The organism is Spirochaetota bacterium, from assembly GCA_017999915.1.
Taxonomy (GTDB): Bacteria; Spirochaetota; UBA4802; order UBA4802; family UBA5550; genus RBG-16-49-21.
Window position 1 is genome coordinate 1 of sequence record JAGNKX010000001.1, and the last position, 57671, is coordinate 57671.

Annotated in this window: 42 protein-coding genes (1 of these 42 running past the window's edge); 17 read left to right on the forward strand and 25 right to left on the reverse strand. The window is 55.5% G+C overall.

The genetic code is table 11. The features are described from left to right. The 3 genes from KA369_00005 to KA369_00015 form a co-directional block, all read left to right on the forward strand. Positions 1 to 185: flagellin (locus KA369_00005; protein MBP7734327.1), on the forward strand; the 185-nt coding region annotated here is incomplete at its 5' end. Between the two features lie 403 nt (positions 186 to 588). Beyond that, positions 589 to 3156, forward strand: a complete 2568-nt coding sequence (locus KA369_00010) for an ATP-binding protein (protein ID MBP7734328.1) — start codon at positions 589 to 591, stop codon at positions 3154 to 3156. A gap of 363 nt (positions 3157 to 3519) precedes the next feature. Next, positions 3520 to 5085 carry a hypothetical protein gene (locus tag KA369_00015; GenBank protein ID MBP7734329.1) on the forward strand — a complete coding sequence of 522 codons (1566 nt, stop codon included), beginning with the start codon at positions 3520 to 3522 and terminating at the stop codon, positions 5083 to 5085. 148 nt (positions 5086 to 5233) lie between these two features. Here the strand turns inward: KA369_00015 and KA369_00020 are convergent, their stop codons facing one another. Together KA369_00020 and KA369_00025 are read right to left on the reverse strand one after the other, a co-directional pair. Continuing rightward, positions 5234 to 6346, reverse strand: a complete 1113-nt coding sequence (locus KA369_00020) for an AI-2E family transporter (GenBank protein MBP7734330.1) — start codon at positions 6344 to 6346, stop codon at positions 5234 to 5236. A gap of 197 nt (positions 6347 to 6543) precedes the next feature. Then, positions 6544 to 6756, reverse strand: coding sequence for a hypothetical protein (locus KA369_00025; protein MBP7734331.1), 213 nt, complete (start codon positions 6754 to 6756; stop codon positions 6544 to 6546). A 368-nt stretch (positions 6757 to 7124) separates the two neighbouring features. Between KA369_00025 and KA369_00030 the strand changes: the two genes are divergently transcribed. From KA369_00030 to KA369_00040, 3 genes are read left to right on the forward strand one after another with little or no spacing between them, the layout of a single operon-like run. Further along, entirely contained in the window at positions 7125 to 7790 is a 666-nt protein-coding gene (locus KA369_00030) for a hypothetical protein (GenBank protein MBP7734332.1), read from the forward strand. 5 nt (positions 7791 to 7795) lie between these two features. Beyond that, on the forward strand, positions 7796 to 8587 hold the full coding sequence (locus KA369_00035) for a histidinol-phosphatase HisJ family protein (GenBank protein MBP7734333.1): 792 nt from the start codon (positions 7796 to 7798) through the stop codon (positions 8585 to 8587). A 39-nt stretch (positions 8588 to 8626) separates the two neighbouring features. Continuing rightward, entirely contained in the window at positions 8627 to 9355 is a 729-nt protein-coding gene (locus KA369_00040) for a polyphenol oxidase family protein (protein ID MBP7734334.1), read from the forward strand. 15 nt (positions 9356 to 9370) lie between these two features. Here the strand turns inward: KA369_00040 and KA369_00045 are convergent, their stop codons facing one another. The 3 genes from KA369_00045 to KA369_00055 all read right to left on the reverse strand — a co-directional run bounded on the left by KA369_00045 (position 9371) and on the right by KA369_00055 (position 17734). Beyond that, on the reverse strand, positions 9371 to 9748 hold the full coding sequence (locus tag KA369_00045; protein ID MBP7734335.1) for a response regulator: 378 nt from the start codon (positions 9746 to 9748) through the stop codon (positions 9371 to 9373). Next, positions 9745 to 13875, reverse strand: coding sequence for a PAS domain S-box protein (locus tag KA369_00050; GenBank protein MBP7734336.1), 4131 nt, complete (start codon positions 13873 to 13875; stop codon positions 9745 to 9747). The genes KA369_00045 and KA369_00050 overlap by 4 nt, the downstream gene beginning before the upstream one ends. 277 nt (positions 13876 to 14152) lie before the next feature. Next, a complete protein-coding gene (locus KA369_00055) occupies positions 14153 to 17734 on the reverse strand; it encodes an MMPL family transporter (GenBank protein MBP7734337.1) in 3582 nt (1193 codons plus the stop codon). Between the two features lie 538 nt (positions 17735 to 18272). Here KA369_00055 and KA369_00060 point away from each other — a divergent pair. The 9 genes from KA369_00060 (at position 18273) to KA369_00100 (ending at position 30097) form a co-directional block, all read left to right on the forward strand. Beyond that, entirely contained in the window at positions 18273 to 22394 is a 4122-nt protein-coding gene (locus tag KA369_00060; protein ID MBP7734338.1) for a PAS domain S-box protein, read from the forward strand. A gap of 58 nt (positions 22395 to 22452) precedes the next feature. Further along, positions 22453 to 23517, forward strand: coding sequence for a response regulator (locus tag KA369_00065; GenBank protein MBP7734339.1), 1065 nt, complete (start codon positions 22453 to 22455; stop codon positions 23515 to 23517). Positions 23518 to 23642: 125 nt separating this feature from the next. Next, positions 23643 to 24332, forward strand: coding sequence for a response regulator transcription factor (locus KA369_00070; protein MBP7734340.1), 690 nt, complete (start codon positions 23643 to 23645; stop codon positions 24330 to 24332). A 243-nt stretch (positions 24333 to 24575) separates the two neighbouring features. Beyond that, positions 24576 to 25004 carry a response regulator transcription factor gene (locus tag KA369_00075; protein MBP7734341.1) on the forward strand — a complete coding sequence of 143 codons (429 nt, stop codon included), beginning with the start codon at positions 24576 to 24578 and terminating at the stop codon, positions 25002 to 25004. A gap of 7 nt (positions 25005 to 25011) precedes the next feature. Further along, positions 25012 to 25587 (forward strand): chemotaxis protein CheD, encoded by a 576-nt coding sequence (locus KA369_00080; protein MBP7734342.1) that lies wholly within the window; start codon positions 25012 to 25014, stop codon positions 25585 to 25587. A 60-nt stretch (positions 25588 to 25647) separates the two neighbouring features. Next, positions 25648 to 26214 (forward strand): manganese efflux pump, encoded by a 567-nt coding sequence (locus KA369_00085; protein MBP7734343.1) that lies wholly within the window; start codon positions 25648 to 25650, stop codon positions 26212 to 26214. A gap of 319 nt (positions 26215 to 26533) precedes the next feature. Further along, the gene (locus KA369_00090; GenBank protein MBP7734344.1) at positions 26534 to 27577 is read left to right on the forward strand and encodes an AraC family transcriptional regulator; all 1044 of its coding nucleotides are present in this window, start codon (positions 26534 to 26536) and stop codon (positions 27575 to 27577) included. Positions 27578 to 27706: 129 nt separating this feature from the next. Continuing rightward, positions 27707 to 29353 (forward strand): hypothetical protein, encoded by a 1647-nt coding sequence (locus KA369_00095; GenBank protein MBP7734345.1) that lies wholly within the window; start codon positions 27707 to 27709, stop codon positions 29351 to 29353. A gap of 81 nt (positions 29354 to 29434) precedes the next feature. Beyond that, on the forward strand, positions 29435 to 30097 hold the full coding sequence (locus KA369_00100) for a hypothetical protein (protein MBP7734346.1): 663 nt from the start codon (positions 29435 to 29437) through the stop codon (positions 30095 to 30097). Positions 30098 to 30125: 28 nt separating this feature from the next. Here the strand turns inward: KA369_00100 and KA369_00105 are convergent, their stop codons facing one another. Then, positions 30126 to 32327 carry a SpoIIE family protein phosphatase gene (locus tag KA369_00105; protein MBP7734347.1) on the reverse strand — a complete coding sequence of 734 codons (2202 nt, stop codon included), beginning with the start codon at positions 32325 to 32327 and terminating at the stop codon, positions 30126 to 30128. Positions 32328 to 32527: 200 nt separating this feature from the next. Here KA369_00105 and KA369_00110 point away from each other — a divergent pair, with 200 nt between their 5' ends. Beyond that, positions 32528 to 33691 (forward strand): 4Fe-4S binding protein, encoded by a 1164-nt coding sequence (locus tag KA369_00110; GenBank protein ID MBP7734348.1) that lies wholly within the window; start codon positions 32528 to 32530, stop codon positions 33689 to 33691. Between the two features lie 189 nt (positions 33692 to 33880). Continuing rightward, a complete protein-coding gene (locus KA369_00115; protein MBP7734349.1) occupies positions 33881 to 34864 on the forward strand; it encodes a hypothetical protein in 984 nt (327 codons plus the stop codon). 86 nt (positions 34865 to 34950) lie between these two features. Here KA369_00115 and KA369_00120 read toward each other — a convergent pair whose 3' ends face one another. The 19 genes from KA369_00120 to KA369_00210 all read right to left on the reverse strand — a co-directional run. Then, complete coding sequence (locus tag KA369_00120) at positions 34951 to 35601, reverse strand: TetR/AcrR family transcriptional regulator (GenBank protein ID MBP7734350.1); 651 nt, start codon at positions 35599 to 35601, stop codon at positions 34951 to 34953. Between the two features lie 743 nt (positions 35602 to 36344). After that, positions 36345 to 36770 (reverse strand): acyl-CoA thioesterase, encoded by a 426-nt coding sequence (locus tag KA369_00125; protein ID MBP7734351.1) that lies wholly within the window; start codon positions 36768 to 36770, stop codon positions 36345 to 36347. A 118-nt stretch (positions 36771 to 36888) separates the two neighbouring features. Further along, positions 36889 to 37668 carry a glucose 1-dehydrogenase gene (locus KA369_00130; GenBank protein ID MBP7734352.1) on the reverse strand — a complete coding sequence of 260 codons (780 nt, stop codon included), beginning with the start codon at positions 37666 to 37668 and terminating at the stop codon, positions 36889 to 36891. Between the two features lie 45 nt (positions 37669 to 37713). Further along, positions 37714 to 38223 (reverse strand): DUF2284 domain-containing protein, encoded by a 510-nt coding sequence (locus tag KA369_00135; protein ID MBP7734353.1) that lies wholly within the window; start codon positions 38221 to 38223, stop codon positions 37714 to 37716. Between the two features lie 71 nt (positions 38224 to 38294). Beyond that, positions 38295 to 39164, reverse strand: coding sequence for a DUF1295 domain-containing protein (locus tag KA369_00140; protein ID MBP7734354.1), 870 nt, complete (start codon positions 39162 to 39164; stop codon positions 38295 to 38297). A 48-nt stretch (positions 39165 to 39212) separates the two neighbouring features. Then, on the reverse strand, positions 39213 to 40466 hold the full coding sequence (locus tag KA369_00145; protein MBP7734355.1) for a thiolase family protein: 1254 nt from the start codon (positions 40464 to 40466) through the stop codon (positions 39213 to 39215). A gap of 80 nt (positions 40467 to 40546) precedes the next feature. After that, positions 40547 to 41731, reverse strand: a complete 1185-nt coding sequence (locus KA369_00150) for a thiolase family protein (protein ID MBP7734356.1) — start codon at positions 41729 to 41731, stop codon at positions 40547 to 40549. A gap of 110 nt (positions 41732 to 41841) precedes the next feature. Next, positions 41842 to 43551 (reverse strand): AMP-binding protein, encoded by a 1710-nt coding sequence (locus KA369_00155; GenBank protein ID MBP7734357.1) that lies wholly within the window; start codon positions 43549 to 43551, stop codon positions 41842 to 41844. Between the two features lie 190 nt (positions 43552 to 43741). After that, a complete protein-coding gene (locus KA369_00160; GenBank protein MBP7734358.1) occupies positions 43742 to 44941 on the reverse strand; it encodes a thiolase family protein in 1200 nt (399 codons plus the stop codon). 41 nt (positions 44942 to 44982) lie between these two features. Then, complete coding sequence (locus KA369_00165; GenBank protein ID MBP7734359.1) at positions 44983 to 47388, reverse strand: enoyl-CoA hydratase/isomerase family protein; 2406 nt, start codon at positions 47386 to 47388, stop codon at positions 44983 to 44985. A gap of 119 nt (positions 47389 to 47507) precedes the next feature. Then, positions 47508 to 49013 carry an NAD(P)/FAD-dependent oxidoreductase gene (locus KA369_00170; GenBank protein MBP7734360.1) on the reverse strand — a complete coding sequence of 502 codons (1506 nt, stop codon included), beginning with the start codon at positions 49011 to 49013 and terminating at the stop codon, positions 47508 to 47510. A 77-nt stretch (positions 49014 to 49090) separates the two neighbouring features. Then, positions 49091 to 50248: a 2Fe-2S iron-sulfur cluster binding domain-containing protein gene (locus KA369_00175; GenBank protein ID MBP7734361.1), complete on the reverse strand. Its 1158-nt coding sequence runs from the start codon at positions 50246 to 50248 to the stop codon at positions 49091 to 49093. Between the two features lie 80 nt (positions 50249 to 50328). Further along, positions 50329 to 51486 (reverse strand): acyl-CoA dehydrogenase family protein, encoded by a 1158-nt coding sequence (locus KA369_00180; protein ID MBP7734362.1) that lies wholly within the window; start codon positions 51484 to 51486, stop codon positions 50329 to 50331. Between the two features lie 65 nt (positions 51487 to 51551). Further along, positions 51552 to 53120: an AMP-binding protein gene (locus KA369_00185; GenBank protein MBP7734363.1), complete on the reverse strand. Its 1569-nt coding sequence runs from the start codon at positions 53118 to 53120 to the stop codon at positions 51552 to 51554. A 79-nt stretch (positions 53121 to 53199) separates the two neighbouring features. Continuing rightward, positions 53200 to 55206 carry an enoyl-CoA hydratase/isomerase family protein gene (locus KA369_00190; GenBank protein ID MBP7734364.1) on the reverse strand — a complete coding sequence of 669 codons (2007 nt, stop codon included), beginning with the start codon at positions 55204 to 55206 and terminating at the stop codon, positions 53200 to 53202. A 110-nt stretch (positions 55207 to 55316) separates the two neighbouring features. Next, positions 55317 to 55865 carry a hypothetical protein gene (locus tag KA369_00195; GenBank protein MBP7734365.1) on the reverse strand — a complete coding sequence of 183 codons (549 nt, stop codon included), beginning with the start codon at positions 55863 to 55865 and terminating at the stop codon, positions 55317 to 55319. Positions 55866 to 55909: 44 nt separating this feature from the next. Then, a complete protein-coding gene (locus KA369_00200) occupies positions 55910 to 57067 on the reverse strand; it encodes an acyl-CoA/acyl-ACP dehydrogenase (protein ID MBP7734366.1) in 1158 nt (385 codons plus the stop codon). A 93-nt stretch (positions 57068 to 57160) separates the two neighbouring features. Further along, a complete protein-coding gene (locus tag KA369_00205) occupies positions 57161 to 57613 on the reverse strand; it encodes a MaoC family dehydratase N-terminal domain-containing protein (GenBank protein MBP7734367.1) in 453 nt (150 codons plus the stop codon). Positions 57614 to 57664: 51 nt separating this feature from the next. After that, positions 57665 to 57671 carry the 3' end of a Zn-ribbon domain-containing OB-fold protein gene (locus KA369_00210; protein ID MBP7734368.1) on the reverse strand. It continues 410 nt past the right edge of the window, so the window shows 7 of its 417 coding nt (coding positions 411-417); its start codon lies beyond the right edge, outside the window; its stop codon occupies positions 57665 to 57667.

Consider the following 57671-nt stretch of genomic DNA (forward strand, 5'->3'; position numbering starts at 1 on the left):
ACGCGGCCAAGGGCCTGATGAACGCCTACGAGAACGTGCAGGCGTCGGAGTCCCGCATCCGCGACACCGACATGGCGGAGCAGATGTCGTCCTACGTGCGCTACCAGATCCTGACACGGGCGGCCACGTCGATGCTCGCCCAGGCGAACGCGAAGTCGCAGACGGTCCTCGAGCTGTTGAAGTAACGGCAAGAAACCGCTTTGGTCTAATTGAAAAAGCCGTCCCCCACAGGACGGCTTTTTTGTCTCTCGCAGAGACGCGGAGGCGCAGAACTGTCATTTCGGAGAAGCCCCTCGATTGACTCGGGATAAACTGCGCGACTAAGAAATCTTTAACTTGCAGCAGTGAAGGATTTCTCACCCATCCGGGGTTCGAAATGACAAGTCGGAACAAACAACGTATCCAAGATTAAAACTCTGCGCCTCAGCGCCTCCGCGAGAATTTTTATTTTGAGCCATCCACAAAAACTTGACATTTCCGGTTCCGGCCGCCGGTACATGCAAAACAGTTGACAACCAGCGATGCAGATGATATCATCTAACATACAAGGTGTGGTGTAGCAGGCACGGGCAACACCCGATGCTGCACGTGTTACAATCAAATATAAAAATGTTCCGCAAGGAAAACAGGGTGACAACCGCTCGGACACGCGCTTTTTCGAAGCAAAGACCGGTGTTCTCCGCCAGGCCGTGGTTCGGCGTTCCGATCGCTATCGCCTTTGCCGCTGCGCTGCTCCTTCTGTCCGCCTGCTCCGCTCAAGGGGACCCCGATCCGACGGCGGTACGGGGAGTTCTTGACCTCTCCTCGTGGGATTTTTCTTCGCGGGGACCGGTCAACCTTGCGGGCGAGTGGGAATTCTACTGGAGCCGCCTTCTATCCCCGGCGGATTTCGCCGGGAAGCAGTCCCCGGGCATCGCCGGATATCTTACCATGCCGGCATTCTGGAACAACCGGTTCGTCGCGGGAACAAAACTGCCCGGCCGCGGCTTCGCCACCATGAGGCTCAGGGTGTTCCTCGGCGACCGGCGCGGTTTCTTGGCTCTGAGGGTGCCCCACATGTACACGGCTTACCGGCTCTGGGTCAACGGCAGGCCGGTATCGTCCAACGGGACGCCGGGAACCGATGCGGCCCATGAAATCCCCCGGTTCCTGACCAGGACCGTGATCCTGGCTTCTGAAAGCGACACCCTTGAGCTCCTGGTCCAGGTCTCTAACTTCCACCATCCCCGGGGCGGCATGTGGTCCTCGATCCAGCTGGGAAAGGATCTGCAGATCGTACAGTTGCAGCGCCATCGGTTCGGCATCAATTCCTTTATCTTCGGCGGCCTCTTGTTGATGTCGCTCTACCACATGGGGATCTTTCTCCTCAGGAGGACCGATCGGGCATCCCTATTTTTCAGTCTTTTCTGCCTGTCAATGGCCATTCGCATCCCCTTTGAAGGCGACCGCCTGCTCATTGAATTCCTTCCCTGGATAAGCTGGGAAATCAACGAGAAGATATCATATCTGACGTTTTACAGCTCCGTATGTATAGTCAACCTCTACTTATATTACCTCTTCCCGGACATATACTCCCGCGCCCTGGTGAAGGTCATCACCGCCATGGGCATTGCCTTCTGCTGCGCCATTCTGGTCCTCACCTCCCGGTACTATTTCTACACCCGCTATCCCTATTATGGCATCCTGGCGATCAGCATGGTCTATAACGCATACGTCATCGTGCGCGCCGCGGTCATGAAAAAGGAGGGGGCCGCGTATCTCGTGGTGGGCATGCTGATATTGCTGGCCATGGTGATGATTGACGTACTCAATCACGACCGGATCATCGGCACCATGATCAATGTCGGCAACTTCAGCAGCCTCGGCGTTCTCATTTTCACCATCTCCCAGGCAATGCACCTCTCGGAGAGATCGTCGAAGGCATACACCAGGATCGAGACCCTCTCCACGGAAAAGGCCCGTCTCTTCGCCAGTTCCATCAACATCATCTCATCGATCCTCCTGGCCAGCTCCACCAGGCTCTACGAATACACGCAGAATGTCGCCCGCATCTCCGTAATGCTGGCCCGGAGAGTCGGCATCCCCGACGATACCGTGGAAGACATCAGGATCGCCGCGCTTCTCCATGACATCGGGATGGTGGGGATCGCCGATGAAATTCCCTGCGGACCGGAGCACATCTCTGATGCCGAGAAGCTCATCATAGAGAACCATCCCCTTAAGAGCAACGAGATCATCGCGAGCCTCACGGAGCTTGGAAGGGTTAAATCGATCATCGCCCAGCACCACGAGCGCTTTGACGGAAGCGGATACCCTTTGCGCATCGCGGGCAGAGACATCGACATCGGGGCCCGGATCATCGGCCTGGTCGATGACTTTGTCGCCATGCTCGGGCGGCGCGAATTCCAGTCAGAGGACAAGAAGACCATGATCATAGAGGAGCTTGAGCGGCGGAAAGAGACCCTCTACGACCCAAGCCTCGTAGAGGCGCTGATACGGCTCATCGATAAAGAGCGCCTGGTGTACAACATCAACGAGCAGGACATCCGGTACGAGAAAATGGGCGATGTCGCCCGATGGGCATTCCCCAGCAATGTGAATTACGAGATATCGGTGCTTAAAAAGGTCATCGAGGAAGTGAGGTCACGCGCCGCCATCGACGAGGATACGCTGCACCTCATAGAAACGGGCCTCGGCGAGATCATCAGGAATGCCATCATCCATGGCAACAAGTACGACGAGACCAAGCAGGTCACCGTGACCTGCGGCGTGAGGAGCAGGGGAAACGGGAAGGTCCTCGAATTCAGGGTGGCCGACCAGGGCGCCGGCATGGATTTCGCCCGGTACAATCACTTCAAGGACGGCCGCCTCAAGCTCTACGATATCACCCGCGAGCTGCGGCAGCAGATGCCGGCCCTGGAAAAGACCGGGGCCAAAGAGGTGCTGGCGAACCTTAACAAGAAACTGCAGTCCTTCCTCATGGATTACTACATTAATTACAACAAGTTCCGCCGCATCGACTCGCCGGAGACAACGGGCGGCATCGGCCTCTTCCTGGTGATGCAGACCTTCAACACGGTGGATTTCCGCGCCATCGTGGAAAACCACGCCCTGTGCGGCATGGAGGTTGTCCTGGAAAAATACATCGACGGATGAACAGATGCGGGCCGGCGCTCCCGCGAAACGGGTAGCAGTCGTAAATTAGGGGGGGGCATGGAGCCATCCCGCTCGTCCGCCTCGTATAAGCAGAGCCAAATGCGACCTCCTGTCGCTGCTCTGCACTCGGACATCCTGTCCAGCGCACCATGTTGACTCGGCGGAATCGGCGACATCCATGTCGCCTGCTCGCCGGGATGGCTCCATGCCCCCCTAAAAATATACAGCACACCCGCTAAACGGCCTGTGTCATCCCAGGAAAGTAATTGACATTTTTTATCGACCCGGTAGTCTATAAGCATTGTATTCCATCGGCATTATGTAACATTCATCCAGAAACGAACCACCGACAAGGGAAACCCTATGGCCACAACCGGTTTTTTTAACAATCTGCGAAGGACCTTCTCCCCGTCACGATCGCCCAAAGGGATGGCCATGGCTGTCGCCCTGGCGATCGCGGTCCTGTCCGCCGGCTCATGCTATGACGACGCTTCGGACACGAAGTCCCTTGAAAACGTGCCGGCCCTAGAATCGATTCTCAATTCAGAGGCAACTGACGTTCCGGAGAGCCTTGAGTCCTCGGAGATGCTGACCGTCCCGGACTCCGCGGGCGGGACCATTACCGTATCGTTCAATGTCCCCTCAATGAAAAATGCCAGGGTGCACGGCTTCATCTTCGATTCCCGGGGCGCCTTCAGGGGAGAGATCGGCTATAATGAGATCAGGCGCCTGAATCGCGGCAGGATCACCCTGGCGGCCCGCAGGGCCACGAGCGGCTACGGGGACATCTCGACCGAGGCGGCGGACATGTTCCCTGACGGGACCTACACCATCCACGGCAGGTTTGACATCCATTCCGACGGCTTTGACAGCGCCCAGGGCGACAAGGGCTTCAGGGTCGGCTTTGCCGTGAACGGCAACACCGTCATTACCATCGCCGAGAGGGACATCATCAGCCCCTGCTTCGAACTGATAACATCGAGCAACAGGGCCGACCTGAAATTCGCCACCGTATACGCCTACATGTATTTTCCCGGCGGCGATCCCTTGAATTATTACGTCTACCGGTTCGACGGCGGCACCAGCTACGTCAAGCTCAACCACTACGGCAACGATCTCGGAAACACCATGAGCGAAGACCTGAATGCGGGCGCATACGATGTCCTCATCATAGCCGACATGGACGACAGCATCGACGACCCATCGGAACCGTCCCTGACCAACGGCGACAAATACGCCGTGGTGAAAAACATGACCATCGACGGGAAGAGCCCCATTGACATCACGGGATACTCCTTCAAGACCTTCATCAGCGACGTTCTCCCCGCTCCCCGGGTTTCCCTCCAGAGCGCCCTCAACGCCGTCACCATAACCATCAGGAACATGACGGGCGCGGTATCGTTCAATGTCTACGGCAGGTCGATCGAAGGCTATTCGCTGATCGGCACCATTGCCGTGGACGAGAGCGGCGACTGCACCGTTTACAACGACTTCGGCCCGAACAACGAGTACGATATCTACGGCCTCCCGGCGGACACGCGCCTCTATTATAGAATCGCGGCCGTGAAAAGCAGCGGCGCCGAGGGGCGGCCGAGCCAGTGGGCGTCGGTCCAGAGCGGCGGCGTTGAAAAACCGTACATATACGGCGACAGGACCGTGGGCGAAACCCGGCTGGACCTGGCGGTCTCCCTACCCCGGTACTGCCAGGAAATAGAAATAACGGCGCGGTCAGGGTCGTGCGGCGGCTCTATCATCGGCACCTATACGTTCACCGTAAGCGATCATCAGCGCGACCGGGGCATCTATTTCTCCCTTACCGACTTTCCGTTGAATCCAGACGCCGCCTACGCCTTTACCGTCCGGGGCAGGAACATGTATGGCCGCTGGAGCGATTCGTCGGCCTGTTACCTCATCGTGGTCCAGCCCTGATGCGGCGGTGGCTCCGGGCAGCGGCTCCGACGAAATCGTGAGCGAGTGCCTCAGGGGAGATTGCGTGGCGCTTTTCGAGAAATGGATGAGTTCCGGAAAGACCGGGACGTATTAATCCATGGCGCCGGGGTAATCGGAACCTTCACCTTCAGACGGAATCCCGCTGTTTCCCCGCCTTCCTGCCCCGGGCGGGGCCGTCCTTGTCATAGGCCTGGAGCATCTTGTAGATTTCCCACAGCGAATAATAAAGGGTCAGCAGCAAAGGCCCGATGAAGACGCCGGGCAGGCCGAAGGCCTGGATGCTGCCGAGAAGGAGAAAGAAAAAAACGACCGGGTGAAAGTTGAGCTTCTGGCCGAAGACCTTGGGCTTGACCACGTTTTCCAGCAGGAGATACCACGCCAGGCACCAGATGCCGAGAAACAGGGCCATGACATAGGATCCCGTGGCGATGAGATAGATGACCGCCGGCACCCACACCAGGGACGTGCCGATAACCGGGATCAGGGAGAGTATCGTCGCGAGGCTCCCGCCCAGGAAGGCCATCGGAATCCCCACGATAAACAGGCCCATACCCACCAGCAGGCCCTGGAAGATCATTATGAGAAGGTTGCCGGTGAGCAGCACCCGGATGACCTCCTTGAGACGCCTGACCACCTGTTCCTCCAGGTCAACGGGGAAGGGCGTGTTCCTGTAGAAGAACGATTCCAGGCCACCGCCGTCCTTGAACAGGAAAAAGAGTATCAGGAGAAGAAAGAAAAAATTCACTATCAGGCTCAGCGGGTAGGCTATCATGGCCTGGACGCTGGAGAGCAACATACCGGAAATATTCTGTATGAAATCCGTCGCCTTCGAGGTGATGTACGCCTTATCGATATCAAGGTACGCGAGAACATCCTGGACGATCCTGCTGGCGTATATATCGTCGATGATGCCGGCCTTGATTTCCTTCTGCACCATGGCATAAAGCTGGAACACCTGGTCGACGATGGCCACGGCAATGAAAAACAGCGGCACCATCACCAGGACCACCAGGAAGAGGATCAGGATGGCGGAACTGACTCCCCGCCTTTTTACGCGGCCCAGGATGAGATTGAAGACCGGCTGCAGCGCCAGGTACAGGAGCAAGGCGAAAAGAAAGGGCCAGAAATAGTACCTGAAAATGAAGATGAGACCGGCGATGACCGCCCCGAAAAGAATGAAAAAGAGGACTTTGAGCGTCTTGTTGTGGTCAAGCTCAAAATATGAATCGTGTTTAACCATATGCCGCACCCGTAAAATACCAGGGGCTGTCAAAAAACTCCCGCGATACCCGGCCGGTCATCCTGAACAAGCCACGGCGCAGCAGCGCCCGCTCTTCAGGCATTCCGTCGGATGGGGGGAGTTATCGGACAGCCCCCGCCTATGTCATTGCAGTACCACGTTCAATCAAAAGAGATATGAACACTGCGCAACACGTATTACTTGGTCAGAAAGTGAGAAAGATCAGTAGCAATTCTGGTGATTGCGTGGTCAAGATAGGTGTTATCGGCTATTTTCTTGCGAAATTCCTTTATCTTGACTTCGTCAAGCTCCCTGTTGTCCTGCTTAATCTCACGATCCTCCTTTTTCATGAGATCGCCCATAGAAACCTCCCGGGATACCCGTTCCTCCTTGAATCGGGTTTTGCCCACTTTATGATCGGCATCTTTTCCCGCCGGTCGTAGTTTTTTTTACGTATTATTTGAATTTTTTCTGATAAAAGGCCGGTTAAACTGAGATCCGTATTTAGCAGCACCTTTGAAAATTACTTATTCCCGCTTGTTTCGTATTAATCTTCGGAAAATCAAGGAAAATAGTTCAATTTTAAGGTACATAATCCTGTCTGGCACGAATTTTTCTTAAAAAATTAACGATCCCTGCGCAAACGATAGGCGCCCAAGCGCTTGCGCGCCTATCGTTTGCGCATGTATTTAATTTATCCATATCCACCGTAAGTAATTGACAAAAGCCTCAAATATTAGGTATATTATACAATTACAACAAGGATCTGAAGTCGGTTATGTTCGATATTAAAGAATATTTTGACAATGACTACAAGGTGAGAGATATACGGCGCGACATCGTGGACATCGACGATGACATCGCCCATGACATAACATCCCTCCTCTCCGGGCGCTTCGACAGCCTGTACAAGCGGGACCGCTACAAGCACAACGACTCGGTGATAGAGATCATTTACCCGGCCCTGCAGTTTCCCGGCAATAACAACTTTATCCTCAACCCGGACCGGATTCGGTACCTCCTGTCGTTTTATCCCAATAAAAGCGATTTTTACAATATCGACAAAATAGTGATCCGCCCCCGCTTCATCGAGGTGGGAAACATCGAGCTGGTTTCACTTTACCTCCGACGCAAGAGGGTCCTGGTCCTGTACCTGTTCCATCCGCATTTTTACCGAATGAAATATCCCGGCCGCGACGCCCATGACCAGGCGGCCGAACCGAACCTGGACGACCTTTTTAAGGACCGTCTCACGAACGACACCATCCTGAGGGACGATTCCGACGAGGTCTACGTGCACCCCCTCTGGTACCTCCTGTCCATCGTCAACCATTGCAATGACGACCGGATCGACAAGTTCTTCATCAAGAAAACGTCCCTCAACGACCGGATCTACGAGATCATGAACGACATCTCCTTTTACTACTCGCGGCACGGTTACTGACGCCCATGGTCGACTATCACACCCATACCAGCCGCTGCGGCCACGCCTATGGCACCGTTGAGGAGTACATTCAGTCGGCGCTGTCAAAAAAAATCCGTGAAATCGGATTCTCCGACCACGCCCCCATGCCGGAAGCGGAGCGGGACGGCTACACCATGGGAGCCGCCGAGATCGAGCCCTACATCGCTTCCATCGAGGAGCAGCGGGAGTTCTACCGGGGAAGGATCGAGGTCCGGGTCGGCTTCGAGGTGGATTTTCCCCTGCTGGGGAGCTTCCCGGAGCGCTATTTCTCGGACAGCCGCATCGATTATCTCACCGGATCGTGCCACTTCATCGACGGCTGGGCCTTTGACCACCCGGATTATATCGACGAGTACGGCAAACGCGACATCGACGACATCTACGAGCGCTATTTTTCCATCATGGGGGCCCTGGCCGCGTCGCGTCACTTCGACGTGGTGGGCCACTTCGAGATCGTGAAGAAGTTCGGATACCGCGCCGTGAGGGACTTCACGCCGGCCGTGGAAGCAATAGCGCGCGCCCTCGCGGCCGCGGGCACGGCCGTGGAGATCAACACGGCCGGCATGGACCATCCGGCCGGTGAAATGTACCCGTCGGACGACATCATCCGGATACTCTTTGACTGCAACGTGCCGGTTACCCTCGGCTCGGACGCCCACAGGCCGGAGCAGGTGGGCCGCTTCCTGCCGGAGGCGGCGGAGAAGCTCGCCCGCGCCGGATACCGGACGGTCTCCGGTTTCGCGAAACGGAAACGCTACGACCTGCCCCTTGCCTGAGAGCCATTGAAACCGGAAAGACAACGCGGGATCGACCCAATGACGACACTTGAAAAAAACGCCCCCGGCGAATACCGCCTTCGCACGCAATACAGCGGCCTCTCCATCGGCGTGGCCGCGAAGGCGGCGAACACCGTGGATTACAGCGCAGACTCCGCGGCGATCCGCCTCGCGGAGAAGAAGCTCCTGGAGGGCCTCACCGGCATTTCAACCGCACGCATCCTGGCACTGAACCAGCTCCACGAGGACACCATCATCGACATCCGGGAGGTCCCGCGGGACGAGACCCTCGTCTTCGGCGAAGCGGACGGCCTCATGACCGGCATCCCCGGCATCTGCCTGGTCATACGCACCGCGGATTGCGTTCCCGTGTTCGCCTACGACCGTGAGCGCCGCGTCCTGGGCGCCGCTCATTCCGGCTGGCGGGGCACCCGTCTCGGCATCGCGCGGAAGATGGTGCGGCAGATGAAGGAGCGCTACGGCTCCGCCGGCGGGGATATCAGCGCCTACATCCTCCCCTCCATCGGCCCGGAATCATACACGGTCGGGAAGGAGGTGGCGGAGCTTTTTCCCGGCGACATCACCGAGCGAGGCGGCCTCCTCTATCTGAGCCTCTGGCGGAGCATCGAGAGCTCCCTTCGCGACGAGGGTATCCCCGAAGGCAATATCTTCAACGCACGGCTCTGCACGCGGGCGATGAACCACGAGTTTTTCTCGCACCGGGCCGGGGACCTGGGGAGGAACCTGAATTTCGGGATTCTTTCCTGAGGGGAATGGGCAGCGCTATTTTTTTCCGACCTTCTTCTCGATCATCCGGCAGATGACCTCCATGTCGAGGACCGGCTTATGGATGATGGAATCGATATCGATGCCCAGCGCGACCAGTTCTTCGGAGGGAACGTAATCGATGGAGCCGGTGTGGATGAAGCATTTGATGGCGGGCTGCAGCGCGATGGCCCGCGCCACGACATTGTTGCCGTCCATGTCGGGCAGGCGCAGGTCGACGATGGCCGCGTCAAAGGCCTCCCGGGAGAGGATATCAAGCCCCTCCGACGCCGATTCGGCTGTCTGCACGGCGAAGCCGTGGTCTTCAAGAAAGCCCTTCAGCATCTTGGTTATCATTTTTTCATCGTCGATGATGATCACCCGAATCTCGCTCATGGCTGCCTCACTAGGGGAAGTTTGATGGTGAAGACCGCGCCCTCGCCCGGTTTTGAAGTAACATCTATGGTCCCGTCATGGGTTTTCGTGATGATGTAGTAGGATACGGAGAGTCCCAGGCCCGTCCCCATGCCGATCCCCTTGGTCGTGTAGAACGGTTCGAAGATATGGCGCCTGATCTCCGCGTTCATGCCGGGACCGTTGTCCGATATCGTTATCACAACCCAGGGCTCCTGTTTCAGGGTCCGGATCGTAATGGCCGGATGGAAATCCTCTCCCTTCATGGACATCATCGCCTGGGATGAATTTTTGAGAAGGTTCAATATGACCTGCTCGATGCCGGTCTCGGAACAGGGAACCGGACCCAGGCTCGGGTCGTAGTCCCTGACGATGCGCACCCTCTTGAAATCATAGTTCTTCTTCAGGTCATAATCGCTTGAGGCGATCTCAATGGTCCTGTCGATCAGCTGGTTGATGTCCATCGGAGCAATGACCGATTCGCTGCGCCTGCTGAACTGGAGCATGTTGGAAACGATCTTCGCCGCACGCTGGGCCGCATCCCGGATTCCGTCCAGGTATTCCATGACATCCCTGTTGGTGAGATAGTCAAGGACGGCATCAAGGGTGGTGCCCGACCGCTCCGCCTCCTCGCGGTTCCTTGCCACGGCGGGGGAAAGCCTGTTCAGAGTCGCCTGGACCCCCTGCAGAACAATCCCCAGGGGATTGTTGATCTCGTGGGCCATGCCCGCGGCGAGGCCGCCCAGGGAGGTCATCTTCTCTGTCTGGATCAGCATTTCCTGGTGGATCTTCTTATCGGTGAGATCGTTTATCATGATGACGGAAAAGGGGCCCATCGGCATGACGCGGAACTCAATGCGACGGTACGATCCGTCCCCGCAGCGCACATCGACCTCATCGGTCCTGAATGACGACATGCGGGCCATGGCCTGGACGACGGCTTTTTCCCATTTTTTCCTGATCTCTTCGCGGTAGGTTGCGTCAGGATATGCCGCCGTATACCACGCCTCCATGTCCGGGACATCCCCGACGGTGTATCCCAGGGTTTTAACCAGCATTTTATTGAAATAGCTGAAGCGGCCCGTGTCATTGTCCATCAGGGCGATCGGAATCGGCGAATTCTCGATCATCTTCCTGAATTTTTCCTCGCTTTTCTTCAATGAATCCTGAATTTCGAGACGCTTAATGACATCCCCCATCTGGGCCGCGATACTTTCAATGATAGTGCGCGCCGCCTTGGGAATATCCTCCCTGGAGTGGGAAGACAGGTTCATGACGGCCACAATGTCCCCCTTGTGAACGATCGGGATGATCCCGACGGTTCTGAGCTTCTCCCGGTATTCCGTGCCGTTCATCATGGCTTTGATATCGGCATGGTTGTAATACAACGGCCGCCCGGACATGACAAGACGTGTGTTATCGGTATCTGGACCGAAATAGGCATACTTCCTGATGAATTCCTCGTTGAGGCCCCGGTGGATCACGAGCCTCAATCCTCCCGTTTCCCTCTCCATCAGATAGACGCCGCCGGAATCCATTTTCGATCCTTTAATGGCCGAATCCAGGCAGAGACCCATAGCCTCCTCTAGGCTTGTGGCTGCGCTCAGCGCCCGGGCCAGGTCGCGCTGGAGCCTGAGAAGCTCCTCCGCGTATTTGCGCGGCGTGATGTCCCGTGAAACGCCCAGAATGCTGTAGGGCCTGCCCGATTCGTCCCGGAGGAACTTCGCCGTGGTCTCTATCCACAGGAGCGTCCCGTTTTTATGGATCTCCTCCAGCTCAAAGGTCAATGTCCTGTTCCGGTCCGCATCGGGCCGCCCATCCCGTTCCATTTCTTCCTTATAAATCCGCATGACCTCCTCGAAGGATTGGTCCGTCAGTATGTCCCTCAACGAAAGGCTGCGCGATTCCTGGTCAGTGTACCCCAGGATCTGAGATCCAAAGGAGCTGTTGTACACGAACCTCATGGTCGAGATATCGATGACCCAGAGATTTTCAGGAGTATTATCCATCAGAAGCCTGTACCGCTCCTCCCTTTCGGCAAGGGCCATTTCGATTTGCTTGCGCTTCGTGATGTCACGCGCCAACCCCAGCACCTGCGTCGGCGCCCCGGTGCCGTCCCTCAGAAACCGCGCCGTGATCTCGATCCAGCTGACGGATCCGTTCTTATGCCTGGTCTCCAACTCGAATGTCCGGGACCGGTGTGGATCGACGCCCTCCGCGCCATCCCGTGCGATCTCCTCCGCAAGGATGCCAGTTGTCAGTTTCAAGGATTCCGGTGTCAGTACATCTTCCATGGTCAAGGCGACAATCTCCTCGGGCCGGAACCCGAACAGCTCCTCGCTGGTACGATTCATGTACGTGAAATGCCGGGTCTCTATGTCCAGCGTCAGTATGAGGTCCGATATGCTTTCCGCCAGGACACGGTACTTTTCCTCGCTTTCCGCCAGGGCCTGCTCGGCCCGCTTCCGGTCGGTTATGTTCCTCGATACCCCGAGGATTCTCACGGGCCGGCCCGTCTCGTCCCGCAAAAACCTCAAGGTCATTTCAGTCCACACGATGAAGCCGTTCTTGTGGATCTGTTCAAGCTGGAGGATCTTTGAGCGGTTGGGATCGACGCCGGCCTTGCCGTCCCGTTCAAGCTCTTCGGCGAGGATTCTCCCCACCTTCTCCAGGGATCGGGGGGTGACGATGTCGGATATCCTGTTTCTTCGGGATTCTTCGTCGGTATAACCGAGAATATCAACGCTGGAAGGGCTGTTGTAGACGAATGACATGGTGGCGAGGTCCAGCACCCACACACTGTCCGTCATGTTCTCCATGATAATGCGGTATTTCTCTTCGCTCTCCCGGAGGGCCGCCTCGGCCCGTTTCTGCTCGGTGATATCCAGGGCGGCGAACACGACACCGGAATCGAAATTTCCCCGTTCAAAAGGCACGGAATCGAGATGAACGTCGATAGCGATGCCGTCCCTGCGCTTCGCCTTCACATCAAAGGAAGCCCGCCCTTTTTCAAGGATCTGGCCGGTCATTTCCCTCAGGGCATTTTTATAATCATCAGCGGCGAAATAAAACATGCCCAGGCTCTTGCCCCGTATCTCGTCACCGGCATAGCCGAACATGTCACCGAAGGCGCTGTTGGACCATTCCAGCAGGCGGTCCTTGATAAAACCGAGGCCCACCGGGGCAACCAGGAGGATATTTCTCAGCATGGCATCCCGCCGCGACAGCTCTTCCCTGGCCTGAAGGAGCTCCCGGTTCTGCTGTTCGAACTGCTCGTTTATCGACTCGAGCTCCTCGATGGTGGCCTGGAGCTCCTCATTGGACGCGGCCAGCTCCTCGTTGGTGCGCCTGGCCTCCTCCTCCGCCTCTCTCCGGCCGGTCACGTCGCTCACGACGACCTTGACGCCGGCAAAACGCCCTTCGATAAATGTGGGGCGCCCCGACGTTCTGAGCCATTTGGTGCCGCCCGATTTTGTTATTCCCCGGTACTCACCCGATTCGTGGGAGCCTCCCTTGCTTGAAGCGAAAAGCCCGACCACTTTCTCCCGGTCATCAGGATGTATGAAAGAGAGAAATCCCTTCCCCATCATCTCGGATTCGGTATAGCCGGCGATTTCCGTTATGCGGGAACTGATAAATGTGATGATGCCCTTGTCATCCACCGACACGATGACGTCCTGCAGGCTGTCTATGAGGTCCCGGTATTTTTCCTCGCTCATCCGGAGGCGCCGCTCGATCCGGTGCCTGTTGATGGCCATGTCTATGTTGGTGAGCAGATCGCGCTCGTTGATGGGCTTGTTCAGGAAGCCGCCGGGCATGGAATCCCGCGCCCTCTCGACGGTCGCCGGATCGGCGTTGGCGGTCAGATAGATGAACGGGACATCGTTGTCAGCCTGAATCCTCAGCGCCGCCTCGATCCCGTCCATGGGGCCGGCAAGAATGATATCCATGAGAACCAGGTCAGGCGCCTTTTCGCGGACGGCGCGGACCGCGTCCTCCCCGGTGTTGGCGATGCCTACGACCTCATAACCCAGCTTCTCCAGGGTCTTCTTCAGGCCCAGCGCTATGACCAGTTCATCTTCGACGATCAGCAGTTTCGCTTTGCTCATGAATGTCCCCGGAACGCGGTAAAGCGCGATGTCAGCATCCTGATTTACATTATGTCCCCAAAACAACTGCAGCTGAACAATCGCCGCTCATGGTCCGACGGTACAATTAATGAACCACTATCGCCATAATTACAAGAATATTTTACGCGTCGCTATGTTTCGGACCCGGCAAGCGGCCATCGGGAGAGCGAATGATGATGCGGGGATTCTGGGCCGATTGGCGGAAGGATAGATGCAGGCCCGCCGGTATTCACCGGCGGGCTTGTCGTGTCGGCATTCAACAGGCCTGTTTGTTTTTGCCGGTAAAACGTCCCGGAATGTTCATCTGCTTCAGCCGTCCCGTCAGCGCTTGGGCAATCGACTCCAGTTTATCCTCAATCCCCCAGGGCTTGACGTTCTGGAGGAACTTCGGCTTTACCCAGATGATCAGGGCGGGGAGGACCGTCAGGGACAGGGTGCCGCTCAGGATCATGGAGAGGGTCACCAGGAGCCCCGAGACCTTGATGATCTTGAACGAGGAAAATCCCAGCACCGCGAAGCCGAGACCCACCGTGAGGGTGGCGGTGACAATGGAAAGGCCCGTCGTCTCCAGGGTCCGCCGGTAGGCGGCCTCGAAATCCAGCTTTTGCACGATGTGCTCGTACTTGAAGCGCTCGATGAAATGGATGCAGTAATCGATGCCGGCGCCCACCGCGATGGAAGCGTTGATCAGGGTGCTGTAGTTGATGGGGATGCCCAGGTATCCCATGACACCCAGGGTGATGATGAGGGTGAAGGTGATGGGAATCGACGCGAAAAACCCACCGGCGATGGAGCGGAAGATGAACATGCACGCCAGCAGGACCACGATGACAGTGACGATGATCGATTGTATCTGGTTGACCAGGATCGCCTCGTTCATCATCAGGTTGATGGCGGGCATCCCCGATATGACGATCTTTTCCACGTACGGGTCGTCATCGGGAAATATTTTCTTGAACATGACATTGAAGCTGTTCTCGAAATCGCGGAGGAAATCGGCCTTGTCGCTCCTCATGAACACCACGTACTGCATCAGTTTCTTGTCGTCGGTCACCAGGTAACGGTACACGTCCTCCCGGGATGAGGCGAACTGGTTCAGGCATACGCCGATGATGCTCCGGTCCGTAAGGGACTTGTCCTGGATGCCGTCCTCTTTCACGTTGGGTATCTTTTTAAAGGCATCGTTGTCGTCGTGATAGAAGACCTTGTAGATGAGTTTCAGGGTGTCGGTTATGCTCATGATGTTCCCCACGGGCTTCACTGTCACGCCGTCGATAACGGCTTCCGGTTTCGTGAGTCCCTTCAGACGCTTTCCGAGGAGGTCGATCTTGCGGAGAGTCACCGGCTGGGTGATGTCAGTGTGAAAAAAGTCGCTCAGATAATAGAACTTTCCGAGAAACTCCTTCCCCTGCGGCGTATTCTTTGAATTGCGCAGGGCGGCGATGACGCGGCGGGCGGCGTCACGGTCCGCGGCAGTATCGATCGTTTTTATCCTCCCGATAATGTTCTCGACACCGGCTTCCTGGGGCGTCATTGTCAGGTTCTTCCCGCTCACGTACATGTAATCGTCGGCCATGGCGCTCAGGTCATCCGCCGGCGCCGATGCGCCGGTGCCGGCCGCGCCGTTCTTCTTCGGCTGTTCGCTTTCGTAATATTCATTTAACATATCGGTGAACAGGGCCACCCTTTGCTCGATGGCATCCTGATCACGGAGCGGGTTCTTCTTAAACTTCTCCAGGTCGTCAATGAAATAGGCGTTCATGAGCGGACTTCCCTTCAGGTCCGGATACATGGCCTGCTGGGTGCGGAACGCCGCGGTAAAATCATCGATTCTCGACGCCAGGTCCTGCCGCGCCGCCTTTCCGTGGAGATTCACCCTGTCGCGCATCTTGAAGACGATGCACATCTGGCCCGTGCCGGTCAGCTCCTTGTTGATGAACTTGTCGGCCTGGCGGAGGGGATTCTTTTCCAGGAACATGAAGGAGATGCTGCTTTCGGTCTTGAGGAAGAACAAGCCGACGAAAAAGACGGCTGTCACGATACAGGCCCCCCAGAACACCTTCTTGGCGTTCCGCGCCGTGTTCTCCCCGCCCTTCATCACGGCGCTCATGATGATCTTCTCAAAAAAGGTCTCCCTGGTGCCTTTGGGAGGGGGCTGCAGGGCAAGGACCGCCGGCACATAGGTGAAGGTCAGCAGCATGTTGATGACAATGCCCAGCGTGATCAGGTATCCCAGCCGCTGGATATCGACGACGTCGATGAACACGTCTGAAATGAAAGCCGCCATGGTCGTTATGGCCGAAAGAAATATCGCCGTGTCGATGCTGTCGGTGGTCTCCAGCAGGACCGCCTTGACATCGGCGTCGGGCTTCCCCGCGACCTTTTCATAATAACGTATCAGGTAATGAATGACATAGGAGCTTCCCACGGCGATGAGGATACTGGGCATGGCCATGGTGCCGGAGGAGAAGTCGATCCCCGCCATGAGCATCCCCCCCATGAGCCAGATGATGCTTATCACCACGGCCGTGAGGGGAAGGTAGATGCCGGTGGGGGTCCTTATGGTGAGGAAAAGGATGAGCAGGATAACGACCGCGGACAGGGTCATGAATATGGACAGGTCGTTCACGACGAATTCCTCAAGTAGGGCCTCGGCAACGGGCATGCCGGCGATATAGATCGCCATGTTTGCGGGTTTATTCTTCTCGGCTATGTCGTTGAATATCCCGTAGATCTTTCCCACATCATAGATGTTCGGGACATTATACAGCTTCGACTCGAGATTGTTCCGGGAAAACGGGTCCATGTGGCTTATGACGAACCGGTAGAGGTCGTCGATGCAGTCCTGGTAGGTGATATCAACATCCGGTTTTTCATAGACCCTGTCGTTCTCGATCATCTTGTATACCATGGAGAGGTATTCCTGGTTGATCTCCTTCTTCTTCAATGACTCGTAAAATTCCCCGTGGTCCCTCTTGAAGGGCTTCAGGAGCTTCATCATGAAAGAGCGGATCTCCTCCTTGTTGTCCTCCACCGTATCCTTGATATAGTCGTCGTCCACCATGGTGCCGTCGACCTTCGTTTTATAAATCTTCGCCGGGAAATAGAAGTCCTTTCCCTCAAAGCGGTCCTTCAGCCTCGCCGCGTCCACCATGAAGGTCATTTCGCGCCGGATGATCTCCAGCTTGTTGTCGATCCTCTTTTCCACCGGCACCATGATCGCGCACGCCTTGCCGTCCTCGGAGAAAAGGGTTCCCCTCAGCAGGTCGTTCGCCATGAGCTCCTTTTCCAGGTAGGGGAGCAGCTTTTTCAGATCCTCGTCGCTTTTCGGGAGCCTTTTCATCTCCTCCGGATCGCTGTCTATGATGCCGGCTTTTTGCCGGGCCCTGCTGGTCAGGTTCCCGATAACGATGGTGTTGGTGGTCTTGTTGACCATGACGTCATCGGCGTTGATGATGCTCATGATCTGATTCGACGAAAGCTTGGAGGGGACCACAACGGTCTCCTTCTTGCCGGTGATGATGTTCTTGTAGGTTTTCTCGACCTTCAGGTTCTTGAACTGTCTTATCACCTGCTCCACGTAGCGGAGTGTCTTCACGTTGAAGATGCCCTCCTTCTCGTTCTCAATTCCGATAAGCATCATGTCCTTCATCGAGAATTTCTTCTGGGTCAGGTGATAATACTTGATGACGTCCATCTTGCGGGAAAAGGCCTTCATCGGGTCGACGTTGATGGAAAAATTGGTGCCGATCATCACCGCGAAAAAGACGGTGACGGCGACGATGCCGGCTATGACCGCCTTGGGCCATTCAATCGATAACTTCACTAACCATTTCATTGTTTTGTCCTTTGCTGTCCTGAAAATTGATCCGGATCATCTGCCTGTCCGGGCGTAACAAGCCGCCGTACCGCTGCCGGGCCACTGTCACCCGGCGCTAGCCGCAACTCTGTCAGATTTCAATCACCGGCACCGGAAAACCGGGTTCTGGCGGATTACCTGCTGAACATTTGCATTCTGGAAGGATACGGAAAAGAAGTATCATGAAATCCTCCAAAATTATATATCTCTATGTTTAATCACTGAACGGCAAAATATGGAACAGAATAATAAAAATCAATCTATATTTGCTTTTTTTGCAATAAAAGAATAAAGCCGCGGGACGATATCAGACTAATATTATCTTGACACCTGTTTTTTTTCTTATTATTATAAAAGCGGGTAACAAAAAAATAAATCCCGTTGTTTCTCTTTCTCGGTCGCGCATAACGCTCATATTAAGCGCAAGAACATTGTTAAAATGCAGGTTACGTATCATTGCGACCGACCCCGGATACACCCGTAACACGACCACGGCAGGGGGGAAGCTATTTTCACAATGATGGAATCAAACGCAATAATTCTCCTGATCATGGCGTCCTCGATCACCATTCATGCCACAGCCCTGATCATGTCAATACGCCAGATCTTTAAAACCAACAGGCGCATAGCTTGGAGCATGATCACGATAGTGCTGGTTCTCATGATGGCGCGAAGGGTTACCCCTTTGTATCACGTTATTATGGGGAATGGAGATGTTGCACCCGATATATCCTATGAGCTCACCAAGCTTTTATTTTCGATTTTCGTGGCCGTCGGCATATTGTACATCGCGCCACTCTTCCTCAAAGGTGAGCGTGCCCGGGAGGACCTGAAATTAAGCGAGGAAAAATACCGGTCCATAGTCGAGAATTCCATCGAGGGTATCTATCAGACAACGATGGAGGGCCGTTTTCTCATGGTCAATCCGGCTCTGGCGCGCATGTTCGGATATGCTTCGCCCGATGAGATGATGGAAAGAACCGGCGATATCGGGCATCAGATCTACGTGAACCCGGACGATCGCGAACGGCTGAAAAGGATGCTCGCGGAAAAAGGACGGGCCCACGATTTTGAAGCGGAGGTGTACCGGAAGGACGGGAGCGTGTTCTTGGTAACGATGAACTCCCGGGCAGTCAGGAATGCGGACGGGAAAATCCGCTATATTGAGGGAAGCGCCATCGACATCACCGAACGAAAACAGGCCGAGCTGGCCCTGAAGGAAAGCGAGGAGCGCTACCGCAACCTCTATATCAACACGCCGGTCATGCTCTTCTCCATCGACCGCGAGGAAAGGATAATCGGCGCAAGCGAACAGTGGCTCAATGTCATGGGATACAGCCGTGAGGAGGTGATCGGCCATGTCTTCTTGGAGTTCCACACCGAGGAATCGCGGGCCTACGCCGAGAGAACCGGCATGCCCGAATTCTACAAAACCGGCATGTGCATGGATGTGCCCTGCCAGTTTGTCACGAAAAGCGGGAGGATCATCGAAGCGGAATTATCGGCCATCGCCGAACGGGACCGCCAGGGCGACATCATCCGGTCCATCGCCGTGCTCAATGACGTAACGGAGCGGAAAAAAGCGGAGGAAGACCTTCAGATAAAGAGCATGGCCATAGACTCTTCCGTAGACGCGGTGGCCATCTCGGATCTCAACGGCATCATCACCTATGTAAATCCGGCATTTCTCAAGCTCTGGGGATACGACAGCGCCCAGGAGGTCCTCGGGACCCGCGCGAGACAGTACCGGGAAAAGCCCTCCAATGCCTCTGAAATACTGAGGACCCTTTACACCGAGGGAAGTTGGCAGGGAGAAGTGACGGCAATAAAAAAAGACGGCGACAGATTCAAGGTCAGTGTTTCATCGAACATGGTCCCCGGCGAAAAGGGGAAGCCCATAGCGATACTGGCCGCGTTTCTGGACATCACGGAGCGAAAAAAGCGGGAGGAATCGCTGCGGTCGGAACGGGACCGCGCGCAAATTCTTTTAGAGCTCCACGAACGGGCCCCCGAATTATCCGACCGGGAGCTCTACGATTTTGTCCTGGAAAAAGCCGTTTCCCTCACATCAAGCGAAATCGGTTTTTTTCATCAAACCACGGAGGACGGGAAAAAAATCATTTTATCAACTTGGAACAAAAAGGCCCTGGAGACCTGCACCGTGGCCTACGGCGATCACTATGCGATGGAAAAAGCCGGGAACTGGGTGGACTGCATACGGTTAAAAAAACCGGTCGTATACAACGACTATAACCGCTCTCCCAACAGGAAAGGCCTCCCCGACGGCCACACGCCGGTGCGCCGGTTCATGAGCATTCCGGTCATGGATGGCGACATGGTCCGTTTCATAATCGGGGTGGGAAACAAGGAACAGGATTATGACGAGCTCGATGTCATACAGCTGCAGCTGGTGGCCGGCGAGCTGGATAAAATAATGCAGCGCCGCAAGGGGGAAAAGGCCCTCCTGGAAAGCGAGGAGCGGTTCCGTCGCATAACCAATTCCGTCACGGACTATATCTACACGGTGGAGGTACTGGACGGCCTGGCTGTCAACACCAACCACGGCGCCGCGTGCAAGGCGGTCACCGGGTATTCGGCGGAGGAACTCGCGCGGGACCCCCTTCTCTGGATACGGATGGTCCACGAGGATGACCGGGAGAAGGTCCGCCTCCGGGCGGAGCGCATACTATCCGGGGACCCGTCTGCGGAATTCGACCACCGGATCATACGCAAGGACGGTTCGCTCCGCTGGGTGCGGGACACCCAGGTGCCCCATTACGACGAGGGCGGCCGCCTCGTTTCCTACGACGGCCTGATCAGCGACATCACCGAGCGCAAGCGCACCGAGGAAGCGCTGGTGGAAAGTGAAAAACGGTTTCGTACAATCATCGAGAACACCGGCGCCGGATACTTCCGCGCCGATACCGACGGGATATTCCAGTATGTCAACTCCGCATGGTTGAAAATGCACGGCTATTCCTCGCCCCGCGAGGTCATCGGAAAACATCTTGCCATTGCCCAGGTCGACATGGATATGGCCATAACCCAGACCCTGATTGACAAAATTCTGAAAAAACGAGAGACGGAGAATGGCGAATCTTCGAGGAAAAACAAAGACGGCACCATAGGTTTCATAACCTACACTGTCAATCCGGTTATAATGGCCGGAAAAGTCACGGGACTGGAAGGGTTCCTGATAGATATCACCCCCTACAAGCAAATGGTTGACGCCCTGAAAAAAAGCGAGGAGCGGTTCCGTGTCCTGTTCGAGACGATGACCGAGGGCGTCGCCATCCACAAGCTGGTCTACAACTACAAGGGGAGGCCCATCGACTACATCATCATGGATACGAACCCGGCCTTCACGGCCCACACCGGCATCGACCGCGAAAAGATAGTGGGCAAAAAAGCGACCTATGCCTACGGAACCGCCCTGCCTCCCTATTTCGACATCTATGAGAAGGTCGCGACAACAGGGGAGCCGGCCCGTTTCGAGGACTATTTCGAGCCGCTGAAAAAACACTTCAGCATTTCGGCCTTTTCGCCGGCCCCGGGTTTTTTCGCGACGGTATTCGAGGACATCACCAAACGAATGGAGGAGGCTGACGCCCTGGTGGCGGCAAAAGATTACGCCGAGAACCTGATACAGACCGCCAACGCCATGATCATCGGCCTGGATGCAAATGGGAACATCACGATCTTCAACGAGGCGGCTGAAAAGATCACCGGCTATACCCAGGAAGAGCTGGTCGGCAGCGGCTGGTTCGAGGTGCTGGCGCCGAAAGACCGTTACCCGGCCGTATGGGATGAATTCAACAGGGTCCTTTCCAACGAGGGGCCTAAGAATTTCGAGAATCCCATTCTGACCAAGACGGGCGAGGAGCACATCATCGCCTGGCAGAACAGCGCCCTGTACGAAAAGGGCCGCCCCGCCGGCACCATTTCCTTCGGCATCGACATCACCGAGCGGAAAATCGCAGAGGAAATAATCAAGGAGTCCCTCAGGGAAAAGGAGCTCCTCCTCAAGGAGGTGCACCACCGGGTCAAGAACAACATGCAGATCATCATGAGCCTCCTCCGGATGAAGGCGGACAAGGTGCGCGACCCGGAGATCGCGCGGCTGTTCCAGGACAGCCAGAACAGGATTTACTCGATGGCGCTGATACACGAGCGGCTCTACCAGACCGAGGACTTCACCAGGATCGACTTCAACGATTACACCCGGTCCCTCATCGAGGAGCTCTTCTGCATGTATGACGTGGCCATGAACAGGATCACCTACCGCCTCGATATCGACGACATCCACATGGGCATCGACCAGGCCATACCCTTCGGCCTGGTGATCAACGAGCTGGTCACCAACGCCATCAAGTACGCCTTTCCCGCCGGCGCCACGGACCATGGCGAGATCTCCATCCGGATGTCAAAGGCCAACGGTTCCATTGAAACCCAGGTATCCGACAACGGCATCGGTATACTTGAATCGGTCGATTACCGGAAAATGGAGTCATCGGGGCTTACCCTGGTTCACATGATCATCGAGAAGCAGCTCCAGGGCACCATCAAGCTTTCACGGGAGAAAGGCACCTCCTTTTCAATAAGCATCCCCCGTGATTACCGGATAGCCCTTCATAATTAAGGGAACATCCATATGTGATTTTTCATGGATCACAAAAAATTAATAAGCGGCAGGCGGCATGGAACAGAGAGCGAAGAGACCATCGAAAATAATGATCGTTGAAGACGAGATCATCATCGCCGATCTTTTAACGAACCTGCTCCGGCGAAACGGCTACGAGGTGATGGAGGTCGTAACCACCGGTGACGACGCCATCAGGCAGGTCCCCCTCGACAGACCGGACCTGATCCTCATGGACATCCTTCTGATCGGAAAGCTGGACGGCATCGAGACTGCACGGCAGATCATGGAGCGGTTTTTCATCCCCATCATCTATCTTACGGCCCATGCCGACGAGGAAACGATCCAGCGGGCGACGAAAACGGCCTCATACGGCTACATCATCAAGCCCTTCAACGAGTCAACCATCCACGCGACCATAGAGATGGCCCTGAGCAAACACCGCCTGGAGCAGGAGCTCCTGGGAAGGAACGAGGAGCTGCAGAACCTGACGGCCCACATGGAGACGATCCGCGAAGAGGAGCGGAAACGCATCGCCCGGGAAGTGCACGATTACCTGGGACAGGCCCTCACGGCGCTGCGGATCGACTCATCCTGGCTCATAAGCCACCTGCCGGAAGGGCCCGCCGGCGACGGCCTTGCCGCCAAGGCCAAAACCATGGTGCAGCTCATCGACGAGACCCTGGAAAACGTGAAAAACATCTGCGCCGAGCTCCGTCCCGGCGTCCTGGACCACCTCGGCCTGGGCCCCGCGATCGAATGGCAGTGCGGCGAAATCCGCCGGAGGACCGGGATACATTTCGCCATCAACAGCATTCCGGAAGAGATCGCCGTTGACAACGACATCGCCGTAACGTTCTTCCGGATCTTCCAGGAAATCATCACCAACGCGGTCCGCCATTCACGCGCCACGGAAATAACCGTATCCCTGGTCAAAACGGATACGGAAATGGTCATGACCGTGCGGGACAACGGCATCGGCATATCTGAGGAACAGCTCCACAATCCCCGCTCCATAGGCCTGATCGGCATGAGGGAGCGGGCGCGCCATGCCGGTGGACTCCTGCACATCCTGGGAGAAGAGGGTTCCGGGACCAAAGTCACCCTCACGATACCGAATTGAGGCGGTCCGTCCCTCCGGAAACGCCGGTCTATAATTTTTTTTATGATAGTAAAAAGACTTGAAAAGCGGCCGCGATACGTCATACTCTGCATAGAGGCCAGGGGCCGTTTTTCGATAGGTGCAGGATGGATGCCGCCCGCGGCGGTTATCACAGCTTCAATAGGATAGTCCCGTTGAATAAAAAAATAAAAGTCATTATCGCCGATGATCACCGCATAGTCCGTACCGGCATCAAGCAGATAATCGAGGAATGTCCGGACATGGCCGCGGCGGACGAGGCCGGAGACGGCCAGGAGCTCATGGACAAGGTGAGGAAGAGCAGCTATGACGTGATCCTCCTCGACATGGCCATGCCGGGACGGGACGGCCTGGACATATTGAAGCAGCTCAAGGCCGAGAAATGCCCCACGCCGGTGCTTATCCTGAGCGTTTATCCAGAGGAGCAGTACGCCGTCCGCTCCCTGAAGGCGGGGGCGTCGGGATATCTCACCAAGGCGGCTGCGCCGGAAGAGCTTATCAAGGCCGTGCTGAAGATCACCGGCGGCAAGAAGTACATCACCGAGTCGATCGCGGAGCGCCTGGCCGCCACCATCGACGAGGTTTCGGACAAGCCGCTTCACGAAAACCTTTCAGACCGGGAGTTCCAGATTCTGTGCAAGATCGCTTCGGGCAAACCGGTCTCGGCGATTGCCGGAGAGATGTTCCTGAATGTCAAGACCGTCAGCACCTACCGGCGCCGGATCCTGGACAAGATGAAAATGAAAAACAACTCGGAGCTCACCCATTACGCGCTGAAAAACCACCTGCTGGATTAGGCCCCACAGATCTCCGCGCCTGTAAGACAAAGGATTACATCCGCGTTTTCCCCAATCCCATGACCGGCCTGCTGTAATCTTACAAATTAAAAATACTTTGGAAAAGCCTAAAACATACGGCGTCTGACAGCCTTATCCCCGGCATATTGTATATTAATTGCAGATGGACACAATGACCCGATCACACGCCCAGAGGCATTGGCGGCACCGTGCGCAACCAATCATGGAATACTGGCTGGTATCATGAACAACTTCATAATAAACGAGGGAGACCCCATGAAAGTATATATCGTTGACGATTCTCCCATGATGATAGACCGGATCCAGTCAAAGATATCCTCGATCGACGGACTGGAAATAGCGGGCCATGCGGGGGAAGAGATGATAGCCCTCCATGACGCGAGGAAACTCAAGCCGGATTTCATGATCATCGACATCAGGCTCAAGGGGGGCGACGGCATCAACCTGTTGCGAAAAGTCAAAAAGGAGATCCCCGGCTGCACCGTCGCCATGCTCACGAATTATTCCTCTCCCGAATTCAGGGAAAAATGCCTGAGCCTGGGAGCCGATTACTTTTTCGATAAATCGAAGGATTTCGACAGCATGAGCAGCACCCTGTCGGCCTGGAAAAAACAAGAGAGCCAGGCCGATCATATTCTCACAACGAGGTAATCCCGCCATGTATTTCAACAGCAGCGCCCAGGTATACGGGAAACCGGTCAAGGTAATCCACGCCGGCGAATGGCATGTTTCGAATAGCGATGAAATGATCCTCACCATCCTGGGGTCCTGCGTCTCCGTGTGCATCCATGACCCGGTGAACCGCGTGTCGGGCATGAACCATTTCATGCTTCCCGGCCATATATCCGATCTGGATATGTCCAGGGAAAAGACGGCGCGATACGGCATAACCGCCATGAAGATCCTTTTAAAAAACCTCACCGGCCTCGGGGCCGACAGGTCGACCATGCGGGCGATGATCTTCGGCGGCGGCGCCATGCTGACCCCGCCGCCGGGGTGCACGGGCCTCGGCGAGCCCCTGCCGAACATGAACGTGAGGATAGCGAAGCTCTTCCTGGAAATGGAGGACATCCGGCTGGATGAGTGCGACACCGGAGGAACCTTCTCCCGGAAAATATTGATGGATGTCCGGAGCGGGAAGGTCTTCATGAGAAAGAAAACAAGGGTGGAAGACCTCCCGGAAACCTTCTTAATGGACCAGGTCCCCGTCGAAGCGATCCGGGACCGCCTCTGAAATTTTAACGCCGCCGATTATTCTGATGGACTCCCCGCGCCCCGGGCCGTACAAATGGCCATGGATTTCCTATCCGTTCTCATCGTCGCCGTAGCCCTGGCCATGGACGCCTTTTCCGTGTGCGTCTCCTGCGGCATGGTCATCGTCAATCCCGGTTTCAGGCATTACTTCCGCCTCGCCTTCCATTTCGGCCTGTTCCAGTTCATGATGCCCATCTTCGGGTATTTCGGCGGGAGATACCTCGAAGGCTACATAAAGACCTTTGACCACTGGATCGCCTTCGGGCTCCTTTTATTCATCGGCCTCAAGATGATCTACGAGGCCTTTTCTCACGAGAAAGAATCATGCGACCAGGCCAAAGATCCCTCCCGGGGATGGTCCCTCATCGTCCTGGCCGTGGCCACCAGCATCGACGCCCTTGCCGTGGGGCTCTCCCTGGGCGTCCTGGGACGTCCCATCCTCCTTCCCAGCGTCATCATCGGCGCCGTGTGCGCCCTCTTCTCGGTCATCGGCATCTCCATCGGCAGGCGCGTGGGGCCCCTCGTGGGCAGGCGGGCCGAAGCCGTTGGAGGCCTGATGCTTGTCGCCATCGGCATCAAGATACTCGTCGAACACCTTGCCGGGTAATGCAACGAAAACCTGTTTATGTTATTCGGGTTTTATCGATTTGACTGTTGTCCAATTCCATTCCACCGGCATTTTTGCTGGAATGCATGAATCCTGATTATTAACATCTTCTACTTGACATGTAAATGATTGTCACAGATCATATGGATTGTATACAAATACATGGATTTGCAATTTTTTAATTTTCTACCTTTTCTTTTATACAATTGGTTGGTTAACCAATCAAGTTGATAGTATGTATGCAATCCATAGAGGAACAGTCCGGGCGACCGTTATAATCACGCATAGGACCGTCGAATGGGGGAACAGTGTCTGAATCATGGAACTAACTGCCGCATATTCGCTATCCGCCTCAAAACTCGCAGTCCTGTTTGAGTACCTGGATAAGCAGGGAATTTCGAAGAACGAATTTTTCTCCGGCATCGGCCTTGACCCCGCCATCATGGGACACCCCGACCGGAGGGTCCCCCTTGTCAATCTCGAGACCATCTTCACCCGCGCCTACGAGGCTACTGCTGACCGTCACTTCGGATTGCATTACGGCGAGATGATCCAGAAAGGTCCCGCCAACATACTCAATTATATCATGATGAATTGCGGGACCATCGAGGAGACCCTCAAGAAATACTGCCGTTATGAAATCATCCAGGATGACATATCAAAGACCGATTACCGGTGCGAGGGAGGGACCTGTTACGTCTCCATCGTCATCCGTTACGGCTCCCCTTTTTTCAGGCAGCAGTACCTTGAATCGAAGTGCGCCTCCATGGTCTATTACGCGAAAAAGCTTTCCGGCGTGGACCTCGCACTGAAGGAAATTCGCTTCACCCACGAGCCCTTCGGCGACGCTTCCGAATACACGCGGATCTTCCGGTGCCCCGTCAGGTTCGGGTGCGAAGAAAACCTTATCATCCTTCCCCAAAGCGATCTGGCGATACGGGTCCGCGAGCCCAACCGGGACCTCCTCCTTGTTTTTGAAAAGCACGCGAAAGATCTGCAGAGCCAGCTCTGCCGGCAGGACACCTTCTCCGCGAAAGTCGGCAAATGCATCATCCAGAGCATACCCGGCATTATTCCGACGATTGAAGAGATCGCCGGCAGGCTCGAAATAAGCGTCCGCTCCCTGCAGCAGAAGCTGAAGGAAGAGGGATCGTCGTACCGGTCCATCGTGGACTCGGTGCGAATGGACATGGCCATCAATTTTCTCAAGGACCGTGCCATGTCAATAGCCGATATCGCCTTTGTTCTCGGATTTTCCGAGCCCTGCGTCTTTCACCGAAATTTCAAGAAATGGACCCGTTCAACGCCGGCCCAGTACCGCGCCGATGTATTGAACAACGGGAGCCGGCCCCCCATGGAGTAGTTTTCGCAATTCGTCACTCCTCATGCGTTTCCGGTCATTGATTCTTACTCTGAAATATGCCTACTGTATAACAGTAAGGCGCTCCCAACAGGCGCCCGAACACACCATGCGGAATAAGGGGAGAATCATATGAAGCGTTGCGCGTCTCCGGAAGAAGCCGTAGGTCTCGCCGTAGAAAAACTTGGTCGGACCATATTCGCCCTTTCGCCTCTCGGCGTCGGAGCGGGGAACAGATACCTCAACTGTTTTGCCGATTATGCCCGCCAGGGGAAGATAGACCTGTACATACTGACGGCCCTGGTGCTCCAGGTGCCGGAACTGCCCGGGGGCATGAAGGCCAGGCTCATGAACCCGATCTTCGAAAGGATATACCGTTCCTACACCACCTTCTCCTATATCGACGAATGCCTGGCCGCCGCGAAGAAGGGCGAGCCGACGCCGGATTACCTCAAGTTCTACAGCTTCTATTTTTTTCCCGGCTTTTCATCGGTGGTGCCGACGGCGCAGATAGACTACACGCCCATCAATTTCCGCGACGTCAACGAGGTCCTCGTCACGCGGGGCGTGAACGTGGTGGCCATGAAGGCGTCGTGCCGCGACGGAAAATATAACTGCGGCACCAACACGGACGTGGTCACAAGAACGATCCGGGACGTCAAGGCGGCGGGCGGCGTCGTCATGGTCATCGAAACGAAAGACATGCCCTGGTGCCCCGGCGACGGGGACATCCCGTCGGACATGATCGACTACGTCATTGAGAGCGACGAGCCCCTGTACAGCATGCCCCACCAGGCCCTCGGGATCGTGGAGCATGCCATCGGCAGCCACGTGGCCGGCATCATCCCGGACGGCGCGACGCTGCAGATCGGCATCGGCCAGATGGCGGACGCCATAGCCTACTGGCTGAAGAGCTACGGGAGGACCGGGATCAACGGCGTGTCGGAAATGATATCACCCGCCTTCATGTACCTCATACGGAACGGCGTCATCAACCGGCGCGACGACAAAGGGGCCCTGGTCACCGGCTCCTTCGTGGTGGGGAGCGACGAGCTCTACCGCTTCGTCGACGGCAACCCGGACATCTTCATGACCTCGGTGCACACCACCAATAACTTCGAGCACATTCGGACCCTGCCCCTGTTCCACGCCGTGAACAGCACCCTGCAGATGGACCTCTTCAACCAGTGCGCGTCCGAGGGCGTGATAAAGGGAGACCGCTTCATGCAATACACCGGCATGGGCGGCCAGTTCGAGTTCCAGGAATCGGCGATGAAGTCGCCGGGCGGCAAATCCATACTCTGCCTGAGGAGCGCCTACCGCGACGAAAAGGGTGCGCCGAAGCTATCCAATATCCTGCCGGTGCTCTCCAACGCCATCGGCGTGCCGCGGAACAAGATGGATTACGTGGTGACCGAATACGGGTGGCGGTGCGTCAGGTACGTCACCATCAGCGAGCGGGCCAAGGCGATGATCGAGCTTGCAGACTCGGCCTTCCAGAAGAAGCTCCTCGCATCCGCCAAGAGGCTCGGCCTGATCGAGGCGGGCTACACCATTCCTGCGGAATTCAGGAACAACACCTACGAAGAGCTGGTGAAGAAATTCGGGGCCGTGAGCAGGGAGAATTCCTATCCCCTGGGCCTGGGCATCGACCTGGAGCCCCATACCACGCCGGCTGAAAAGGCTATCCTGGCCGCCGTGAGGGATGGGGCCGGCCTTTTCACAAAGCTGAAGCTCCTGAGAGAGGTTAACCGGGAGCGGGCCTCGGCATCGGCTTGATCATATTTCAGCCGCGGGATTTCACCCTGCGGCTGATTATTTACTTTACAAATCGTATGGATCCGTATCGGGTTATATCCGATGAGCACCGGCGCCTACGATCCCCAAACCTCCCGTCTCCTCAGGACGGCCTTAATCCTGAGCGTCATCACCGTGGTCTATAATATCGGCGAGGGGCTGGTTTCCACCATCTTCGGATACGCTGACGACACCCTGGCCCTCTTCGGCTTCGGCGTGGACAGCTTCGTGGAAGTGATCTCCGGCCTCGGCATCGGCCACATGGTGTGGCGCATGGGCCGCAATCCCGTGACCGAGCGCGACCGCTTCGAGCGCCGGGCCCTGTACATAACCGGGGGCAGTTTCTATCTCCTCGCAGCGGGCCTGGTCGTCGGCTCCGCGCTCAACATCATCTATGGCATGAGGCCCGCCACGACCTTTGTCGGGATCATCATATCGTCCCTATCGATCGCCACCATGTGGGTCCTCTACTCCTTCAAGCTGAAAACAGGGAAGAAGCTCAACTCGGCTCCCATCATCGCCGACGCAAACTGCACCAAAACATGCTTCTATCTCTCCTTCATACTTCTCGGCGCAAGCGTGCTCTACGAGCTTTTCCATATCGGATACATAGATATCATTGGAAGCCTGGGCATCGCCTGGTTCGCCTTTCGGGAGGGGAAGGAATCCTTTGAAAAGGCGTGGAACAATTCGCTGTCATGCTCCTGCGATCACTGCCGTGATTAAAAAGTCAGTGCGGAACACCGTGAAGAGTCTACCGCTTTGACCGGTATCTCATCGCGAGGATGGTAAAATCGTCATCAAACATGTTGTTTCCTTTAAAGTCGATCACCGAATTGTAGACAGCCGAGCACAACTCCTCAACGGTGCCTCGATGGCTTGATCGCAATACCTTGAAGAAACGCTCCTCTCCGTAGAACACGTCACCGGCCCGCTCCTCTATGATCCCGTCGGTGTAAAGCACGATGACGTCATTGTCATGAAGGGGCACTGCGGCATCCTCGCAATCGGGCTGTATATGATCGCTCATCAGCCTGCCCTTTGTTTTTACCAATTCGATTATGCCGCCTGAGCGTACAATGATGAGGGGCGGATGGCCGGCATTGGCATAGACCAGCCTTCCCGTTTCAAGTTCGACATAGCATGAAATGGCGGTTATGAAATTGCCGCCAGTCTTACCCTTCAGTGAACCGCTTATATTCTCGAGCAGGCGTGCGGGGTTCCCGGCGTCCGTCTCCCATGATGAAAGGGTCATTTTTACCATTGCGGCCGTGAGGGCGGCGGACACGCCGTGGCCCGAAACGTCGCAGATAAAAAAGCAGACGGCGTTCCCCCCGGCATCATGGCTGTCGCGACCCGGTATCAAGATATCGACAAAATCACCGCCCACGCCCATCATGGGAACATACTTGTAATGTATTTCAGCGCGCTCCAGCCGGGGCAGTTTCTGGGGGAGGAGCGCCATTTGAATTTTCCGCGCCAGCTCAATGTCATGGAGGAGCAGGTCCCGCGCCTCGATGAGCTCGCTGGTGCGGTCAATGACGATCTGCTCGAGGTTATCCTTGAGCATGTTCAGGTTGCCGTACATGATGGCGTTTTCTATGGAGATGACAAGGGCCGAGCGGATGTTATTGATAAAGACCACCTCGTAATGCTTCAGCTGCCGGAGGTTCTGTTTCTCGGGCAGCACCATCAATGCCGCCAGTTCGTTCATTTGCACAATGGGTATCAGGTACCGGGCGTTATGGCGCGAGAATACGACCCTAAGGCGATCGCGAATCTCCGCGTAGCTTTCCTTTGATTCGACCATGTCCCTGTCCACCATGTGATTTGTCCGCACAAACCATTCCGATGTCTCCTCATCAAGCCCGACAAAGGCGAACTCGCCATGAAGGACCGAACGCACATCCTCCCGGCATATGATGACCGTGCCATACCTGAAGGCCAGGGATTTCGTTATCACGTCGATGAACTGTTCCAGCAGGTTATCGACGCTTTTAAGGCGTGAAATGTTATCAATAAAGAGGCTCTCAATCTTGTGGAGATCGTATTTACCCTTGTTGAATAACCGGTCGATCAGCGGCTGGGTTCTCGACAGGTAGAGGTAGTTGCAATAAAACCAGGCCGCCCCTATGGCTAAGAGGCCGCCGGGGCTTCTGGTTATCAGATACGGATAGAGGACCATGAAGAGGATCACGTTGGGGATGATAATGAGCGAAGACATGATGGCCCACATGAGGGTGACGTGGAGAACGCTTCGTATATCCATCAGGCGGTAGCTCAATACGCCGTATCCGAGAAAGGCCAGGGGGAGGAACATCATATTGCCGAAAGGGTATACGTCGATGCCGTTTATTGCAGGAATGTTTGCCAGCGTAAGGAGACCAATCAAAATGAAAGAAAACAGGATATACTTGAGTTTCAGGCGAAGTATATGGTTTTTTTCAGTTCTGATCTTTCTGATGAAAAAAATAATTAAGTAGATGATGAATATTGACGCAAACAGAGCCACAATATGGAAGGCAATGCCTCCTTTAGCTATATACCCCCAGGAATATTCATAAAAACCGTAAAAATAGTAATCGGTAAAAGTCGTCAAGGAAAGAAGAAAACTAACGACAAACATCGCCGGCAAAATGAACCTGCTCCTGATACCGGTTATTTTATAGAAAAATAAAATATTTAAGGGAGGAAGATATACGTAAAAAAAATGGACACGCCGCTCGATAGCGAGGAGAAGCTCCTCGTTTCCCCTGAATAGGTGGTGGCAGATAAACACGGGACTCAGCAGCGACCACCAGATGCACAACAACGAGAATAGGACATTCTCCGCCTTCAACTTGCCCTTTGCGATGGAGATGACGGCCAGGGTTATCCCGAGAACCAGGGAGAGGAAAGGGGGCACGATATAGATATTCAGCGCATTATATACATTAATATTAATGAACGAATCCACAATATTTCCCGGAGCAACAATCATCGCCATGCCTTAAATGCACCGCCCAGATGCTGCATGATTTTTGAAAATCTGTCTACCATAAAATATTTTGTACGGACCGGCCATGACTTTCCAGGGGCGGATGGATTCTACTTGACTGGCCCTCGGTTCTGGAAGATATTGTTTGACGTTCGCAAAAATTTCACCGGGAGGGCACCATGACCTTACAGCCTGATGTCGAAGAAAAATACCGCGCGGCAGCCGGCATCATCGCGCGGGCGGGCATGGTCCCGTTCCAGGTAACGCCGACCCTCATCGAAATAGTGAAGTTCTATCTTGACGAGGACGACGCCGAATTCGTCGTCAGGAACTACGGCGCCAAGACGACCCTCTCAGCGGACGAGATACGGGCCACCTCCGGCATGACGGACGAAGAGATCGAGAAAAAAACAGCGGCCCTTGCGAAGAAAGGGATCATCTTCAACCAGCCCAACACCAGGGGCGTCATGGTATACCGCCTGCTCCCCCTCATCATCGTGGGCACCTTCGAATACACCTTCATGAACGAGCTCCCGAAAGGAGAGAGGCTGAAGGACCTGGAAAAGATCGCGAAGCTCTACCATGTCCTCCTGGGCGAGCTCCGGGACCTCATCCAGGGGAACTACGACAACCTGCTCCCGATCTTCGAGCACCAGCCTCCCATCGACCGCACGGTGCCGGTCTTCACCGCGGAAGGCGGAAAGAAGATCAATATCATTATCAACGAGCAAATCACCGCGGAGGAGCATATCCTCCCTTCGAAAACGGTCGGCGAGATCATCGACAAGTACGACGACATCGCCGTGGGCCACTGCTTCTGCCGCAACTACACGAAGGTCCTGGGCCACGCCTGCGCCACCGGCGCTCCCACGGAGGTCTGCTTCACCTTCGGCAAGTCGGCGCGACACACCATTGGCCAGGGCTTCGCCCGCAGGGTGACAAAGGAGGAAGCGAAAAAAATAATGGAGCGGGTCGAGGAGGCTGGCCTGGTGCACAAGGCCTTCCACAACGGCTCTAACATCGAGAAGGAGGAAAACAGCATCTGCAACTGCTGCAAGGACTGCTGCGACACCTTCACCCTCTGGCGGAACGGCGCCTCCCCCATGATCAACTCCACCATGTACCTTTCGGTGATTGACGCCGCGTCGTGCACCGGCTGCGGGATCTGCGTCGACCGCTGCCCCGTGGACGCCATCGCCCTCAATGACGACGGCATCGCGGTACGCGAAGAGAGCTCCTGCATCGGATGCGGCGTCTGCGCACGCTTCTGCCCGGCCGACGCCATATCACTCCGGGAGGGGATGCGGCGGGTCTGCGTGGCGCCGCCGCGCCTGAGGAATTAACCTGACCGCCACCCACATCAGCAATAATTCCGCCCAGCCTCCCTGCCGTTAAAACCAGGCTCTCCCGAATCCGGATTCCACATTTTTATTTGCCGCTCCGGAGAAAAATCAGTATATTAATCCGGTTTATCCCGGCATGCCCCTGACTCCGATTAAAGCCTGCCGGACCCGGTAAAGGGGTGTCATATCATGAAAGCGACAAGAAGGGCCATACATCGCCGAAGCATCGCGATACTGTGCGCCGCCGTCCTGGCGGGAACCGCTGTTTCAGGGTGCGCGAAAAAAAAGGAAGAGGGGAATCCCCTGGGCCTCCTCGTCCTGCTGAACTGCCTCGGCTCCTGCGGCAGCACCACGGTCAATAACGAGTTTACAAATCCGCAAAAGGTCGTTATTAATGGATACAGCGGCCATGCCATGGAACCCTTCATAACACGAAACACCGCCGGCACCATCTATCTTTTTTTCAACAGCCTCAACGATGGCCAGGACACTTCACTCCATTACGCGGAAAGGGTCACTGATACGACCTTCACTTACAAGGGGAAAATCGGGAATGTAAACGGCACCCCGCCCCACCTTGACGCGGTGGCGAGCATGGATACGGGCGACAAATTCTATTACATTTCCACCAGGGACTGGCCGGCCGACTATCACAATGTCATGACAGGGACTTTTTCGGGAGGAACGGTTTCCACGCCCGTTCACCTTGACGGCGACTTCTACATCGAATCAACGGGATGGATCATCATGGACGGCGAAGTGAGTCCCGGTGGCGATGATTTTTACTTTGTGAACGCTCACTTTTCCGGGGGATCAATCCCGGACAGGTCCGATATCGGCATCGCCCATAAAACGGGAAGCGCCTTTTACAAAGTCACCAACTCCGACGCCATTATGGCCTCGGTAAACACCTCCCGCTGCCTTGAGTACGCCCCGTCGATTGGAGATAATGGGTTGGAGCTCTTCTTCACGCGCCTTCAGCTCTGCCCTTTGAATGTTGAGATACTCATGGCGAGGCGCGCATCCTCAGCGGAGCCCTTCGGCGCGCCGCAGCGGATCGGCGCAATAAGCGGCTTTGTGGAAGCGCCGTCCCTGACCGCTGATGGCAAAAGGCTATATTACCATATGAAGGAGAATGACGTCTACGTCATCTACACGGTATCGCGACCGTAACGATTCATCCCCGTATTATCAGCCCCAATTGACGGCGGGGGCATTCATCGCCATTGTCACCGCCACAATCACTTTCTTATCTTTACTCATTGCGGGATAATCTGTGCCTCGAACATACCGGACAGCTTCTTGCCGAATTTTTTCATGTTTTTTATCGCTTCCTCATGGTTATTGCTTGGATAATTTTTGAAGGTGATCAAATAACCGATGAGCGACGCAATGTACATGCGGGCAAGCAACCGCGTATCGATGTTCGGATTAAAGCGGGAAAAATATTTAACTATCTCGATAAGCAGCTCACGAAAGCTTTCAGTGACAATACCCAGGACCTCCTCATTCAGCGTATCATCGATCAGGAGATGGGTCCTCATTTTTAAATTCTGTTCCTCGAGCTCCAGCAAATAATGGTCGATGATGGCCAGGGTGACTTCTTCCAATAAAAAATCCTGATTTGAATCTATGATCTCCTTGATTTTAGACAACAAACGATTGTTGCTTCGGGCGTAGATTTCAGCGAAAAGCGACTGTTTATCTGAAAAATATCGATAGATCGCCGTGGCGGTTATTCCCACATCCTTGGCGATATGCCTCATCGTCACCTTGTCAAAGGGTATGTCGGTAAAAATCTTTTCAGCGGCATTTATGATCAGGTCTTTCTTGTTTTCACGCTCAATTACCTTCAGCTTTGAAAAATTCATTGAGTCGTCAACTTTGCGCTTTTTATTTGTCGTGGCCATATATCTAACCAATATTTTTAGAAATTATCACTCTCCAATAAGGACCTCTGCAAATTCGATTTTTCCCGTTAAAAACGCCCACACGGCGCTATCCATATGAATTTTTTCGATGTTCCTTTATCGGAGTCTCATTGCGTAATTGCTATTATGTATCTTCCAATTTCCTCATTTGCTCGATGATTTTCATCGTGTGTTACCTTTGATTAACGGCTTTCTTGCATCTCCAGGCTCAGTAATCCTTTTTCTTCCATTAATTTATTCAATAATCGTTTTCAGTGACCCATACCTGTCAAGAGAAAAAACCGCCCCCTCCCGCACCGATTATTCCAAGATAATCGCCTCATCTCCGGATGATCTGAACAGCCCGGGCGACCTTTGCAGCACCTGTATTAAACAGTTACCCCGCCGCCATCAGCGGCGGGGTAAAAAGAATAAAAAATTATACTCAAACAGGAGGTCCCATTTCCCTGTTAATAGTATTCAAAATTCGCCCTTGATCGGTTTCAGCGTTATTCTTCAGCATTGGATTGCATCACCGGCCATTGTTCCCATGTCAAAGACCATTTGCGGTATTAATCACATTTGATTAATTAACATTGTTAACTTATGTTAATTAAATAAACTTTTATTAAAGCTGTCAACTTTTTTTCCAATTAATTAAGAATTTCTTATGCCGGCGGTCAGATTGAATACATCAGTGACAGCCTCCCCGTCTTTCCAGTATGGCATGGGATTGATCGGCGCTATCCATTCAAGAATGAATAAGGCTCCGACATTGCCGCAAGCTCCGTGTGGAGCAGGCCGTCGATGGGGAGCGCCTTTTCCTGCTCTGTATCAACGACCACGAAGGTTACATCAGCCTCGACGATCCCCTCATCGGTTCCCCGGCGCAGTATGCGCTGATGGATGACGCCGCTCCTGCTGCGGAGCGTGCGGATCCCGGTATAAACCTGGAGAACATCCCCCAGGAAGGAAGGCCGCCGGTAATTGATGTTGATATTGACGATAAAAAGGGCCAGTCCCCGGCTTTTCCAGAGCTCCATCTGTGCGGCATGCTTGTCCAGGAATACGTAACGTCCCTCCTCCAGGAATTCCATGTAGCGGATGTTGTTCACATGGCCATGCTGGTCAAGATGGTATCCCCGTACTGTGCGTTCGCTTATTTCCATATTATACTCCCTGCCTTCAACCCCCACGGTCATTACTGGTAGATGCCGGCTCATGTATCATGTTACGTTATCGCATCCGGAACCCCAGCCTTAATAAACCGCCGCCTCTTGCGCATCTTCAATACTGATAAGTCACTGCACCCCCGTCCACCACGAGAACCTGGCCGGTGACGAAGGCCGACGCGTCGGATGCGAGATAGAGCGCCGCCCCTTTCACGTCATCGGTTTCAGCGATTCGCCCAAGGGCCGTGCGCTTCACGAGGGACCGTTCCAGAACGCCATTGTTTGCTTCCAGGGCCCCCTTGATCATGTCGGTCCTGGTGGCGCCCGGGGCAAGGACATTGACGCGGATCTTGTATTTCCCCAGCTCAAAGGCCAGGACCTGCGCCATGGCGTGTTCGCCCGCCTTGCTGACGGAATAGACTCCCACTCCCTTGTTGGGCTTGAACGCGTTGGTGGAACCGACAAAGATGATGGAGCCACCGCCCTGGCCGATCATTATTTTGGCAACTTTTTTGCAGAGCAGATAGTAGCCCTTCAGATTCAGATTCATCACGGCGTCCCACGCCCATTCTTCAGTATCGATGATATCAGCGAACTGGGGGTTCGTCGCCGCGTTGCAGACCAGTATGTCAATTCTCCCGAATTCCTTCATCGCCTTTTCGACAAGGAGATCCAGCTCTTCACTCTTGGCCGCATGGGCCGCGACGGGCAGGCAGGATACGCCCAGGGACCTGATATCCGCTGCCGCGGCATCGAGATCCGCCTGGGTCCGGCCTGAAATGACCACATTGGCGCCCGCTTCCGCAAAGCTCAATGCGATGGCCTTGCCGATCCCCCTCGATCCTCCGGTGATCAAAGCCGTCTTGTCGTTGAGATGAAATGCGTCGAATATCATGGTCAGCTCCTGTCATCGAAATACAGCGTTGAGCGGTCACGCCATCTAATCCACCAGCATGAGACAATAGTCATTATGGGTATCCGCTTTTTCCCTCAGCGTAGCGATGAAAAAACCGTTGTTTCGCGCCGTCTGGAACACATCGATGCCGCAGGCCTCCATGGCGGGCCTGGTGCGTCCCGGATGAACACAGGGAGCGCCCGTCACTAATCCGCATTTAGCGCACTGGATGCAGGGGCCGGACAGAAACACAAAGGCCTTGTAGTAGCCGTCCTTGAACAGAGTCCCTTCCAGGTCGACCAGCATCTCCATGAGCTTCCTGTAGCGGCTGCCCCGCTCCGGCGTTTTAGGGGCTTCGATGTGAAAGAGAATAGCCCGTCGGTACGCATCCACCATGGCCCGCGTCATGTCATGGGTGGGTGTATGGGGCGGGCAGCAGTATCCCTTCCCGTACAGGGGGCACCCGAACTGGCACTTCATGCGGACCCAGGGCGCTGTCACAACGCTGCCCGGAGAGATGACAACGGCATCATCAACCCCCGCGTCGAGGGCCATACGGCAATATTTTTCAAGATCCTTGTCTGATTTCTTCATACACTTATCCGTCCATGACTTGCAATCCGCCCTCACTTCCCCTTCCGGGGGAGCCAGGGGAAGAACATGCTCGTACGATTTTTATATTCCTCAAAACCGGGGAAGCCGCTGATCAGCTTCTCCGCCAGCGGCACGCCGGACACATAGAGGAGCAGGAAGGTGATAAGCATCGGACCGAAAAAGGTCACCCATCCCCCCTCGAATCCGGCGGCGATCAGGTATATGCCCCACCACTGCGTTGCCTCCCCGAAGTAGTTGGGGTGCCTTGAATATTTCCAGAGCCCTCCGGTCATGATGCGCCCGCGGTTCTCGCTCTTTGCCAGAAAGCTTTTCAGCTGCTGGTCAGCAACGACCTCGAAAAGGAAACCTATGATCCACAGGGCAACGCCGACCTGCCAAAGGGGAAACACGCCTGTTTGATCCATCGAGTGTATGAACACAATCGGCGCCGCGATGATCCAGGCGAGCACTCCCTGGACAAGATAAATGCGGACATAGCTCATTAAAAGCGCATGCTTCTTCATTTGCAACTGCTCCCGCATCTGGCGATACCGAGGGTCCTCCTCTTTTCCCACTGTCCTGGAGAGAATGTGCAAAAACAGCCGCAGGCCCCAGATCGTGACCAGGGCAAGGGTAATCCATTGGGCGATGCCATGGGCCGGCTGCATCCAGAAGGTGACGTGGGCCACGATGATGAAACTCAAGCCCCAGGCCGTATCGATCACCGTATGATTTTTTTTAATCACCCCGATTAGAAAGAATGCATGGATGGAGATCATAACGCCCAGCAGAGCCGCGCCGGCATTTGGAAGGAGGCCATATATGTGGAGGACAGTCAGATAGAATATGAGTGAAAACAGTAATAAAAAAACATATAATTTAAGAGCCTGCTTGTATTTCATTGCGCTGCCTCTTCCGGGTGCTGTTCTTAAAATATTTTCATGATTCTTTCAGTTGTCCTTCTGCAGTATCATAACCGAACAGGCCGCTTCCTCAGTCCCGATCACTCCTCCCCCGTTTTCCTGCAGGGCGAATTCGGCATTTTTCACCTGTCTCTGTCCCGCCTCGCCGCGCAGCTGCGTGACAAGCTCATAGACCATGGATATGCCGGTGGCGCCCACGGGGTGTCCCTTGGATACAAGGCCGCCGCTGGTGTTGACAGGCGTTGTTCCCTCGAGGGTGGTGCCCCCCGACTCCACGAAGCGTCCGCCTTTCCCCATCTCGCAAAATCCCATCATTTCCGACTGGTAAATTACGCCAAAGGATGTAGCGTCATGAACTTCCGCCAGATCGATATCGGCGGGTTTGATCCCGGCCATCTCATAGGCCTTTTTCCCGGCTATATGGCAGAGACTGGGCTCGTCAAAGGACTTGTACTTTCCGCTGGTGAAGGTGCTGGCCTTCAGTTTCACCGCCCGGCCCCGAACGACCGGAGGCAGGTTTTTCAAATAGCTTTCAGAGCATAACAGCACCGCCGCCGCCCCGTCACCGATGGGCGAACACATGGCCCTCGTCAGCGGATACGACACCAGGCGATCCTCCAGCACCTGGTCCACGGTCATTTCAATTTTTATCTGGGCCTTCTGGTTCATCGTCCCGTATTTGTGGGTAATGGAGGACGCGCAGGCGATCTGGCGCTGGGTCGTGCCGTTTTTCTTCATATGATACAGGGCCTGCATGCCGTAGGTATCCATGAAAAAGCTGCGATTGGCGCCGGTCTCAAATTCCCTGCCCACTAAATGGGCCATTTCTTTGTAATTATCAACCGTCTCATCCCTGTTCAGGCAGTCGGCTCCCTGCTCGAAAATGGCAAGGCTCCGGGCCGGGTCATCGGGAATAAAGAGCTTTTCGACGCCGAGGGCCAGGACCAGGTCGCTCTCCCCGCTCAGGATATCCTTCCAGGCGCAATGAATGGCCATGGAACCGGTGGCGCAGGCCCCTTCCACATTTATGATGGGGACCCGCTCCGGGAAGAGCTTTTCCCTCACGAGGGGGACAAAGCAGACCTGCCCGCGGATGCTTCCCTGGCCGAACACGTTCATGGCGGCATTTCCGAAATAGACGAATTGTATCTCGTCTCCATTGGTCATCCCGGCATCCTCCAGGACCCCGACATAGGCGTCCCGGGTCAGATCGCGGAATGTCTTGTCCGGATACTTCTTGAACTCGTTCGAATACGCACCGATAATATAAACGTCTTTCATCTTTTTCTCCTCGTATCAACTCTGGTCAGGGAAAACATCCGCTTTTATGAGCAAGCCCCTTGATTCATCTCCGGTCGTCCTTACAGCGCTTCTATGATCACCGAACGAGCGGGACCATTGCCCCCGCAGAGAGTCGCCAATCCCAGCGACACGCCCCTTCTTTTCATTTCATAGAGCAGTGTTATTGAAATTCTGCATCCCGTGGGACCGCCGGGATGGCCCAATGCTATGGCGCCGCCATTGACATTGGTGATCTCCCTGTTCAATCCCATCAGCTTTTCAACGGCCAGATACTGGGCGGCGAAGGCCTCATTGACCTCGATCAATCCGATGTCCGAAAGCTTGAGGCCGGTCTTTTTGAAGAGCTTTTCAGTGGCAGGCACGGGACCGTAGCCCATCAGCTCCGGCTCAACCGCGGCGACCGATCCCCCCACTATCCGCGCCAGGGGCTTCAGTCCCAGCTCCTTGGCCTTGTCCGCGGACATCATGAGCATCGCCGACGCCCCATCATTCAACCCTGAGGCGTTGCCGGCCGTTATGGTGCCCCCCTCCTTGAAGGTCGGCGGCAGCTTGGCCAGGTCTTCCATGGTCAGGTTGAACTTCGGCCTTTCATCGACCTTGAATTCCGTGATCTTCCCGCCTTTTCCGGGGATCTTCACCGCAACGATTTCCTTCTCGAAATAACCCTGCTCGATGGCCTTCTGGGCGCACTGGTTGCTCCGCAGGGCGAATTCATCCTGCTCCTGTCGGGAAATGTTATATTTCTCGGCCAGGTTCTCACCGGTCAGACCCATGATGAGGTTTCCGCCGCCCTTCATCCCCTCCCACAGGGAATCGACCAGCTTGTCGTCCCTCAGTTTCGTGCCGGCCCGGTGGGTCCTCAGGATATAGGGGACCTGGGACATGCTGTCGGTGCCGCCGGCCAGGACCACATCGTAGTTGCCGACCTGTATCTGCGCGGTGGCGATCGCCATGGCTTCCATTGAAGAGGGACAAACGCGATTCACGGTCATGCCCGGGACCTTGTAGGATAACCCGGCCTTGAGCGCCGCGACCCGGGCCACATTGACTTCCCTGGTATCCTGGCAGGTTTGCCCCATGATGACATCATCGATCAGATCGGGATCGATGCCGGCCCGATCGATGCATTCTTTCAAGACAACCGCACCCATTTCGGCGCCGGTCATGTTTTTGAGCGATCCGAGGAACTCTCCGATGGGAGTTCTGCATGCCGAGACAATTACCACATCTTTTAATTCAGCCATGTTCTTTCCACCTTTCGTTGAATATTTAATTGAATCGTATCGATTCGTTTTTCCAGCTTCAGACTCAACAATCGCCTTCCGAATAGACCATTTATGATACCTTCATGGCGTTATGATGCCATCATCTTGCGCAGCTCCTTTTTCAGTATTTTCCCCACTGCGGAAAGCGGAAGAGTGTCGTAGAAATCGATTCTTTTAGGCACCTTGTAAGGGGCCATTTTTTCCCTCAGGAATTCCATTATTTCCTCTTTGGTTTTCTCACTCTTCTCATAGCCGGGTTTCAATACCACGGCGGAGGCGACGACTTCCGATCCGGGCCTGCTCGGGTCCGGCAGGCCGATGGTCGCAGCCATATCAACGGCGGGATGCTCCACGATTACATCGTCAACCTGGCGGGTGAACACCTTCAATCCGGACACGTTCACCATGTCCTTGAGCCGATCGACCACGAAGACGTAACCATCCTCATCGATCGTGCATATGTCGCCGGTATGGATCCAGCCGTCCTTCAGAGTCTCTGCTGTTTCCTCGGGCTTGTTGAAGTAGCCTTTGGTAAAAACCTGGGGTCCCTTTATCAGGAGCTCGCCCGGTTCGCCTATGCCGACCGTTTCGCCCGTATGGGTATCGACGAGCTTGATCTCCGTATCGGAAATGGGTACCCCCACGGAGCTCGGCTTCTTTTTCCCAAACGTCGGATTGATGATCGTCAACGGACTTGTTTCAGTCATGCCGAGGCCCTCTGTCAGCTTGCCCTCTCCGACCACCTTTTCGAATTCCTTGATATTCTCAGGCGGGAACGGGGCTCCGCCGCTGAAGCAAAACCTGAGATTTGAAAAATCGAGGGCGCGAAATTTCTCTTTTTTCGCCAGCTCCATGTATACCGTTGGAACATTCACCATAATTATGGGTTTGTACTTTTTCAAGGCCGAGATAATGAACTCCTGGTCGCGGGGATTGGGTATGAGCACCTGGCTGTAAGCCCGCGAAAGACACAGGAGGCTGATGGCAAGCCCCGCTATATGAAAGAGGGGAAACGCCGAAAGAAAGATTTCCTCCCCCGCCTTGATATCATTGTAATCCTTCAATCCCATCCATGTCCCGACCTGTGTCATTTCCGCCACGAGGTTGAACTGGGTCAGCACGGCGCCCTTGGGGCTCCCCGTCGTGCCGCCGGTGTACTGGATCAGAATCGGATCATCCAATTCTCTTTTTTCCAGGACCGGATCGTCCGGCATGGTCCCGATCAGATCTTTGAATGCGATCAAATCAATGCCCGGCACCGGATTGACCGGAGCGGTCGGTATCTTCTTCAGTAGTTTCCCAAGTATTCTTTTTATCGAGGGCAAGAAATCGGCTATCTCGGTAACCATCATCGTCGTAACCCCTGTTTTGGCTACGATCGACTCGAAATTCTTATAGAGAATATCCATGGTCAGCAGGGCCTTGACCTTCGCGTCATTGAGCTGGTACTCGAGCTCCTTTGGTGAAACGATCGGACTCAAGCCGTTGAGCACGCACCCCGCCTTCTGTATCCCCAGATTGGCGATGTAGAACGCGGGAATATTGGGGAGACACACTCCCACGGTATCGCCCGGCTTCAAACCCTGCTTTTTGAGGTAATGGGCGAACTTATTGGAAAGGCTATCGATTTCTCTGAATGTTATCCGGGCACCCATGAAATAGAGGGCTGTTCTGTCCGGTGCGATTTTTACGGCATCCAGGAACTGCTCGATAAACGTCTTCTTCGGATATTCCAGCTTCGGAGGAACATGCTTGTCATAGAACTTTATCCACGGCTTTTCAGAATAAATATTCGACATATTTTACCCCCCTGTTAATAAATAGTGTTGTATCGGCAGATCGCATTCTCTAAACACCGGTCCCAATCGCGCCGAGACTCCCATTCCATCACCTATAAACCTAAAAACAAGGCAATTCATACAACATTTTCCGAGAACACCATGGAGAGGCCGCCATTTCTGGCAGCCTCTCCGGCTAACAATATCTTTATTAGCAAAGCTCGAATATCGCCGCCGCTCCCATTCCACCGGCCATGCACATCGACTCAATGGCATACCTGACCTTGCGGGCCTTCATCTCGGTCATCAGCTGGGCGCACAGCTTGGCGCCGGTGCAGCCGAGGGGATGGCCCAGGGCGATGGCGCCGCCGTTGACATTGAAGATACGGCTTTCGCTGTCGGAGGCCCAGATCGATTTGTCATCGTAGATCCCGAGCTGCTGCATGCAGTAGACGCACTGCGACGCGAAGGCCTCATTGACCTCGAACAATCCGAAATCCTCGAGCTTCATGCCCGAAACCTTGAGGACCTTGGGGATGGCGTAGGCCGGGCCCACGCCCATCTCGTCGGCGCGGCAGCCTGCGGTCACATAGCACTTCACCTTGGCGATCGGCGTCAGGTTAAGACGCTTAAGGGCGTCCTCGCTGCATAGCAGGACAGCCGCTGCGCCGTCCGTCGTCTGCGAGGAATTGCCCGCGGTCACGGTGCCCAGGGGGCTGAAGGCCGGCTTCAACTTCCCGAGGGCTTCCAGGGAAGTCTCCCGTACTCCGTCATCCAGGGTTTGCACGAATGTTTCCTTCGTCCACAGGCCGTCCTTTTCCACGTAACGATCGGCGGGGGTGGGTACGATCTCCTTGTATTTACCGGCCTTCTGCGCGGCTACCGCCTTGGCGAATGAATAATATGCGAACTCGTCCTGCTGCTGGCGGGTGACCTTGTACCGCTTGGCCACATTCTCGGCCGTCATGCCCATGTTGATGTAGACATCGGGGTTTTCCTGGGCCCACCCCGGGTGCGGACGGGGCAGCGCGCCGCCCATGGGTACGATCGTCATGGATTCGACGCCGGCGCCGATGGCGACCTCGCACCAGCCGGCCATGATGCGCGCGGCCTGTGTCGTCAGGGCCTCAAGACCTCCGGCGCAGAAACGGTTTACGGTCGCGCCGGTGGTCGAATCCGGGAATTTTGCCATCTGGGCGGCGATGCGGCCGATATTCAATCCCTGCTCCGCCTCCGGAAAGGCGCAGCCGCACAGCACGTCCTCAACCTCGCCCTTGTCTATATTGACCTGCTCGACCACGGCGCTCAGAACGGTTTTCAGGAGATCGTCCGGCCTTGTCTGGGCCAGGGCGCCCTTGTTTCTTCTGCAACCGGGAGTTCTCACGGCATTAACTATGTATGCTTCTCTCATTGTCATTTTCCTCCTCTTCTATTCGTTTATGTAACGGCGCCTTACATGATGAGCGGCTTGCCGGTCCCAAGGATATGGGCGGCCATCTTCTGCGTGTTCTCGTTCCTCCAGAGATCTACAAAAGACTCGCGCTCCAGGGTCATGAGATACTCCTCGTTTACGAGCGATCCGTTCATGACATCGCCGCCAGCCATGCAGTGGCATATCTTCTTGGCTATGGTTTCCATATAGGGCGGCATGGTGCCGGCCGTGCGCATGTTCAGCATCTCGGCCCAGATCATACCTATGCCGTCGCGGCCCATGACGGGGATCTTCTTCTTCAACGGGGGAGCGTAGCCGTCATCGACCATCTTGAGGCATTCCTTCTTCGCCTCGCCGATAAGCTGGTCCTTGTTCATGACGATCCGGTCAGTGGCCGTCAGGAAGCTGTTAGTGCGGGCATCCTCGGCCGACTTGGAGACCTTGGCCTGCACGACATTCATGAAGCACTGGATGAAGAAGGAGCCCATGTCGGTCAGCTTCGCCGTTTCAGGCTTGGTGGTGATGAAGCGCCGCCAGAGGTTTATCATGCCGCAGCCCCCGGGGAGAAGACCGGCCCCCACCTCGACCAGGCCCATGAACAGGTCCGCGTGGGCAACGATGCGGTCCGAGCCGAGACAGATCTCGCAGCCGCCGCCCAGGGTGAGTCCGTAGGGCGCCGCCACGACCGGGAACGGCGCGTAGCGCAGGTTCATTATTGACGTATGGACCTCGCGGATGAACTGGTCGATATCGGAGAATTTCCCCTCCTTGGCCAGGGTGAGCATGTAGCCCAGGTCCCCGCCGGCAGAGAACGCGCCGGGCATGCCCGGGGCCTGGTTACCGATGACCACGCCGGCCGCTTCCTTCTCGATGACCTCCATTGCCTGGAAGAGGAAATCGACCATGGACCGGTTGAGGGCGTTCATCTTGGAATGAAATTCCAGGCAAAAGATGCCGTCGCCTATATCGATCAGCGAGCATGAGGGCGAGGTCTTCACAACTTTCTTCTTTGCCCGGAAGGAGGCAAGCTCAAGGGCCTTTTCATTGACTACAATTTCTTTATACTTCTTGGTTGCGAAATCCCAGGCTGACTTTATGCCTTTTTCGTTTTTATAAAAGGAGGTGACTCCTTTCGTTACCATGGCCTTCACTTTTGCGGGGACCTTCATGCCCTCCTTTTCCATCTTCTGGATCGACTTCTTCAGGCCGATGGCGTCCCAGATCTCGAAGGGGCCCATCTCCCAGTTGAAACCCCACTTCATGGCGTTGTCGATGTCCACGATGGAATTGGCTATCTCGGGGATCTTGTTGGCTGCGTAGATGAGCTGCCCGGCCGTCACCTTCCATGCGAACTGGGCGCCGCGGTCATCGCCGTACAGGACGGCCTTTAACTTATCCGCCAGGGTGGCAGCCTTTTTCGCTTCGGCCAGGCAGGGGAACTCTATTTTTTTCGCCTCTTCGTAATTGCCGGTGGCGGGATTGATGACCAGGCTGATCTTCTTGAACTCAGGGGTTACTTCCTTCTTATAGAAACCCGCCTTGGTCTTATTGCCGAGGAGCTTCTTGTCCACCATGGCCTTTACGAAATCCGGCACCAGGAAGACATCGCGCTCCTCATCGTCCGGGCACATGTCGTAGGTGTTCTGGCATACGTGCACCATGGTGTCCAGTCCTACCATGTCGCCGGTCTTGAAGATGGCCGTCTTGGGGCGCCCCATGGCGGGCCCGAAGATCGCGTCCACTTCCGGGATGGTCAGGCCTTCCTGGATCATGGCCTGCATGGTCTTGCCGATGCCGTGGATGCCGATGCGGTTGCCGACAAAGTTGGGCGTATCCTTCGCCCAGACTATGCCCTTGCCGAGCCTGGACTCGCCGAACCCGGCGATCAGGTCCAGCACTTCCTTCTTCGTGGACTCCCCGGGGATGATCTCCAGGAGGTGCATGTACCGGACGGGATTGAAAAAGTGCGTGCCGAGAAAGTGCTCCCTGAAGCCCTTGCTCAGGCCCTTCGACATGGCCTTCAGCGGAATGCCGGAGGTGTTGGAGGACACGACGGCGTCGGCCTTGCGTACCGCGTCGATGCGCGCGAAGAGCTCCTGCTTGATCTTCAGGTTCTCGACGACAACCTCGATGATCCAGTCGCACTCCTTGAGCTTGTCAAAATCGTCTTCCAGGTTGCCTGTGCTGATCCGCATGGCATGCTCTTTCTTATAGAAGAGGGGCGGCTTCGCCTTCGTTGCGTTTTCCAGTCCCATAGTGACAATCCGGTTCCTGGCCTTCTTATCCTTCTTTTCTTCTTCCTTCAGATCGAATGGAACAATGTCGAGCAAAAGCGTTTCCACGCCAGCCGCGGCTAGAAGCGCTGCAATGCCACCACCCATGATTCCGGAGCCAATAACTGCAGCCTTGTTAATTCTCCTGACCATTATTAAACTCTCCTGTCTTATTATTTTATTATACAAAATTATTAAAATACAACACCATAGGTCATAATCCTCGCCCCTATCCGCTCGCGGGCCTATGACCCGCAGCGAAAAGCGTGCCTTCAGCCTTTCATTCCGGCGGTCGAAATTCTCTCTTTCTCTAGAATATCAAGTCCGACCGCCCTTCCATTCATCAGGGTCGGGTGAAATCCTCCCGGATTGTTCGTCCATGCCCCGACAAAGTGGAGTCCCCTGACACGGGGACGGTCCATGGGAAACAGATAATAATGCCTGCCGTAATGGTTGAATCCGCCGATGGCGCCGCCGGGGGCGCGGGTGAACCGCACATTGGTCAGCGGGGTGGCCACCTCGATTTCCTCGATGTGCTCCCTGAAACCGGGATAGAATTTCTCCACCTGGCCGAGGATCTTCTCCGCCCCCTCGTACTTTGCGTCACAATACCGGTGAGGCGGAATTGACAGCCATCGCTCGCCGTTTTGATAATCGACGATCGTCACCAGGGACGTGCCGGGAGGCGAACAATCCGGGTCATCCACGTTGTAGCAGGATATATAGAGGGGCCGCTGGCCCGGGCCGAGGATGAAATTCATCGATTCATTCATGGCGATGTGCGAATGGTCGCAGTCAAGGGCGATGAAGAGTATGAACGTCGAAGGGCCTATGGCGCTCCCGCGAAAAGATCTCATCTGCCCTTTCGGTACATCGGCGCGATCCATCATTTCCGTGTAAACAACCAGGGGGGACGCGTTTGAGACGACATTCTTTGCGCCAATGACGTCGCCGGACTCGGTGACAACGCCCACAGCCGCTCCGTTTTCCACTACTATCTTGCTTACACCGCAGTTAAAACGAACGTCTCCGCCGCTTTCCTGAAATCTTCTTACAATGGCGTTTGATAGGGCCTGGGAGCCGTTCTTAATTTGATATGATCCATATTCAATATACAGAAAGAGCCATATCGCCAGATCGATCAGACTTATCTGTTTGGGCGGTCCGGAATAGGCGCTGAATATCCCGACGATGAGCTTTAACAGCGGATTGGTGAAAGACGAATCAAGTACTTCCTGCAGGTTTTTATAGGCATGGTTGGAATACACCGGATACTTCTCAGCCGAAAACCCCGTATCCAATCTGGCGTTGATATCGACGGTGTCGAAATTATAATGATACAGCTCCTGGAACTCGTTCCAGCAGTGGTAAATCAGCGCAAAAAAATCATCGATGTTTTTGCTTTCCTCGGGAAATTTTCCTTTTAAAATTTCGATGATCTCCTCACGGTTTGCCGGAAGCGTCACGTCCAGATAGCCGGGGACCATGACCCGGTAGAGATTTTTCATTTCCACCCATTCTAAAAGGTCCGTGACGCCCAGTGAATCCAGCGCCGTCCTGAGGGGCCCGGGCTTTTCCTTTGAACCCAATCCGCTCAATTGATGCAACGCCACCTCGAACTCGAAGCGGCCCCTGCAAAAACTCGTGGCATAGCCGCCGGGAACGTTGTGCTGCTCGAGCATCAGCGTTCTGAGGCCGCCCTGGGCGAGGGTGCAGGCAGCCGTAAGACCACCGTTGCCCGCCCCGATTACGATCGCATCATATTCCGCGTGATTCATGGCCCTTCTTTATATTACGCCAGACTGTGATATATGCTTCATACTTTCCCGTGTTGTCCTGCCGCGCCCCTGCGCGCCTATAGCAAAATTTCCAGATCGCTCAACGGATAGGCGGAGCAGGCGTGGACATAGCCATGGGCCCGATCCGATTTTCTCACCAGCGAGCCGGATGCCTGGAATACCTTCCCCGAAATGACCTTGACACGGCACAGGCTGCACCGGCCGGAGCGACAGCTGTGCTCCACCGTCATGCCGGCCCGCTCCATCGCAACCAGCAATGACTCTGACACCGGGGCTGCGATTGTCCGCCCGCCGGCTATACGGATGGAAAAGACATCATCGGGCGCAACATCGGCCGGCCAGGCCGGGTCGTCGCAAATTCCGGGCCCGGGTCCGTACACTTCCTGCCTGATACGGCGCCCGGGAACGCCGAGCTTATGCAGGTCCGGGACGCAGCGCCCGTACATCTCCCCGGGACCGCACAGGTAGAACATGGCGGTATCAATGGAGATGCCCAGCTTTTTGACAAGATCGGCATCAAGGAAGCCGGTCTGTTCCGTGCAGCCCGCGGCCGGCTCAGAGATCACCGGGGTATAAGTAAAATTGGCGTGGCGGCGCGCCCGGGCCGTCAGCTCCTCATGGAAGATGGCCTCCTGCGGGGTCCTGCAGCCGTATAACAGGCTGATAGTTCGGTCAAGGCCGCGGTCCGTAACTTCCCGGATCATGCTCATGAAGGGCGTTATGCCGCCGCCCCCCGCCATAAAGACAAGGTTCTTCCCGTGGAAAAGCGGGTTGTAATGGAAATGTCCCGCCGGGCCGGTGGAAACAAGGACGTCCCCCACACGCACCCGGTCGAGCAGGTAGGATGAAACGAAGCCATGAGGCGCGCGCTTTACCGTAATGTCGTAATACGCCGTCTGGCAGGGCGATGACGAGATGCTGTAGGGACGGCCGGTGCGGACCCCGTCGATCTCGACCAGGACCGTGATATGCTGTCCGGCCTGGAACGGAGGAAGGGGCCTGTCATCCGCCACCAGCCGCAGCGTGGCAACGGAGTCCGTTTCTTTATGAATCTCGGAGACGCGAAGCTTCAACCGCTTCGGATGAAGCCGCTCCACCGCGTCGCGCCACATCCCCTTGCGCGGGATGCAGTCAACGCCGAATGTCCCGCGAAGCTCGATCTCCTTCCTGATATCCTCATAACCCCGGATCTGATGTTGTGAATCGCCGCCCATCAATCACCCGCGTCCTTTGACAATGACATGATCCATATCATAATGACAGTGTTGCCATGCATCTGAGACATGTATTACTCCTACGCCTCCAGAGCGAGGGACTTCGCGATATTCTCTTTTATGATCTCCACCGACTCGCCGCCGGTCAGCATGACGATCGCGTCCCGCAAATAGCGCTGAGCGTCATATTCCCGCGCGTATCCGTACCCGCCGAGGATCTGGACGCAGTTAAACGCAGCGGTGTTGGCTGCCCCGACCGCGTGATAGCGCGCCATGACGGATTCAATGGCCGGATTCTCTCCCTTGTCGTTGAGCCATGCCGCCTGGTAGGCGATCAATCGCGCCCCGCTGATCTGGATGGCCATGTCCGCCAGCATGTGCCGGACCGCGCCGAAATCGATGATCGGTTTTCCGAACTGAACGCGGTCCCTGGCATACTGGGATGCGTATTCATAGGCCCCCTGGGCCATGCCGAGGGCGGCGCTGGCCACTTCAATGTTCTCGGATTCCATTATGCGCTGCAGCTGCGTCCAGCCTTTGTTCGCCATCTCCGGCCCGCCCAGGACATCCGACGCGTCCAGAGCGACATCCTTGAACTCAACGGCGCCGATATTGATCGAATCGAACCCGACCCTGTCCACGGACTTCACCGTAATTCCTTTCTTCTTCGAGTCGACGATGAACACGGTAAGCCCGTGCTCCGGTTCCTTCTCCGGGTCCGTGCTTGCCAGCACGAGAAAGTGATCGGCGCGGTCGGCCAGACGAACGCCGACTTTGGCGCCGTTCAGGACAAAGCCGTTTCCCGATTTTGCAGCCCTTGTTTTGGCCGAGAACTGGCCGTAGGCGTCATCCGATTCCCTGAGGGCATAGGCGAAGAGCGACGCCTTCTCCACAATCGCCGGCAGCAATCGCTTCTTCTGGTCCGCACTGCCGAGGGCGGAAATGATATTTCCGCCGCAGAATGTCGACGCGATGAAAATCGCCGCGAGGGAGGGATACAATGCGGCCAATTCCTCGACCACGAGCACCGCTCCTATGGTGTTGGGCCCGCCGCCGCCGTACGTTTCGGGGACTATGAGGCCGCAAAAACCCATGGTCTGGATCGTCTTGAACAGACCGGCCGGAAACTCCCCGCTTTCGTCCATTTTCTTGACGCTGTCGCGGCTGCATTCCCGGACGACGAAATTATGTATGGTTTCTCGAATCAGTTGCTGCTCTTCACTCAATGCAAAATTCATCACCCACTCCATTGATCTATATTGACTTGTTCATTCACACAGGGACTGACAAATCCTGCATGCTCTCACACCAGACGGTCTTTCCCTTTCCAGTAGTTCGCGCGAATGGCCTTTTTGTCGATCTTCCCGAGATTCGTCACCGGTATTTCCTTCCAGAACTCGACGGTCTTGGGGGTTACGAGGCTGCCCTTCCTGTCCTTGACGAACTTGATCAATTCCTCTTCCGTCGCGCCCTTTCCTTCATAGAGCGCGACTATCGCCTTGACCTCCTCTCCCCACTTGTCGTGGGGGACCCCGATGACGGCCACGGTTCTCACCGCCGGATGCTCGTAGAGGACATCCTCGATCTCACGGGGATAGATGTTGAATCCGCCGCTGATGATCATGTCCTTGCAGCGGTCCACTATGTACAGGTAGCCCTCTTCGTCGAATTTCCCCATGTCGCCGGTATGGAGCCAGTCGTCCCTGATCGTTTCAGCCGTGATCTCCGGGTCCTTGAGATAGCCGTCCATCATGTTGATATGCTTGACGATGATCTCGCCCGCCTCCCCGGCGGGAACGTCATTCAGTTTATCGTCCACGATCCGTATCTGACAGGGAAGCGTTGGCCTGCCGCAGGAGCTGAATATCCGCCGCTCCCTTTCCGGATCGCTTATGACATGGCCTTCCTTGGGCAAACAGCAGATCGCCATGGGGGCCTCGGTCTGGCCATAGAGCTGCGTGAAAATCGGCCCGAACCTGGTGATGGCCTGCTTGAGGCGCTCCGGGGCGATGGCCGACGCGCCGTAGATGATATTGCGCCAGCTCGAGGTATCGTAGGTGCTGATATCCGGATGATCCATGAGCACATAGAGCATGGTCGGGACCAGGAACGCGGAGGTGATCTTTTCCTTTTTCGTCAGCTCGAGGAACTCCTTGGGATCAAAGTGGTCCATGATGAGGCATATGCCGCCACGGATGAGTATCGGGATCATGAGGCAGCCGCCGGCGTGGGTCAGGGGAGTCGCGAAACAGAACACTTCATTGTAACTGATACGGAACTCAAGGAGCTCGGTTATAAAGGTCCCCACCCAGGCGCGGTGGGACAGCATGACTCCCTTGGGAAGACCCGTGGTTCCCCCGGTGAAATATATGCCGCACAGGTCCCTGGGCTGGACTTCAACATCGGGGACCTGGGCCGGGTATGACTCGATGAGGTCCTGCATGCGGATATGCCCCTCCGGGACCTTTGAAGCGTCATCGGCGATGCAGATGAAGGTCCTCACCGTTTCCAGGTGAGGGATCATTTCCATAACCCGCCCCACCATCTTCTCGTGGTAAATCAGGGCCTTGCATTCGGCCCTGTTCATCATGTAGATGTGGTCGTTGTTCGAAAGGAGCACCGCCAGGGGGACCCGCACGATGCCGCACTTGGCCAGGGCGTATTCGGTAAAGATGTATTCCGGGCAATTGGCCATCAAAAATGATATGCGGTCGCCTTTCCTGAAATCAAGCTTCGTCAGGGCATCGGCGATGCGATAGGCCTTGTCCTGCATGTCCGCATAGGTATACGATACGTTTCCATACTTGATGGCGCAATTGTGCCTGTAAAACGTCACACACCTGTCATAGAGATCGCCAACACTGTAATCCATCATAGCATCCACCCCCAGTAACCCTGCATAAAGATCGAAATGATCTTTTTGATCCACCATCATGGCAATACCCATAGCGTTATTTATAAAAATTCTTATTGAACATGGTCTTTGACAATCCCGTGAGATCGGCCCACTTCATCGGGCCTCCCTTGTCCGCCGGGAAGCCGATCCCCCACACAGCGCCGATATCGATCGACCGGGGATCGTTGATGATCTTCTTTTCCAGGAGCTCGTTTCCCGTCGCTATGAAGGGAGTAAAGAGCATCTCCTGTATCTGCTCCTCGCTGTATTCTTTCTTTTTCCCGTCAGGATTGATGAGCGGCAGCGCTTCGACGTCGACCTTCCCTTCCTTGTCGTAAAAGCCCTTGCCGTTCTTGTTGCGTCCATACCGTCCGGCCTTGTAAAGATTCTCGATCGCCGGCGGCGCGGTCTTCTTGAGGGATTTCGTGAGGACCAGATAGGACGTATCTATCCCCACCTCGTCGGTCAGGCGTATGGGCCCCACCGGGAGCCCGAACTTCATCATGGCGTTATCGATGCTTTCTATGCTGACGCCCTCCCCGAGAAGCTCGTATGTCTTGATGAAGTAGGGGAAGAGCATGGCGTTGACCACGAAGCCGGGATTGTCGTTGCAGACCACGGGGCGCTTCCTGAGCGCCGCGGCCAGGGCGATGATGTTGTTAATGGCATCATCAGACGTATCTTTGCCGCGAATGATCTCCACGAGCTCCATCTTCCATACCGGCGAGAAGAAGTGTATGCCGGCGAAGCGCTGGGGATTTTTCACGCTCTGCGCCAGCAGGTTGACCGGGAGGCTGGAGGTGTTGCTCGCCAGTATGCAGTTGTCCGGGACCACCGTGCAGAGGGAGCGGTACACCTCGTCCTTGACCGCGGGGTCCTCGAACACGGCCTCGATGACCACGTCGACATCCTTGAAATCATCGGTCCAGTCCGTCACCGGGATGATGAGCTTCATGAGATCGTCGACCGGCTTCGCGAGTTTTCCCTTTTCCGCCATCCCCTCGAGGACCTTCTTTACCGCGGCCTTCCCCGGTTCCAGGGCGGCGGGAAGATCCTTCACCACCACCGGCTTCTGCAGGCGCCGCAATATTTCGATGACAATGCCGCGTCCCATGATGCCGAATCCGAGGACGGCGAGCTTGTTTATCTGTTTCACGGCGAATCCCTTCGGTATCATCGCCTGGGGCTTGTCGGAGTATGTTTTAAGGAAGAAGGTATTGATCATGCCCTTCGCTTCGGGTGACCTGAGCACGTTCATGAAGCACTGGACCTCCAGCGCCAGTCCGTCGGCGATCGGCATCTTGAGTCCTTCTTTAATGGCCTTGAGAGCGTATTTCGGCCCGGGCAATTCCCTGCCCCGCGACGCCTTGAGAACGCCCTTCGCGGCCGTGGCAATCACCTCGTCCAGGCCGGACAGGTCCTGTTTCGGGCGCTTCAACGCCGCGGTGCCACCGGCGACATCCTTGGCGAAGACCTTCGCTTCTGCCAGGAGATCGGCGCTTTCCGGAACGATCTTGTCGATGAGACCGGCCTCCAGGCCCTTTTTCGCCGGCATGACCTGGCCCTTGAGTATGATTTCCAGGGCCGCGTACCCGATAAGCCGCGGCAGGCGCTGGGTGCCGCCGCCGCCCGGCATGAGGCCCACGGATATCTCGGGCAGTCCCACCAGGGTCTTGGGGCTGTCCGTGGCGATACGGGCCGTCATGGCCAGAGCGAACTCGTAGCCGCCGCCCATGCACTGTCCGTTGATCGCCGCGATTGTCGGTATGCCGAGGTTTTCCATTTTCAGGAATAGCTGGGTGAAACGCATGCAGCGGGCCTGGAATTTAGGATAATCGGTTATGCTTTCAATGAGGGCCAGGTCCCCGCCGGCGTGAAAGGAGCTCTTGCCGGAGATGAAAATAACGGCCTTGTAATTCGATTTTTCCTTCTCGAGTCGTCCGATCAGCTCGTCGAAATCCTCGACTGCCTGATCGGTCCATGTATTGACCGCGTCGCCGGCCACGTCGAACCGAACGATTGCCAGATCATCCTGCTTTTCCAGATTGAATACTTTTGCCATAGTGACCCCTCTACCCTGTTTTTGATTGTTCTTAAAACGTTATAACATCAATTCTGCCGGACAGCCTCTCCCGCCTGTGAACATCCATCGAATACGGTCGAGCGCCGCCATCAGCACGTGATCTCCCATTCGCAATAGACCCCGCAGCCCAGCGTTTCGGGCGGTATTTTCCTGGGACGGGCCTTCATGGTCGGACTGAAGTAAGCGGCCTGGAAATCGAACATGCGCTGCTCGATAATGCGGCAGAAGCTTCCCTCCCGGCCCTCTCCTTCCTTCACCAGGGCGTCGATCGTCGGGCATTTGGTCACCCGAATGACCCCGTGGTTTTTCGATATCAGCTCGAGCTCCGCCTCAATGTTCCCGGACCATGCCATGAACTGCGTGGCCTTGAAAAAAGCCTCAACATCGTTGCCGGTTATGTTGAACATCCTGGTTACATGCTTCAGCTCATAGCGCATGTGCTTTTCCCACACCCGGAGGTCCAGCTCCATGGCCGTCTCGTTGCCGAATTTCTCCTTGGCCGCGAGATACCAGAATCCGTCCACCGCCAGGAACATTTTCCGATATAGTTCAATCCCCCTGAGCTTCATATCCTCGCTGAAGGATTCCCAATTCAGGTCCGGCCTGAACTCACCGGCGTAATCATTCATTCCGCCCATCGAGCCCTCCATGTTTCAAACATAGACGCCGCGTCTTCCGGCGCTCAGACGCCCTTCAACCCTATGACCTTGCTGATTATGTTCTTCTGGATCTGGGACGTTCCGCCGCCGATCGACAGGATCAGTATGTCGCGCAGATAGCGCTGCAGATCATGGTCCATCGACGATCCGTCCATCCCCAGGATGTTGACTCCCTGTTTTATGACATTCTTGCTCGTTTCAGCGGCGAAATACTTGCACATCGAGGTCTCCTTGGTCGGCGACAATCCGGCGACCTCCTTCCACGCCGTGGCGTAGGCGAAGGTCCGGGCGACCTCGAGCTCCGTGGCCATCTTCGCCAGGGTGTGCTGTATCGCCTGGGTGTCCACCGCCTGGCTGCCGCGCTGCAGCTTCTCGATGGCGTAGGCCAGGGCGTCCTCGTACGCGGCCTGGGCCATGCCGATGGCGCAGGCGGAGAGCATCAGGCGCTCCTGGTTGAGGAGCTTCATCTCCTGCTTCCACCCGTTGTTGAGCCCCTTCTCCTGGCCGCCCAGTATGTATTGGGGCAATACCTTCACGTTCTCGTAATAGACCTCGCAGGTGTTCGAACCGTGATACCCGAGCTTGTCGATCTCCCTGGTCGTGTACCCTTCCTGGTTCGTGTCGACGATGAACGACGTGATCCCGCCGTACTTGGAAGAGCTCGTGCGGGCGAAGGTCACCGTGTACTGCGTGACCCCGGCGCCGGTGATGAACATCTTGCTGCCGTTGATCAGCCAGTGCCCGTCCTTGAATTCCGCCTTGGTGATGATGCCGGCGGCGTCCGATCCCGCGTTGGGCTCGGTGATGGCGAAGCTGAACATGATCTCGCCCTTCGCGAGCTTCGGCAGGAATTCCTGCTTCTGCTCCTGGCTTCCGTTGACGGAGATGATCTCATTTCCGTACAGGAGTATGTTTCCCAGGGCCCAGCAGAGCACCGGCAGCCTGCGAGACACTTCCTCGAAGATGATCATGAGATCGAAAACATCGCCGCCCATCCCCCCGTATTCCTTTGCCACGTTGATTCCGCACAGGCCCAGGTCGGCGAACTTCTTCACCAGGTCCGCGGGAAACTTCCCCTCACGGTCGATTTCGCGGGCCCTGGCGCGGGGTATTTCCGTCTCCACATAGTTGCGGATGCGCTCGCGCAGTTGATCCTGTTGTTCGGTAAATTTAAAATCCACGGTTAATGTCTCCTTATGATCGCTTCCAGGGGCGGTTTCCGCGCGCCTCTATCGGATACGGAAATGCGGCCCTCGGCATCAGGCTCGTTTTTACTACTGGGCCCCTTTGCGGAACATGAGAAATTTCATGTCAAAGACCATGACCGTCTCGTTCCGCTGATTTGTTATCGTGTATCGCCAGGTCTGTATCCCCTGGGTGGGCTTGGTCGTCTCGCGCCTCTCTATGACAGAGACATTGTTGGTTATGGTGTCCCCGATCTTCACCGGAGCGACCATCTTCATATTGTCCGTTCCCATCCACGCGATCATCGAGCCGCCTTCCACCCTGGCCAGTCCCGCCATGCCGACGGCCATGCCGAATATGAGGGGCCCGTGGGCCAGCCGTTCCTTCATTGGCGATTTCGCCGCGTATTCCTTGTCCATGTGGATCGGATAGAAATCCATGGTCAGTCCCGCCCAGTTAACGACATGGGTCTCGGTCACCGTTATCGATGGCGTCACAAACGAGAATCCGACATCAAAATCTTCCCAATATTTATCCGGCATGTCATTCTCCTTCATTCATGCTTAATTTTCTCACGGCTCGAGCCCCCGCCCCTATTTC

Excerpts from the sequence above, each read along its gene's own strand:
- KA369_00015 (MBP7734329.1), top strand. The coding sequence starts at position 3,520 with ATGGCCACAACCGGTTTTTTTAACAATCTGCGAAGGACCTTCTCCCCG.
- KA369_00020 (MBP7734330.1), bottom strand. The coding sequence starts at position 6,346 with ATGGTTAAACACGATTCATATTTTGAGCTTGACCACAACAAGACGCTC.
- KA369_00030 (MBP7734332.1), top strand. The coding sequence starts at position 7,125 with ATGTTCGATATTAAAGAATATTTTGACAATGACTACAAGGTGAGAGAT.
- KA369_00035 (MBP7734333.1), top strand. The coding sequence starts at position 7,796 with ATGGTCGACTATCACACCCATACCAGCCGCTGCGGCCACGCCTATGGC.
- KA369_00040 (MBP7734334.1), top strand. The coding sequence starts at position 8,627 with ATGACGACACTTGAAAAAAACGCCCCCGGCGAATACCGCCTTCGCACG.
- KA369_00045 (MBP7734335.1), bottom strand. The coding sequence starts at position 9,748 with ATGAGCGAGATTCGGGTGATCATCATCGACGATGAAAAAATGATAACC.
- KA369_00050 (MBP7734336.1), bottom strand. The coding sequence starts at position 13,875 with ATGAGCAAAGCGAAACTGCTGATCGTCGAAGATGAACTGGTCATAGCG.
- KA369_00055 (MBP7734337.1), bottom strand. The coding sequence starts at position 17,734 with ATGAAATGGTTAGTGAAGTTATCGATTGAATGGCCCAAGGCGGTCATA.
- KA369_00060 (MBP7734338.1), top strand. The coding sequence starts at position 18,273 with ATGATGGAATCAAACGCAATAATTCTCCTGATCATGGCGTCCTCGATC.
- KA369_00065 (MBP7734339.1), top strand. The coding sequence starts at position 22,453 with ATGGAACAGAGAGCGAAGAGACCATCGAAAATAATGATCGTTGAAGAC.
- KA369_00070 (MBP7734340.1), top strand. The coding sequence starts at position 23,643 with ATGGATGCCGCCCGCGGCGGTTATCACAGCTTCAATAGGATAGTCCCG.
- KA369_00075 (MBP7734341.1), top strand. The coding sequence starts at position 24,576 with ATGAACAACTTCATAATAAACGAGGGAGACCCCATGAAAGTATATATC.
- KA369_00080 (MBP7734342.1), top strand. The coding sequence starts at position 25,012 with ATGTATTTCAACAGCAGCGCCCAGGTATACGGGAAACCGGTCAAGGTA.
- KA369_00085 (MBP7734343.1), top strand. The coding sequence starts at position 25,648 with ATGGATTTCCTATCCGTTCTCATCGTCGCCGTAGCCCTGGCCATGGAC.
- KA369_00090 (MBP7734344.1), top strand. The coding sequence starts at position 26,534 with ATGGAACTAACTGCCGCATATTCGCTATCCGCCTCAAAACTCGCAGTC.
- KA369_00095 (MBP7734345.1), top strand. The coding sequence starts at position 27,707 with ATGAAGCGTTGCGCGTCTCCGGAAGAAGCCGTAGGTCTCGCCGTAGAA.
- KA369_00100 (MBP7734346.1), top strand. The coding sequence starts at position 29,435 with ATGAGCACCGGCGCCTACGATCCCCAAACCTCCCGTCTCCTCAGGACG.
- KA369_00110 (MBP7734348.1), top strand. The coding sequence starts at position 32,528 with ATGACCTTACAGCCTGATGTCGAAGAAAAATACCGCGCGGCAGCCGGC.
- KA369_00115 (MBP7734349.1), top strand. The coding sequence starts at position 33,881 with ATGAAAGCGACAAGAAGGGCCATACATCGCCGAAGCATCGCGATACTG.
- KA369_00120 (MBP7734350.1), bottom strand. The coding sequence starts at position 35,601 with ATGGCCACGACAAATAAAAAGCGCAAAGTTGACGACTCAATGAATTTT.
- KA369_00125 (MBP7734351.1), bottom strand. The coding sequence starts at position 36,770 with ATGGAAATAAGCGAACGCACAGTACGGGGATACCATCTTGACCAGCAT.
- KA369_00130 (MBP7734352.1), bottom strand. The coding sequence starts at position 37,668 with ATGATATTCGACGCATTTCATCTCAACGACAAGACGGCTTTGATCACC.
- KA369_00135 (MBP7734353.1), bottom strand. The coding sequence starts at position 38,223 with ATGGCCCTCGACGCGGGGGTTGATGATGCCGTTGTCATCTCTCCGGGC.
- KA369_00140 (MBP7734354.1), bottom strand. The coding sequence starts at position 39,164 with ATGAAATACAAGCAGGCTCTTAAATTATATGTTTTTTTATTACTGTTT.
- KA369_00145 (MBP7734355.1), bottom strand. The coding sequence starts at position 40,466 with ATGAAAGACGTTTATATTATCGGTGCGTATTCGAACGAGTTCAAGAAG.
- KA369_00150 (MBP7734356.1), bottom strand. The coding sequence starts at position 41,731 with ATGGCTGAATTAAAAGATGTGGTAATTGTCTCGGCATGCAGAACTCCC.
- KA369_00155 (MBP7734357.1), bottom strand. The coding sequence starts at position 43,551 with ATGTCGAATATTTATTCTGAAAAGCCGTGGATAAAGTTCTATGACAAG.
- KA369_00160 (MBP7734358.1), bottom strand. The coding sequence starts at position 44,941 with ATGAGAGAAGCATACATAGTTAATGCCGTGAGAACTCCCGGTTGCAGA.
- KA369_00165 (MBP7734359.1), bottom strand. The coding sequence starts at position 47,388 with ATGGTCAGGAGAATTAACAAGGCTGCAGTTATTGGCTCCGGAATCATG.
- KA369_00170 (MBP7734360.1), bottom strand. The coding sequence starts at position 49,013 with ATGAATCACGCGGAATATGATGCGATCGTAATCGGGGCGGGCAACGGT.
- KA369_00175 (MBP7734361.1), bottom strand. The coding sequence starts at position 50,248 with ATGGGCGGCGATTCACAACATCAGATCCGGGGTTATGAGGATATCAGG.
- KA369_00180 (MBP7734362.1), bottom strand. The coding sequence starts at position 51,486 with ATGAATTTTGCATTGAGTGAAGAGCAGCAACTGATTCGAGAAACCATA.
- KA369_00185 (MBP7734363.1), bottom strand. The coding sequence starts at position 53,120 with ATGGATTACAGTGTTGGCGATCTCTATGACAGGTGTGTGACGTTTTAC.
- KA369_00190 (MBP7734364.1), bottom strand. The coding sequence starts at position 55,206 with ATGGCAAAAGTATTCAATCTGGAAAAGCAGGATGATCTGGCAATCGTT.
- KA369_00195 (MBP7734365.1), bottom strand. The coding sequence starts at position 55,865 with ATGGGCGGAATGAATGATTACGCCGGTGAGTTCAGGCCGGACCTGAAT.
- KA369_00205 (MBP7734367.1), bottom strand. The coding sequence starts at position 57,613 with ATGCCGGATAAATATTGGGAAGATTTTGATGTCGGATTCTCGTTTGTG.